Annotated in this window: 53 protein-coding genes and 1 pseudogene (2 of these 54 cut by a window edge); 17 read left to right on the forward strand and 37 right to left on the reverse strand. The window is 52.4% G+C overall.

What is annotated here, in order from left to right; genetic code table 11:
- Positions 1–681: the 5' portion of a chorismate synthase gene (gene aroC, locus ACT53D_RS08375; protein WP_476155678.1), read on the reverse strand. Its footprint begins 411 nt before the window's first position; only the first 681 of its 1,092 coding nucleotides appear in the window; it begins with the start codon at positions 679–681; its stop codon lies off the left edge, out of view.
- A 119-nt stretch (positions 682–800) separates the two neighbouring features.
- Here aroC and corA point away from each other — a divergent pair, with 119 nt between their 5' ends.
- Positions 801–1,889, forward strand: coding sequence for a magnesium/cobalt transporter CorA (gene corA / locus ACT53D_RS08380; RefSeq protein ID WP_313985819.1), 1,089 nt, complete (start codon positions 801–803; stop codon positions 1,887–1,889).
- A gap of 6 nt (positions 1,890–1,895) precedes the next feature.
- Here corA and ACT53D_RS08385 read toward each other — a convergent pair whose 3' ends face one another.
- From ACT53D_RS08385 to grpE, 4 genes are all read right to left on the reverse strand, one after another.
- Positions 1,896–2,690, reverse strand: a complete 795-nt coding sequence (locus tag ACT53D_RS08385) for a ParA family protein (protein WP_476155680.1) — start codon at positions 2,688–2,690, stop codon at positions 1,896–1,898.
- A gap of 496 nt (positions 2,691–3,186) precedes the next feature.
- On the reverse strand, positions 3,187–4,317 hold the full coding sequence (dnaJ, locus tag ACT53D_RS08390; protein WP_194748658.1) for a molecular chaperone DnaJ: 1,131 nt from the start codon (positions 4,315–4,317) through the stop codon (positions 3,187–3,189).
- A 94-nt stretch (positions 4,318–4,411) separates the two neighbouring features.
- Positions 4,412–6,328 carry a molecular chaperone DnaK gene (dnaK, locus tag ACT53D_RS08395; protein ID WP_194748659.1) on the reverse strand — a complete coding sequence of 639 codons (1,917 nt, stop codon included), beginning with the start codon at positions 6,326–6,328 and terminating at the stop codon, positions 4,412–4,414.
- Between the two features lie 100 nt (positions 6,329–6,428).
- Positions 6,429–6,965 carry a nucleotide exchange factor GrpE gene (gene grpE, locus ACT53D_RS08400; protein WP_476155682.1) on the reverse strand — a complete coding sequence of 179 codons (537 nt, stop codon included), beginning with the start codon at positions 6,963–6,965 and terminating at the stop codon, positions 6,429–6,431.
- Positions 6,966–7,215: 250 nt separating this feature from the next.
- Between grpE and ACT53D_RS08405 the strand changes: the two are divergent.
- Together ACT53D_RS08405 and ACT53D_RS08410 are read left to right on the forward strand one after the other, a co-directional pair.
- A pseudogene (locus tag ACT53D_RS08405) lies at positions 7,216–7,275 on the forward strand (type II secretion system protein); the annotation flags it as partial.
- A gap of 123 nt (positions 7,276–7,398) precedes the next feature.
- The gene (locus tag ACT53D_RS08410) at positions 7,399–7,722 is read left to right on the forward strand and encodes a hypothetical protein (RefSeq protein ID WP_476144948.1); all 324 of its coding nucleotides are present in this window, start codon (positions 7,399–7,401) and stop codon (positions 7,720–7,722) included.
- A gap of 39 nt (positions 7,723–7,761) precedes the next feature.
- On the opposite strand, the gene waaC is transcribed toward ACT53D_RS08410, so the two are convergent.
- Positions 7,762–8,712: a lipopolysaccharide heptosyltransferase I gene (gene waaC / locus ACT53D_RS08415; RefSeq protein WP_476144389.1), complete on the reverse strand. Its 951-nt coding sequence runs from the start codon at positions 8,710–8,712 to the stop codon at positions 7,762–7,764.
- Positions 8,713–8,742: 30 nt separating this feature from the next.
- Here waaC and ACT53D_RS08420 point away from each other — a divergent pair, with 30 nt between their 5' ends.
- A complete protein-coding gene (locus ACT53D_RS08420) occupies positions 8,743–9,873 on the forward strand; it encodes a glycosyltransferase family 4 protein (RefSeq protein WP_476155684.1) in 1,131 nt (376 codons plus the stop codon).
- 4 nt (positions 9,874–9,877) lie between these two features.
- Here the strand turns inward: ACT53D_RS08420 and ACT53D_RS08425 are convergent, their stop codons facing one another.
- Genes ACT53D_RS08425 through bioB form a run of 6 tightly spaced genes read right to left on the reverse strand, consistent with a single transcriptional unit; the run spans position 9,878 to position 15,458 of the window.
- The gene (locus ACT53D_RS08425; RefSeq protein ID WP_476155686.1) at positions 9,878–10,930 is read right to left on the reverse strand and encodes a rhomboid family intramembrane serine protease; all 1,053 of its coding nucleotides are present in this window, start codon (positions 10,928–10,930) and stop codon (positions 9,878–9,880) included.
- The gene (gene bioD, locus ACT53D_RS08430; protein WP_194749100.1) at positions 10,931–11,575 is read right to left on the reverse strand and encodes a dethiobiotin synthase; all 645 of its coding nucleotides are present in this window, start codon (positions 11,573–11,575) and stop codon (positions 10,931–10,933) included. It abuts the gene before it with no gap.
- Positions 11,575–12,453 carry a malonyl-ACP O-methyltransferase BioC gene (gene bioC / locus ACT53D_RS08435; protein WP_476155688.1) on the reverse strand — a complete coding sequence of 293 codons (879 nt, stop codon included), beginning with the start codon at positions 12,451–12,453 and terminating at the stop codon, positions 11,575–11,577. The genes bioD and bioC overlap by 1 nt, the downstream gene beginning before the upstream one ends.
- Positions 12,454–13,245, reverse strand: coding sequence for a pimeloyl-ACP methyl ester esterase BioH (gene bioH / locus ACT53D_RS08440; RefSeq protein WP_313985611.1), 792 nt, complete (start codon positions 13,243–13,245; stop codon positions 12,454–12,456).
- Complete coding sequence (bioF, locus tag ACT53D_RS08445) at positions 13,242–14,426, reverse strand: 8-amino-7-oxononanoate synthase (protein WP_275356317.1); 1,185 nt, start codon at positions 14,424–14,426, stop codon at positions 13,242–13,244. The genes bioH and bioF overlap by 4 nt, the downstream gene beginning before the upstream one ends.
- A complete protein-coding gene (gene bioB, locus ACT53D_RS08450; RefSeq protein WP_409934468.1) occupies positions 14,427–15,458 on the reverse strand; it encodes a biotin synthase BioB in 1,032 nt (343 codons plus the stop codon).
- A gap of 391 nt (positions 15,459–15,849) precedes the next feature.
- Between bioB and ACT53D_RS08455 the strand changes: the two genes are divergently transcribed.
- Positions 15,850–16,302 (forward strand): ComF family protein, encoded by a 453-nt coding sequence (locus ACT53D_RS08455; RefSeq protein ID WP_275356318.1) that lies wholly within the window; start codon positions 15,850–15,852, stop codon positions 16,300–16,302.
- A 9-nt stretch (positions 16,303–16,311) separates the two neighbouring features.
- Here ACT53D_RS08455 and ACT53D_RS08460 read toward each other — a convergent pair whose 3' ends face one another.
- The 15 genes from ACT53D_RS08460 to ACT53D_RS08530 all read right to left on the reverse strand — a co-directional run bounded on the left by ACT53D_RS08460 (position 16,312) and on the right by ACT53D_RS08530 (position 32,331).
- Complete coding sequence (locus ACT53D_RS08460) at positions 16,312–17,496, reverse strand: tetratricopeptide repeat protein (RefSeq protein ID WP_476155690.1); 1,185 nt, start codon at positions 17,494–17,496, stop codon at positions 16,312–16,314.
- Positions 17,497–17,515: 19 nt separating this feature from the next.
- On the reverse strand, positions 17,516–18,406 hold the full coding sequence (locus ACT53D_RS08465; RefSeq protein WP_194748670.1) for an ExeA family protein: 891 nt from the start codon (positions 18,404–18,406) through the stop codon (positions 17,516–17,518).
- Positions 18,407–18,414: 8 nt separating this feature from the next.
- Positions 18,415–20,193, reverse strand: a complete 1,779-nt coding sequence (mshL, locus tag ACT53D_RS08470; protein WP_275356320.1) for a pilus (MSHA type) biogenesis protein MshL — start codon at positions 20,191–20,193, stop codon at positions 18,415–18,417.
- A gap of 61 nt (positions 20,194–20,254) precedes the next feature.
- Positions 20,255–20,626: a hypothetical protein gene (locus tag ACT53D_RS08475; protein WP_338655310.1), complete on the reverse strand. Its 372-nt coding sequence runs from the start codon at positions 20,624–20,626 to the stop codon at positions 20,255–20,257.
- 13 nt (positions 20,627–20,639) lie between these two features.
- Complete coding sequence (gspM, locus tag ACT53D_RS08480) at positions 20,640–21,353, reverse strand: type II secretion system protein GspM (protein ID WP_194748673.1); 714 nt, start codon at positions 21,351–21,353, stop codon at positions 20,640–20,642.
- 3 nt (positions 21,354–21,356) lie between these two features.
- On the reverse strand, positions 21,357–22,241 hold the full coding sequence (locus ACT53D_RS08485) for a PilN domain-containing protein (RefSeq protein ID WP_476155694.1): 885 nt from the start codon (positions 22,239–22,241) through the stop codon (positions 21,357–21,359).
- Entirely contained in the window at positions 22,238–23,176 is a 939-nt protein-coding gene (locus ACT53D_RS08490; protein WP_194748675.1) for a hypothetical protein, read from the reverse strand. Before ACT53D_RS08490 ends, ACT53D_RS08485 begins: the two co-directional genes overlap by 4 nt.
- A 277-nt stretch (positions 23,177–23,453) precedes the next feature.
- A complete protein-coding gene (locus ACT53D_RS08495; RefSeq protein WP_476155696.1) occupies positions 23,454–26,513 on the reverse strand; it encodes a DUF6701 domain-containing protein in 3,060 nt (1,019 codons plus the stop codon).
- A 6-nt stretch (positions 26,514–26,519) separates the two neighbouring features.
- Entirely contained in the window at positions 26,520–26,879 is a 360-nt protein-coding gene (locus ACT53D_RS08500) for a hypothetical protein (RefSeq protein ID WP_476155698.1), read from the reverse strand.
- 86 nt (positions 26,880–26,965) lie between these two features.
- The gene (locus ACT53D_RS08505; protein ID WP_194748676.1) at positions 26,966–27,757 is read right to left on the reverse strand and encodes a prepilin-type N-terminal cleavage/methylation domain-containing protein; all 792 of its coding nucleotides are present in this window, start codon (positions 27,755–27,757) and stop codon (positions 26,966–26,968) included.
- A complete protein-coding gene (locus tag ACT53D_RS08510; RefSeq protein WP_476155700.1) occupies positions 27,741–28,322 on the reverse strand; it encodes a type IV pilus modification PilV family protein in 582 nt (193 codons plus the stop codon). Before ACT53D_RS08510 ends, ACT53D_RS08505 begins: the two co-directional genes overlap by 17 nt.
- An 80-nt stretch (positions 28,323–28,402) precedes the next feature.
- Positions 28,403–28,855: a GspH/FimT family pseudopilin gene (locus ACT53D_RS08515; RefSeq protein ID WP_476155702.1), complete on the reverse strand. Its 453-nt coding sequence runs from the start codon at positions 28,853–28,855 to the stop codon at positions 28,403–28,405.
- A 37-nt stretch (positions 28,856–28,892) separates the two neighbouring features.
- A complete protein-coding gene (locus ACT53D_RS08520) occupies positions 28,893–29,315 on the reverse strand; it encodes a type II secretion system protein (protein ID WP_476155704.1) in 423 nt (140 codons plus the stop codon).
- 143 nt (positions 29,316–29,458) lie between these two features.
- The gene (locus ACT53D_RS08525) at positions 29,459–30,673 is read right to left on the reverse strand and encodes a type II secretion system F family protein (protein ID WP_476155706.1); all 1,215 of its coding nucleotides are present in this window, start codon (positions 30,671–30,673) and stop codon (positions 29,459–29,461) included.
- A 5-nt stretch (positions 30,674–30,678) separates the two neighbouring features.
- The gene (locus ACT53D_RS08530; protein WP_476155708.1) at positions 30,679–32,331 is read right to left on the reverse strand and encodes a GspE/PulE family protein; all 1,653 of its coding nucleotides are present in this window, start codon (positions 32,329–32,331) and stop codon (positions 30,679–30,681) included.
- Between the two features lie 141 nt (positions 32,332–32,472).
- Here ACT53D_RS08530 and trmL point away from each other — a divergent pair, with 141 nt between their 5' ends.
- From trmL to ACT53D_RS08545, 3 genes are all read left to right on the forward strand, one after another.
- The gene (gene trmL / locus ACT53D_RS08535; RefSeq protein WP_313985577.1) at positions 32,473–32,937 is read left to right on the forward strand and encodes a tRNA (uridine(34)/cytosine(34)/5-carboxymethylaminomethyluridine(34)-2'-O)-methyltransferase TrmL; all 465 of its coding nucleotides are present in this window, start codon (positions 32,473–32,475) and stop codon (positions 32,935–32,937) included.
- A 245-nt stretch (positions 32,938–33,182) separates the two neighbouring features.
- Positions 33,183–35,363, forward strand: coding sequence for a DNA helicase II (gene uvrD, locus ACT53D_RS08540; RefSeq protein ID WP_194748682.1), 2,181 nt, complete (start codon positions 33,183–33,185; stop codon positions 35,361–35,363).
- A gap of 206 nt (positions 35,364–35,569) precedes the next feature.
- Entirely contained in the window at positions 35,570–37,339 is a 1,770-nt protein-coding gene (locus ACT53D_RS08545) for a GGDEF domain-containing protein (protein ID WP_194748683.1), read from the forward strand.
- A gap of 19 nt (positions 37,340–37,358) precedes the next feature.
- On the opposite strand, the gene ACT53D_RS08550 is transcribed toward ACT53D_RS08545, so the two are convergent.
- The 4 genes from ACT53D_RS08550 to ACT53D_RS08565 all read right to left on the reverse strand — a co-directional run bounded on the left by ACT53D_RS08550 (position 37,359) and on the right by ACT53D_RS08565 (position 40,319).
- Positions 37,359–38,156: a BPSS1780 family membrane protein gene (locus tag ACT53D_RS08550; RefSeq protein WP_275356333.1), complete on the reverse strand. Its 798-nt coding sequence runs from the start codon at positions 38,154–38,156 to the stop codon at positions 37,359–37,361.
- A 22-nt stretch (positions 38,157–38,178) separates the two neighbouring features.
- Entirely contained in the window at positions 38,179–39,105 is a 927-nt protein-coding gene (locus tag ACT53D_RS08555) for a homoserine kinase (protein WP_476155712.1), read from the reverse strand.
- A 40-nt stretch (positions 39,106–39,145) separates the two neighbouring features.
- On the reverse strand, positions 39,146–39,490 hold the full coding sequence (locus tag ACT53D_RS08560) for a DUF2782 domain-containing protein (protein WP_194748686.1): 345 nt from the start codon (positions 39,488–39,490) through the stop codon (positions 39,146–39,148).
- Positions 39,491–39,593: 103 nt separating this feature from the next.
- Positions 39,594–40,319 (reverse strand): LOG family protein, encoded by a 726-nt coding sequence (locus ACT53D_RS08565; protein WP_194749104.1) that lies wholly within the window; start codon positions 40,317–40,319, stop codon positions 39,594–39,596.
- Positions 40,320–40,415: 96 nt separating this feature from the next.
- On the opposite strand from ACT53D_RS08565, the gene polA reads away from it, so the two are divergent.
- The 3 genes from polA to ACT53D_RS08580 all read left to right on the forward strand — a co-directional run bounded on the left by polA (position 40,416) and on the right by ACT53D_RS08580 (position 43,849).
- Complete coding sequence (gene polA, locus ACT53D_RS08570) at positions 40,416–43,181, forward strand: DNA polymerase I (RefSeq protein ID WP_476155714.1); 2,766 nt, start codon at positions 40,416–40,418, stop codon at positions 43,179–43,181.
- Between the two features lie 58 nt (positions 43,182–43,239).
- Entirely contained in the window at positions 43,240–43,458 is a 219-nt protein-coding gene (locus ACT53D_RS08575; protein WP_228518837.1) for a hypothetical protein, read from the forward strand.
- A gap of 151 nt (positions 43,459–43,609) precedes the next feature.
- Positions 43,610–43,849, forward strand: a complete 240-nt coding sequence (locus ACT53D_RS08580; protein ID WP_194748688.1) for a GlsB/YeaQ/YmgE family stress response membrane protein — start codon at positions 43,610–43,612, stop codon at positions 43,847–43,849.
- Positions 43,850–43,878: 29 nt separating this feature from the next.
- Here the strand turns inward: ACT53D_RS08580 and ACT53D_RS08585 are convergent, their stop codons facing one another.
- The gene (locus tag ACT53D_RS08585) at positions 43,879–45,552 is read right to left on the reverse strand and encodes an MHYT domain-containing protein (protein WP_476155716.1); all 1,674 of its coding nucleotides are present in this window, start codon (positions 45,550–45,552) and stop codon (positions 43,879–43,881) included.
- Positions 45,553–45,764: 212 nt separating this feature from the next.
- Between ACT53D_RS08585 and ACT53D_RS08590 the strand changes: the two genes are divergently transcribed.
- Both ACT53D_RS08590 and ACT53D_RS08595 read left to right on the forward strand, forming a co-directional pair.
- Positions 45,765–46,505, forward strand: a complete 741-nt coding sequence (locus ACT53D_RS08590; RefSeq protein WP_476155718.1) for a competence/damage-inducible protein A — start codon at positions 45,765–45,767, stop codon at positions 46,503–46,505.
- Between the two features lie 6 nt (positions 46,506–46,511).
- Positions 46,512–46,784 (forward strand): YkgJ family cysteine cluster protein, encoded by a 273-nt coding sequence (locus ACT53D_RS08595; RefSeq protein WP_194748690.1) that lies wholly within the window; start codon positions 46,512–46,514, stop codon positions 46,782–46,784.
- Between the two features lie 13 nt (positions 46,785–46,797).
- On the opposite strand, the gene lgt is transcribed toward ACT53D_RS08595, so the two are convergent.
- From lgt to ACT53D_RS08620, 5 genes are all read right to left on the reverse strand, one after another.
- A complete protein-coding gene (gene lgt / locus ACT53D_RS08600; protein ID WP_313985548.1) occupies positions 46,798–47,589 on the reverse strand; it encodes a prolipoprotein diacylglyceryl transferase in 792 nt (263 codons plus the stop codon).
- A 99-nt stretch (positions 47,590–47,688) separates the two neighbouring features.
- A complete protein-coding gene (locus ACT53D_RS08605; RefSeq protein ID WP_476155720.1) occupies positions 47,689–48,954 on the reverse strand; it encodes an MFS transporter in 1,266 nt (421 codons plus the stop codon).
- A 111-nt stretch (positions 48,955–49,065) separates the two neighbouring features.
- Positions 49,066–50,526: an efflux transporter outer membrane subunit gene (locus ACT53D_RS08610; protein ID WP_275356342.1), complete on the reverse strand. Its 1,461-nt coding sequence runs from the start codon at positions 50,524–50,526 to the stop codon at positions 49,066–49,068.
- Positions 50,523–53,660, reverse strand: coding sequence for an efflux RND transporter permease subunit (locus tag ACT53D_RS08615; RefSeq protein ID WP_379074654.1), 3,138 nt, complete (start codon positions 53,658–53,660; stop codon positions 50,523–50,525). Before ACT53D_RS08615 ends, ACT53D_RS08610 begins: the two co-directional genes overlap by 4 nt.
- Before the next feature lie 82 nt (positions 53,661–53,742).
- Positions 53,743–54,921, reverse strand: a complete 1,179-nt coding sequence (locus ACT53D_RS08620; protein WP_275356344.1) for an efflux RND transporter periplasmic adaptor subunit — start codon at positions 54,919–54,921, stop codon at positions 53,743–53,745.
- A gap of 198 nt (positions 54,922–55,119) precedes the next feature.
- Between ACT53D_RS08620 and ACT53D_RS08625 the strand changes: the two genes are divergently transcribed.
- The 4 genes from ACT53D_RS08625 to purH all read left to right on the forward strand — a co-directional run.
- A complete protein-coding gene (locus ACT53D_RS08625; protein ID WP_194748696.1) occupies positions 55,120–55,746 on the forward strand; it encodes a TetR family transcriptional regulator in 627 nt (208 codons plus the stop codon).
- A gap of 79 nt (positions 55,747–55,825) precedes the next feature.
- Positions 55,826–56,869, forward strand: coding sequence for a tRNA dihydrouridine synthase DusB (dusB, locus tag ACT53D_RS08630; protein ID WP_275356345.1), 1,044 nt, complete (start codon positions 55,826–55,828; stop codon positions 56,867–56,869).
- Positions 56,869–57,105 carry a helix-turn-helix domain-containing protein gene (locus ACT53D_RS08635; RefSeq protein WP_194748698.1) on the forward strand — a complete coding sequence of 79 codons (237 nt, stop codon included), beginning with the start codon at positions 56,869–56,871 and terminating at the stop codon, positions 57,103–57,105. Before dusB ends, ACT53D_RS08635 begins: the two co-directional genes overlap by 1 nt.
- A 92-nt stretch (positions 57,106–57,197) precedes the next feature.
- Positions 57,198–57,671 carry the 5' end (the start) of a bifunctional phosphoribosylaminoimidazolecarboxamide formyltransferase/IMP cyclohydrolase gene (purH, locus tag ACT53D_RS08640; RefSeq protein ID WP_275356346.1) on the forward strand. Its footprint extends 1,131 nt past the window's final position, so only the first 474 of its 1,605 coding nucleotides appear in the window; it begins with the start codon at positions 57,198–57,200; the stop codon falls past the right edge of the window.

Below are 57,671 nucleotides of genomic sequence, written 5' to 3' on the forward strand. Positions count from 1 at the left end.
ACGGTCGAAAATCGGTTCGCCCAGACCAACCGGCACGCGTTCGGCCACCACAGTAATCTGAGCACCGACAGAATCGCGCTCGCTACGGATCTGGTCCATATAAGCTTCAAGTTGCGGCAACATCTCGACATTGGGGGCAAAGAAAGCGTTACCCTCATGTGCCAGCGCTTCCCAGCCCACAAACGGCACCTTGATTTCACCGAGTTGGCTCAAATAGCCGCGGATTTCTACGCCGTATTGTTGCTTGAGCCATTTTTTGGCAATGGCGCCGGCGGCTACACGCACCGCTGTTTCACGCGCACTGGAACGGCCACCGCCACGGTAATCGCGAATGCCGTATTTCTGGGAATAGGTATAATCCGCATGGCCAGGACGGAAAGTGTCCATGATTTTGCTGTAATCCTGCGAGCGCTGATCGGTATTGCGAATCAGCAAACCAATCGGTGTACCAGTCGTTTTGCCTTCAAACACACCAGACAAGATCTCCACCTCATCGGCTTCTGCCCGTTGCGTCACATGGCGTGACGTTCCAGGCTTGCGACGGTCAAGATCCACTTGCAGGTCGGCAGCACTCAACTCCAGCCCTGGCGGACAGCCATCCACAATCCCGCCAATGGCCGGACCATGCGATTCGCCGAATGAGGTCAGGGTAAACAGGGTGCCGATGGTATTGCCAGACATGTGAACTCTCACTGAATAATTTTGTTTATTTTATCATAGACTGCCTGCGACCCCGCCCACGGGTTGATTTCCGGGCCTTGAACGCTTATGCTGAAACGGCTTATTGATCTGGGACCATGATGGCTAAACGCAAGCACCCGCACCGCAAACATCGACTGTTAGGCAAGCCGCAAACCGGCACCGACACGACCGCGCAAACAGAGTCAACCGCCGCCTGCATTCACAAAATTTGCTACAACACGCAAGCGCTAGTCGCGCAGCAACTGACCATGCAGGAGATCACTGATTGGCAAGCGCCTGGCGGGCATGTGGCCTGGATTAATGTGCACGGCGTACTGGATATTCCCCTTTTACAAGCGGTCGCCCGTCGCTTCAAGCTGCATCCGTTGGTACTGGACGATATTTTAAACACCGAACAGCGTCCCAAACTGGATACCTACCCCGACTACCTGTTTCTGGAAACGCGCCTGTTTTACTATGATGCTGAAAGCATGAGTGTGAGCTCCGAGCAAATCAGCATGGCCTTGGGTCGTGAGTGGCTGCTGACTTTTCAGGAAAGGCCCTCTGGCAGTTTTGAGCCCGTGCGCGAGCGCTTGCGCCAGGGCCAGGCCTTGCTGCGTCAAAGTGGCCCGGACTACTTGTGCTATACCCTGCTAGATAGCCTGATGGAACGTTACTTTCAGGTGCTGGAGGCCATCAATGAGGATGCCGAACAACTCGAAGCCCATTTGCTTAACCAGCCCACGCCGGAAGACCTGCAGAATATCCACCGCCTCAAACATGTGTCCATCCAGCTCAGACGGGCAGTATGGCCCTTGCGAGAAGTGCTCAATAGCCTGATCCGCAATGAACACGGATTCTTTAGTCCGCAAACCGTGCCTTACCTGCGCGACCTGTATGATCACACCGTGCATTTTACCGAGTCGCTGGAAGCGATCCGCGACACCTTGAGTGGACTCATGGATATTTACATGACCAGCTTGAGTCAGCGCGTCAACCTGGAAGTACGGGCATTGACCGTGGTCGCCATGCTGTTTATGCCAGCGACACTGATTGCGGGGATTTTTGGCATGAACTTCAATGAAATGCCCTGGCTCAAGGAGCCAAACGGCTTTTGGTGGGCGATGTTGATGATGCTGGGCATTGCCTTGGCCATGCTGCTAGTTTTCTGGCGGCGGCAGTGGTTAAGCAGCCGCCGTGAAGCTTAGTGGCACTCAGACAAGCGTCGCCAGCGGTTGCCGGTTCAATTGCCTGAACACATCCTGCAGCTCGAAATAAAGCGCCAGATAGTCATGGGCGGCGGCACTTTGTGCGTCATACTCAAACACATGCTGGCCCATGCGCAGACTTTCGCTCAAGGCAGCATGCTCACCAATTTTGGTCATGAGCAGCTCCTGACCAAACAGGCGGCGCATTTCCTGCTCCACCTCAGTGGTCATGCTCTTGCGTGACTCGGCCCGCGTGAGCAGGTAGCGGCGCGCGATCTTGCGCTTGAGCACGGGCTGCAAGGCATTGAGCGCCTTGTCCATCCGGACCGCAGAATGAATCGATAAATAATCCGTGGTCACAGGGACCACAACCAGGTCACTGGCAAACACGGCACTTAATGAAATCACCCCCATGTACGGACAGCAATCCATCACCACCGTTAACGCCGGCTGCTGTTGTGCCAGGGTGTCCAAGCCCGCATTCAACTTACCCAGGGTCGCCGGTCCACGGCCAAATTGCGAATCGAGCTTGCTCAACGCATGATTGGCCGTAATCAGTTGCAAACCATTACGTAGCGGTTGAACCAGGTTGGCGACAGCAGTGCCACGCTCATAAAAATCGAGTAGGCTGGACTGAACATTCAACCCTGTATGCTTATAGATCTCGGTCAATCTTGCCTGCGGATCCATATCCAGCAACAACGCTGGACGTTGTTTGCGCTGGTAGGCGGCGGCCAGATTTAGCGCAGTCGTCGTCGCCCCAACTCCGGCTTTCTGATTAAGAATGGCAATTTTTAACATGAGGGTATGAATGCAAAGTCGCGCTTGAGGAAATCATTTCAGACCTGGATATTTCAGACCTAGATGCGCACTATCATAAACGATGTTGCTAGTAGAGACTACCCCGCATCGTCTGTGCAAGCAACAAAGCCGGGCGCACAAAGCAAACAGTACAAAAAAAGAAACCCGCAAAAGCGGGTTAAAAGGGGGTTTGGATCAGGAGGAAATCAATGCTAGTCGTTGAAAATCAACTAAACCTAGCCATCAAACAAAACATTTTGTGTTTCGTTTAAAGATGTGTTCAGTATAGGGAGGAGTTATTGCAGTAATTTGACCAAGCTGTAACTGAATTGTAAAACTGAAAATTCAATTGTTATTAAATTGTAACTTTAATAAAAACAACAACTTGCAAGAATCGCTTGAAAAACTGTTTTAAATAAAACAGTCAAAAATGGAATCACCGTTAGTCTAACAGAAGGCGGCTCGCCAGACTAACGGCTTTGATCAAAGACAAGGATTAGCTGAAAAAATCGCGTGCTTTATCGACCCAACTTTTGTTCTTCGGGCTATGTTTGCCCGCATCCGCCTGGGTGCTGTTCTCAAACTCGCGCAACAACTCTTTTTGCTTCTCGGTCAGACGCACCGGTGTTTCAACCACCACATGCACCATGAGATCGCCATGCTCGCTAGAGCGCAAAGGCTTGATACCCTTGCCGCGCAAACGGAACACGCTGCCGGTTTGGGTTTCTGCCGGAATCTTCATTTTGGCAGCGCCATCCAGGGTTGGCACCTCGATTTCACCGCCCAGCGCAGCAGTGCTGAAACTGATCGGCATCTCACAATGCAGGTTTGCGCCATCGCGCTGGAAGATCGGATGTTCCTTGAGGTGGACCACCACGTACAAATCACCGGTTGGCCCCCCGTTGACGCCAGCCTCCCCTTCACCGCTTAAACGAATGCGGTCGCCTTCATCCACACCGGCCGGAATTTTCACGTTCAGTGTCTTGTTCTGTTTGACGCGTCCATTGCCATGGCAAGTTGGGCACGGGTCTTTCACCATCTTGCCGGTGCCGTGACACTTGGGACAGGTCTGCTGCACAGAGAAAAAGCCCTGCTGCATGCGCACCTGACCATGTCCGTTACAAGTGGTACAAGTGACAGGAGAGGTGCCAGGCCGTGCGCCAGAGCCATGACAGGTTTCACAGGTGGCTTGCACCGGAATACGGATTTTGGTTTCGGTGCCGCGCGCCGCCTCTTCAAGCGAAATTTCGAGGTTATACCGCAAGTCTGCGCCACGGTAGACGTTGGAACGCTGATTGCGTCCACCGCCAAAAATATCGCCGAAAATATCGCCAAAAGCATCACTGAATCCACCGCCACCGAAGCCGCCAAAGCCAGCGCCGCCGCCCATGCTCGGGTCTACCCCGGCGTGACCATATTGGTCGTAAGCGGCGCGTTTTTGCTCATCGCTGAGCACTTCATAGGCTTCTTTTGCTTCCTTAAAGCTCTCTTCGGCTTTAGGGTTATCCGGGTTACGGTCCGGGTGAAACTTCATCGCCAGCTTTTTAAAGGCTTTTTTAATTTCCTCATCGCTGGCGTCCCGGTTCACACCGAGTACTTCATAATAGTCTTTTTTTGCAGCTGCCATTGCTTGCCTTTTTCATGTCCAGTTAACAGCGTCTAGAAATGCGAAAGTCGTTAGCCTGCAAGAGGACTAACGACTATTCGCCTGCCGTGTCGAATTAGTCCTTTTTCACTTCTTCGAACTCGGCATCGACCACATCGCCTTCCACGGTTTTTTCACCTTGGGGCTGTGCGCTCTCGGTATTAGCTTGAGCCTGTTGCTCAGCGTATACCTTCTCTCCCAGTTTTTGCGAAGCTTCCATCAATGCGTTGGTTTTGGCTTCAATGTCGGCTTTGTCATCGCCTTTAGCGACATCTTCCAGCGCCTTGATTGCGTCTTCGATCTTGGCTTTTTCATCTGCCTCCATCTTGTCGCCATGCTCACCCAGCGATTTTTTCACGCTGTGCAATACACTGTCAGCCTGGTTACGGGCATCGACCAGTTCACGCAGTTTCTTGTCTTCGTCTGCATATTTGGCCGCATCTTCTTCCATGCGCTGAATTTCTTCTTCAGACAAGCCGGAGTTTGCCTTGATGGTGATTTTGTTTTCTTTGCCAGTCGCCTTGTCTTTCGCAGACACATGCAGAATACCGTTGGCATCGATATCAAAAGTCACTTCAATCTGTGGCATGCCACGCGGTGCGGGTGGAATATCGCTCAAGTTGAACTGACCCAAGCTCTTGTTACCTGAGGCCATTTCACGCTCACCTTGCAGCACGTGAATGGTCACGGCATTCTGGTTGTCTTCAGCAGTCGAGAACACTTGTGATGCCTTAGTCGGAATCGTGGTGTTTTTCTTGATCAGCTTGGTCATCACGCTGCCCAGGGTTTCAATACCCAGTGACAATGGGGTCACATCCAGCAGCAATACGTCTTTGACATCGCCTTTCAATACGCCGCCCTGAATCGCAGCACCTACCGCCACGGCTTCATCCGGGTTCACGTCTTTACGTGGCTCCTTGCCAAAAATCTCTTTCACTTTTTCTTGCACTTTAGGCATACGGCTCTGACCACCAACCAAAATCACGTCAGAGATGTCAGAAGGCGACACGCCTGCGTCTTTCAATGCCATTTTGCAAGGCGCCATGGTGCGCTCGATCAGGTCTTCCACCAGGGATTCCAGTTTGGCGCGGGTGATTTTCACCACCAAGTGCTTAGGACCCGTTGCATCTGCCGTGATGTACGGCAGGTTGACTTCTGTCTGTTGTGCGCCGGACAACTCGATCTTGGCTTTTTCAGCTGCCTCTTTCAGACGCTGTTTAGCCAGCAAGTCGTTGCGCAGGTCCAGACCGTTTTCTTTTTTGAACTCATCGGCCAAGAAGTCGATGATGCGGTTATCAAAGTCTTCACCACCGAGGAACGTGTCACCGTTGGTGGACAACACTTCAAACTGGTGCTCGCCATCAATCTCAGTAATTTCGATAATCGAAATATCGAACGTACCACCACCCAGGTCATACACCGCGATCTTGCGGTCACCTTCCTGTTTATCCAAACCAAATGCCAATGCGGCAGCGGTTGGCTCGTTGATAATCCGTTTCACTTCCAGACCGGCAATACGGCCTGCATCTTTGGTGGCCTGACGCTGACTGTCGTTAAAGTAAGCAGGCACGGTAATCACGGCCTCGGTCACTTCTTCGCCCAAATAGTCTTCAGCAGTTTTCTTCATCTTGCGCAGCACTTCTGCGGAGATTTGTGGCGGCGCCTGTTTTTTGCCGCGTACTTCGACCCAGGCGTCACCATTGTCGGCTTTGGCAATGGTGTAAGGCATGAGGTCGATGTCTTTTTGCACTTCTTTTTCGTCAAAGCGACGGCCAATCAGACGCTTCACCGCAAACAGGGTGTTTTTCGGGTTGGTCACGGCCTGACGTTTAGCAGGTGCACCGACCAGAATCTCGCCATCTTCCTGATAAGCGATGATAGAAGGTGTGGTACGCGCACCCTCAGCGTTTTCAATCACACGGGGTTTCCCGCCTTCCATCACAGCCACGCAGGAGTTGGTGGTCCCCAAGTCAATCCCGATAATCTTTGCCATAGTCGTTATCCTTATCCTTTAAATTTGGTTAATCTCAATCTCTGATGCACTGAACATTGGGACATCTCTACAGATTTCAAGTCCCTGTTCACAATATGGATTATTTTGCCTGAATCACGGTCACCAGCGCCGGACGCAACACGCGGTCATTCAGACTGTAACCCTTTTGTAATACGCTCAATACCGTGTTGGGCTCACCCTCTGCTGGCACCATGCTGATGGCTTGATGCTTGTTCGGGTCAAACTTCTCACCCACCGGGTTGATTTCAGCAATATTGAACTTCTCAAATACGCTCAATAATTGTTTTGCGGTCAGTTCTACGCCATTTTTGTAGCTATCCACATCGGCATTCTCCACCGCTAGCGCAGCATCCAGGCTGTCCTTCACTGCCAGCAACTCACCACTGAATTTTTCAAGCGCAAATTTACGCGCCTTATCAATATCGTCAGCAGCACGGCGACGAATATTCTCGCCTTCGGCTTTCACATACAGCACCTGTGCCTTGGCTTCTTCCAGCGCTGCTTCGAGTTCGGCAATGCGGGCATCTTGAGTATCGTTCGTGAGATCTGGTGTGGTTTGGCCATCAGGCTGACTGTGGATTGGCTCAGCCGCTGATGCGTTATTTTCTTCTTGCATATTGCTCCCCTAAGATTTATTACGGTATTTTTTGCAAATGGGGAGCAGTCGCAGAGATTTCAAGGGCCATCAGATAAAATTTAGGGCGCTATCTTGTGTTGATGTGCTTGAAACGTCATCCTTGCCCAAAAGAAAAATCGAGATCAGACTCAAGCCAAGAAGTAGCAATATATCTTGCATCTTCTTGGCTGATTGTTTGGCGGCTTCCCAGATAGAATCAAACGTGTATTTGATATGAGATGCTGCCACCATGTCATCGATATTTAAACATCGAGGATTTACTCTGGTCGAGCTTGTTTGCACCATTGCCATTTTGGGTATTCTTGCTGCATCTGCGCTTCCACGCTTTGCGAATGTTGCAAGCAGTGCCCGAATTTCGACTTTATATGCTTTTAAGGGCACAATTATACAGGCGGCTACAATGGGTAGAAGCATGTGTTTTTTGGATCCTGAATGCAATATGAACGCAGATGGTGGGCAATTTCCGACCACGGTGATAGAAGGCAAGACGATTTATTTTCATTATGGATATCCGACGGGATGGGGTCGTTTTTTTGTAGACGATGGTGTCGGTAGTCTTAGAGATTTAATGGATATCACGGGCTTCAGTTACACACAGCATCAAGGCGGTTCTTTCCAGACTGTATATACCAAAGATGGTGCAACAGACCCACAAAATTGCAAAGTGATTTATCAATTGAGCCCAGATGGCCAGCCACCATTGATGTCCGTCAGCTTAGTCACCAGCGGCTGTTGATAGCCCGGCCATCGGTGTTGATAATGCGTCCGGCACGAATCACGCAATTGGAGCCAGCATGGCTATCACATCGTTCACTAACGGCATTAACCCAGCCCCACCGAGATTCATCGCAGGTGAAACTCGCCCTGCTGCCACTCCCGTGTAAGCTGGCTCAGTATCCGTATACAGGGCCACAACAGGCACATTTAATGCCGCGGCCAGGTGAGAAAGCCCGGTATCAACACCAACAGCGAACCGCACATGAACCATGCGACGAGCGAGTGTTTGCAGATCCATTTGGGGCAGTACCAGCGCATCTGGCACTTGCCCTGCAATGCGTAATGCACGTTGATGCTCCATGTCGTTGCCCCAAGGCAGCCACATTTGCAATCCTTGCCGCGCATAATACTGCCCCAAGGCAACCCAATGAGTTTCTGGCCATAGTTTGCTATCGCGGCTGGTAGCATGGAGAGCGAGAAATGCCATGCTATTGGCATCTGGACATTGCGCAGACAGTCCGTAATTGGGCTTTTCCAATGGCATCGCATAATGAAGTGCGCTGGCCGCCAGGGTGCGCATCCGAATCACGGCATGCTGCCGGTAGGGAATCGCATAGGTGTGCTGATAAAAGCGGCTGGCCATAGGCTCACGAATGGAATGCTGATCATAGCCATGGCGCGGACCACGTGCCCAGGTGGCCATCACCGCACTTTTGAGCAGGCCTTGCAAATCAAGCACGGCATCATAAGGTTGCGCCGCGACGGCCTGTTTGACAGCCGAGATTTCCCGCCAGGTCTGCCAACGCCACCACTGCTTGCGCCAGCGGCGTACTGCGACGGTAAATACTTGTTTCACCTGCGGATGCAATCTTGGAATATCGGCAAAACTTTCTTCTACCAGCCAGTCAATCTGCGCATCGGGATGATGCTGCAAGAGATCTTCCACCACCGGCAAAGCGTGGATAACATCCCCCATAGAGGTGGTTTTGACGATCAAGATGCGTTTCATGGCCGCTATTTTCGCATACAATGCCAGCGCATGAAGTTTGCGTTTCTCATATTCAAATACTTTCCCTACGGCGGTGTGCAGCGTGACATGCTGCGTATTGCCCGCGACTGTGTGGCATTGGGACACGAAGTCACCATTTTTACCGGCGAATGGCGTGGCGAACAACCATCAGGCATACACATCCGCTTGCTCAAGGCCCGCGGTTGGCTCAATCATCACCGACACACCTCGCTGATCCGCCAGATGCAGCAAAAGATTGCACAAGGCCAGTTTGACCGTATTGTCGGCTTTAACCGCATGCCGGGGCTGGATGTCTATTTCGCCGCCGATCCCTGCTATGCCGAACGCATGTCACGCGAACCCTGGTATAAAAAACTGTCTGGTCGTTACCGTTTTTTTTCTGCCATGGAGCAAGCCGTGTTTAGCCCCCAGGCAGGCACACAAATTTTGTTGCTTAACCAGCATGACCAGGCGATTTTTCAGCGTTGGTATGGTACCGACCAGGCGCGCTTTCACCTGATCCCGCCCAATATCCCGCTGCAGCGATTTGCTGACATGCCCGCCAGGGATCACCGCGCCTACGTGCGCCAGGCTTTTGCGTTACCAGAAGACGCCATCGTCTTGCTCACCGTCGGTTCGGCTTTTTTGCGCAAAGGCGTGGACCGTGCAATCAACGCCTTGAGCAGCCTGCCAGAGACACTCAAGCAACGTTGCTGGCTAATCGCCGTCGGAGAGTTTGAATCCAGCAGCAATATGCAGGCCTATGCTGCCGAGCGTGGTGTGGCCGACCGTTGTATTGAAGCTGGGGGCCGCCCGGATATCCCGGCGCTCATGCTAGGCTGCGATGTGCTCATACACGCCGCGCGCTCAGAACTGGCCGGCATCGTCATCATTGAAGCGATGACGGCCGGTTTGCCGCAATTGGTGACCAGTGTGTGCGGCTATGCGAGCTATGTTGCCGCTGCCGGGGCAGGAGAAGTATTGCCTGAACCGTTTGATCAGGCCGTGATGAACCGCACTTTGCAGACCATGCTCACCAGCTTGCCGCAACAACGCTGGGGCCAACAGGCCCGCGCATACGTCGCCCAACTGGCCGTCAAACAGGTCTCAGCGCCTGAAGCCCGCATCATTGAGGCTGCTTCAAGCCGCCGCCCACTTTAACCGATTAAGGCGCAGCGGGTCGACCGGCCTTAAACGGCAGATGCCGCAGCTGGTCCGCCGCCGCCTTGCTGGCTTCACTGCGTTTCAAGGCATAGGCTTTGGCCTGCTCAAGTAAGGCCGCAGAAGGCAGCTTGGGGTCCTCAGACAAGCGGGACAGTTTTTCAAAGCTCTCTTCATAAGGCGTGGCGACCTGTGCGTCAATCTGCGCTGCCATTTCATCAAAACTGACACTGCCCTCACGCCCTTCAAGCATGATTTGCTGCCACTTGTGCTGAGCCTGCTGGTCAACCTGATTCAACTTTTGCAATTGCTTTTGAATCGCTACCTCTTGCCGCCAGCGATATTTGGGTGCCGGCAAATGCGTCAGCAAACCCAGCACGACCAGCGACCAGGCCAGCCCTGCCAAGGCTTGCGATATAGTGATGGCGGGCGAGCCACGTAAAAAAGCGGGCAACATGAGCAACCCCAGCACACCGCCGGTCAAAAAACCGCCAATATGCGCAGAGTTATCAATGCCGGGGATCACGTAGCCCATGCCTATGGTCAACGCTGAAAAGAGCATGCCTCCCCAGAACAACCAGCGAAATTCAACTTGCTGCATCTGGTGTCTGGCAACCCAGAGATAGACCAGCAACGCGCCATAGATGCCAAAAATCGCCCCAGAGGCGCCACCTGACACCGCCTGATTGCCCTGAACCACCAGCGACAACAGATTACCGCCTATGCCGCTGACCAGGTAAATCAACAGAAAGCGTGCAGAGCCGTACATGCGTTCGACCAGCTTGCCGCCATCCCACAAGGCCAGCATATTCATGCCCAGATGCACGGCGCCAAAGTGTAAAAACATGGCGCTGCCCAAGCGCCACCACTGACCATCGGCCGTGGCTGGGGCAAAATTGGCGCCCCAGGTCAGCTGTACTGTATTGGGCGAGTGCCAAAACCCGGCGCCACCAAACAGCATGAGCACGAACACCAGCACATTGAGCGCAATCAAGGTGCGCGTCATCGGCGGCACAGGTGCGCGCAGCTCAATGCGAGGGGTGGGTGAAGCGTGCATCTAGGCGAGGGACTCCTGAAAAGGCACCTGCAACAAGGGCGGCTGTTGCAAGCTGTCGATTAAGGTTTGCAGGTTTTCTTCTGGCATAGACATCTGCGGATCAATCCTGTTCGCGACCCAGCCACAACACGCTATCTGCCGCGACTTGAGCCCCTCTGCCGTCAGCAGCGCATGATTGATACAGCCCAGGCGCATGCCGACCACCATCAGCGCAGGCAATTGCAGGGCCTGAATCAAATCGGCCATGCTCTGCGTCTGGTTTAAAGGCACCAGCAAGCCCCCTGCGCCTTCCACAATCACCACATCGGCCAGCGTGGTCAGTTGTGCATAGGCGGCTTGAATGACCTCAAGCTGAATCTCCACGCCAGCTTGCGCAGCGGCGATATGGGGCGCAATGGCTGGTGTAAAGCGGTAGGGATTAATCAGTTCAGCAGGTGCTGTCACGTTGGAGGCGGCAGTCAGTAAACGCACGTCTTCATTTTGCCAGCGGCCATCCAGCCACTCGCAACCGGAAGCTATTGGCTTCATGCCGATCACCGTCTTGCCTTGCGCAATCAACTGCTGCATTAAACGAACGGTGACTGTGGTTTTACCGACACCGGTATCGGTGCCAGTGACAAAGAAACGTGAGGGCAACGGCTGCATCATGTTCCCTGCGTGGCGGGTTTGCGCGACATGAATTGCACCGGACTGGTCCCGGGTGCCGTGTAGGGCTGGCTCCCGGTCCAGGCATGTACAAACACCACTTCATAGGTGGCGGGCAATTTACCCTGATGGCGAAAAGCCTCATAGCCCTGGCGCAATTGCTGCAAAAAACCCTTGCCACTCAAGCCCTTGGCGCGCCCTGCAGTCGCATTATGTGCGCCAATCGCTTTGAGATCGCGCATCACAGACTCCACCGTATCGTAGGTCAGGGTGTAATGCATCACATCCAGCACCGGCGCGCTAAAGCCAGCCCGTGTCAGTGCATCGCCGATATCATGCATGTCAATAAAACGGCTGACATGGGTGTGTCCTTGACCAGAGGCTGCACGCAGTTCTTTCAGCGTATCCGGTCCCAAGGTGGCAAACATGAGCAGCCCGTTGGGTTTCAGCACACGCCTGAATTCTTGCAATACAGTGTCCATGTCGTTACACCACTGCACGGCCAGGTTGGACCACACCATATCAACACTGGCGGTTGCCAACGGCATGGCTTCAATGTCGGCACACACCATTTGTGGTTTGGCCTGCCAGAAGCGATACCAGGGAAACAGCGTTTTCGTGCGGGCCAGCATGCCTTCGGCAATATCCAGCGCCACCCCTCTTGCCTGCTTAAAATGTTTGAGCAAGGCATGCAAGCCATGACCGGTGCCGCAACCTGCATCCAGAATCACCGCAGGCGCCAGCTTGACCACGTCCAGACGGCTCAACATTTCCTCACGTACCTGGCGCTGCAAAATGGCGGCGGCATCATACTGTTTGGCCGCACGGTGAAACGACTGGCGCATGCGCGTCTTGTCGATCTGATAAACATCCTGCATTTAATGCTCCCCGGCGCGCACAGCGGGCTCATCCGCCATAAAGGCTTCCACCGCTTCGCAAAAAGCTTCCGCATGTGACAAAAAGGGCGCATGTGCCGCCCCGGCGATCACGCGCAAATGGGCACGCTGCAAATGCATGGCCAGCCAGTGCGCTGCCGAGACCGGCGCCAGCGTGTCTCTATCCCCGTGAATGATCAGCGCGGGCTGGAACAAGCGCCCGACCTCTTCGCGCAGATCCGTCTGCATCAAGATATCCAAGGCCTGATTCAGGCTATCTTGGGTAGGCGTGGGTTTGGCGCCAAACGCAATACGCAATTGGCGTACCGTGCTGCGCGCATCTTTGGCATGCATGCATTGCAGGGTCAAGAAATTGAGCAAGGTGGCATTAAAGTCTTGCGCAAACCGCTCGTTGAACTGCTCAAAATGGCGGGCTGCAATGCCATGTGGCCAGTCTGGCTTGCTCACAAAACAGGGGTTGGTCCCCACCAGAATCAGCTTCTCTACCCGGTCCGGTTGATTGAGGGCAATTTGCTGCGCAACCAGGCCGCCCAGCGACCAGCCTAAAATGGTGGACACGCCGGGGATTTCCTCAGCGACCGCTTCGGCCAGGCTATGCAAGTGATATGGATAAACCGGACGGCTCTGGCCCATGCCGGGCAAATCCACCAGAAACAGTCGAAAATGGGTGGACAGCCGCTTGGTAACCCGTTCCCATACCGCACTGTTCATGCCCCAACCATGGAGCATTACCAGCGGTTTGCCTTGCCCCATGATTTCGATAAAACAACTCATGCCACCGCCCCGATAGCTAACTCACGTTCGGCATCGTGCAAGGCTTGAATCAGCGCCCTGACGTCGGACTCACGATGGGCAGCCGACAGGGAAATCCGCAGGCGGGAAGTATTGACCGGCACGGTTGGGGGCCGGATTGCCGGCACCAGAATGCCACGCGCCTGCAAATACTGGCTCAATGCCAGCGCCTCATGGTTATCGCCGACCACCAGTGGCTGGATAGCGGTTTCTGACGGCAGCAAGTGCCAACGGGTGAGTGAGAGCTCACTCTTGAGCAGCGCAATCATGTCAAACAATTGCTTTCTGCGCGCATCGCCCTGCTCTATCTCTTTCACTGAAGCCAGCAAGGCGGCGGACAGCGGTGGTGGCGCAGGCGTGGTATAGATATAACTGTTGGCGTGCTGAATCAGGTAATCAATCACGATTTGTTGGCCAGCTACAAAAGCACCCGCCACACCCGCAGCTTTGCCTAGTGTGCCCATCATGATCAGGCGTGGCGACTGCAGCCCCAAGTGCTTGAGCGAGCCACGCCCTTGCGGACCGAGCACACCAAAACCGTGCGCATCATCCACATACAAATAGGCATCATAGCGTTCACAGAGCGCAAGATACTCAGCCAGCGGCGCAATATCGCCATCCATACTGAACACCGCATCAGCGGTAACCAGCTTGTGACGGGCCGTGCTGGCTTGCAATAATTTTTCCAAGGCGGCCACGTCATTGTGCGGAAAGCGATGATGTGTGGCACGCGACAAAAATGCGCCATCATTCAGACAGGCGTGATTCAGCTTGTCCGAGAACACGGCATCTTCACGCCCCATCAACGCACTGACCACTCCAATATTCGCCATATATCCGGTGGAAAACAGCAAGGCTGCCGGTTGCCCGACAAAAGCCGCCAGCGCCTGCTCCAACTGATCATGATAGCGGTGATGACCGGTAATCAGATTGGAAGCGCCGCTGCCCACGCCCGCTTCGGCAGCGGCTTGTTGCAAAGCGGCCACCAGCGCAGCATCGTTGGCCAGGCCCAGATAATCATTGCTGCAAAACGACAAAAACGGCTGGCCATTGGCGGTGATATGCTCGGCCTGCGGTGAATCCAGCAAGCGGCGTTGACGCATCAGGCCCAGTGTTTGCCGTTTTTCCAGATCGGCCCGTAAAGACTCCAGCAGATCGCTCATTTATATTTTCTTCAAGCCTAATTTGGCAAACAGGGCATTGTCAGACTCAACCTCAGGGTTGCCGGTCGTCAGTAATTTTTCACCGTAAAAAATACTGTTGGCCCCGGCATGGAAGCACAAGGTCTGCACGGCTTCGCCCATGCTCTGGCGGCCAGCAGACAAGCGGACAAAGCTGGTCGGCATGGTGATGCGGGCGATGGCAATCGTACGCACAAACTCCAGCGGATCCAATGGGTCGGTGCCATGCAAAGGCGTGCCTTCCACTTGGGTTAACAAGTTGATGGGCACGCTTTCCGGCGGTTGCTCCATATTGGCCAACTGCGCAATCAGGCCCGCGCGCTGCGCACGGGTTTCACCCATGCCAATAATGCCGCCGCTGCACACATTGATATTCATGCTGCGCACGCGGTCCAGGGTGTCCAGGCGGTCCTGATACGTCCGCGTGGTAATCACATCGCCATAGAACTCGGGCGCGGTATCCAGGTTATGGTTGTAATAATCCAGCCCAGCCTCTTTCAGTTGCTCGGCTTGCCCATCCTTAAGCATGCCCAGCGTGGCACAGGTTTGCAGCCCCATCGCCTTCACTTCAGAGATCATTTTGAGCACAGGCTCCAGGTCGCGCTGTTTGGGTCCGCGCCAGGCAGCTCCCATACAGAAACGGCTGGCACCGCTTTCTTTGGCTGCTTTGGCTGCGGCCAGCACCTCGTCCAACTGCATCAAGGGCTCGTTTTCAACCTCGGTATGATAACGCGCAGCTTGCGGGCAATAGCCGCAGTCTTCGGAACAGCCGCCCGTTTTAATCGACAGCAGTGTGCTGACCTGCACGGCGTTTGGATCAAAATGCTCCCTATGCACAGTGTGCGCTCTGTGCAGCAAATCATTGAACGGCAATTCAAACAGTGCCATGATATCTGCAACGCGCCAGCGCTCAACCGTTGGATGACAGGAAGCCGCAGGCTTCAAGCCATCCAGATTAATGACGGAGGTTTGCATTTCGGTGCCACAAGCAGTAGCAGAGGTGTGTTGTTCCATAAGTCCCACGCATTAAAAAATAGATGAATAATCCGGCCGAATTATATGTTGTTTAAAATCATACGTGAAAAAATTTTACAACAGCTTAAAATTTAAACAAATCAACTCCACTCACTGGTTGTCGCAGTGGCTGACAACGACGCTGCCCTGCCCGCTGTGCCATCAAGCCCCAGGCGCTCGCCAACCTTCAGCGACTGACGAGCCAATCTCCCCTCCAAACGGACTTTGTTTAGACTGCCAGGCCAGCCTGCCCTGGTACCAATCGCCGCGTTGCCCACAATGCGCATTACCAAATACGCGAGGTGAGCTGTGCGGCATCTGTTTACAGCATGCCCCCGCTTTTGACCAAACGCTGACCGTTTTTCGCTATGCCTATCCGCTAGATCGACTCTTGCATCAATTTAAATACCACCAGCAATTGCCATGGGGGGCGCTATTGGCACAGGCCTGGCTATCCCGCCTGCCAGTGTTACCCGCGAGCCAGCAGCCAGCCGTCCTGGTGGCGATGCCCATGCACCTGAACCGCATCAAACAGCGTGGGTTTAATCATGCGCTTGAATTAGCCAGGCACTTGCAAAAGCAGTGGCAAATTCCGTTAAGGATAGACGGCTGTGAGCGATTGATAGACACGCCAGCGCAAGCAGCGATGGACATGAAAACAAGAACCCGCAATCTACGCGGTGCCTTTGCGACCTCGCAGCGATGGCAAGGTCAGCATGTGATGATCGTGGATGATGTGATGACGACAGGAGCCAGCATGCATGCGCTGGCAAAAGTTTTTAAACAGGCGGGGGCTGCACAGGTGACGGCGCTCGTGCTGGCACGCACCCTCAAACAGGACTAGCTAGCACAATTATTCGGCATTGGCTTGTACGCTGCCGCCCAGTTGACGGATGCGCTGCGTAACAAATTCGAGCAAGCGCTCGCTTAACGGCAGGCTTTGCGCCTGTTGCAAGTGCTGCAAGGCTTGCGCATTCTGGCCCACAGCTTGTAATGAAATGGCGTACGCCACCATCCATTGTGCATGCCCCGGCCGCAACAGCGTCGCGCGTTCAAAATGTGGCAAGGCGGCGGCATGCTGGCCGGTTTGCTGATAAGCCATGGCCAGCATCCATTGCGATTCGGCATCTTGCGCCAGCGCACTGGCCACCGGTTTTAATGTTTGTAATACCGCCTCTGCCTGACCATGTGCCAACTGCCATCTGGCGAGTGATTTGGGCAAGCCCACTTGAGCCGGAAACTGCTTGATGCCTGCCTGCAGAACCGAAACAGCCTCGGCCTCTTGCCGGGACTCAAATAAATAGGCGGCCAACAGCTGGCGTGCATCTTCAGACTGCGGATAAATCGTCAGCGCTTGCCTGAGCATTGCCAACGCCTCGTTCAAACGGCCTTTTTGCTCATGATCGACAGCACGCTGGATCAAGACATTCACTTCCTGCTCAGGTCTGACATGTTTATTGACCATGCCTTTTTCGGCTGACTTTTCATCACTTTTGCCCTGGTTCTGGTCCGCGTGCGTCTCCAGCGTAGGCGCAATGGTGGCAACCGTGATTGCCGCCGTATCCGCGGACTTCATGCTGAACTCACCCTCGACTTGTGGTGCAGCAGCATTAGCCACTGGCTTCACTTGCGCAACGACAGCGCGCGCACTGGGCTTTGCAGAAGCAGATTCGGACTGCCAGGCACTGAACAATGACCTGGTCAACTGCGGCGGCGCCCAAGTCGCCACCGTGCCTGCCTCTGCGGCTGCCGGGGCTAAAACAGTCTGTACGCGTGGTTTTGGGCCTTGAGCCTGCGGCGCGGCCTGTGGTATCGCAGTCACATGCTGCGGATAAAAATACGCCATCAACATGGGCGAATTCATCCACACCCATCCGGCTGTCGCAAGCAGCAGCCCGCCGCCGATCAGGCGATTCAACCAACGGCCAGGCGGTGCTGTCTGTGCAGACAACACTGGCTTGACCTGCCCGGTCCAACCATCAGTGGTGTTGCCCTGACGGGCCTCTACGTTTTGTAACACCTGATTAATCAAGCTCATTTGATTCCTCCGTCGCCTGCTAACGACCAAACCCGGCCAGGGTGGCATGCAACGTCAACCACCATTTAAACCCATGCTCCAGCCAACGATGCTGTGCTTTGACACTGGCTTGTGTATCAAGAATCGCCGCTTTCACATCCTCGGTTGTAACCCTGTGCTGACCACGGCCAAACGCAGACAATAATGCTTTATGCGCCAGAATATTCAACAAGCGTGGAATGCCGTTGGCATACCGGTATAGCAATCGCATGCTAGCCGGACTAAACACCATGCCGCCCTGATACCCAGCCACATGCATGCGATGATTCAAATAAAACGCTAATTCTTCCCATTGCAGGCCTTTGAGGTGATATTCAAAGCCAATGCGCTGCCGCAGTTGGCGAATAGACGAATGGTTGAGACGTTCTTCCAGCTCAGGCTGGCCAAAAATGACCACTTGTAACAACTTGCGCTTTTCGGTTTCGAGGTTACTCAGCAAGCGCAAGGCTTCCAGCGTTTCCAGCGGCATGGCTTGCACTTCATCAAGGCAGACCACCACATGCGTGCCTTTTTCAGCAAAGGTCAGCAATGTGCGATGCAGCGCATCTATCATGTCATGGTGGGTAAACTCAGGCTTGAAGGCGACGCCAAACTCGGTGGCCAGCGTCATCAGTAAGGCGTGCGGGTCAAGATAGGGGTTGGGGAGGTAAGCAATCTGGCAACCGGGTTCCAAGGCTTTGAGCAGGCGCCGGCAGAGCAATGTTTTACCGGTGCCAACTTCACCTGTGATTTTGACAAAGCCTTCACCCGACTCAATCGCAATCAATAGCGTATTCAGCGCTTCTTGCAACGTGCGTGTGGCGTAATAAAAGCTCGTATCCGGCGTGATCGAAAATGGAAACTCTTTTAAGCCAAAATGCTGCAGGTACATGCCCGCTCCTAAAATGCGTTGTCTGACTTGAGTTTTTCTACCCGGTCCTGGCTGTCGAGCATATCTTGCGCCCAGTTATCGCCACTGCGGACCACGGTGGATTTGAGCAGAATGACCAGTTCTGTTTTGGTGGAGCTTTGGTCTTTCTGGCGGAACAGGTTACCCAAAAATTTGACATCGCCCAAACCAGGTACTTTTGTCCGTGTATTATCCACGGACTCTGACATCAGCCCGCCGATCGCAATCACACTGCCATCGCGGGTACGCACGATGCTATCGGTTTCATTGATGTTGGAGGAGGCCGTTGGAATCGTGTAGGTGCCACCGTTGGCACTGGACAAACTCACAGTACGGTTGACCTGGGTGACTTCACTGATAAACGGATGGACGTGCAGAATAATGTTGTCGTCCTTGTCAATTTGCGGTGTCACATCCAGTGAAATACCAGAAAAATACGGTTGCAGCTGAATATCTGGCGTCACTACGGCGCCACCCGTGGTAGTGGTAACATTGGTACGCACATTGGTCACGTAGAACGCATCATTCCCCACCTTGAGTACCGCTTTCTGATTGTTGATGGTGGCAATACGCGGACTGGACAGGACTTCTACATTGCCCTGTGTTTCGAGAAAGTTAAGCAGCGCAGAAAAGTTTTTGCCTTGAACCGCTAACGCAAACATTGAGCCGCCTATCGACACCGGATCACTGTTACTCAAAGCGCCAGGTACGGTGCTGGTCAGCGTGCCGTTGGTCAGGGCACCGGTTTCTCCCAGGGTGGTATTGCCGTTGACGTTACCAAAGGTGTAATCGCGGCCGCGAATATTTCTGACCGCCGCCCAGTTAATCCCTTGTTGCGAGTTTCTATTCAGTTGCACCTTGATAATCTTGGCTTCCAGAATCACCTGACGATCTACGGTCACCTGCATCAGACTCAGAAATTTCTCCACCTGGCGGATTTCCTTGGGCATGGCTTTGACCATGATCAGGCCAGACTGCGCGTTAATGACTACCTTGCGCCCGTTTTCTTCGCCAATCAAGCTACTCAATGAGCCTGCAATCTCGTCCCAAAAGTCATTATTGGTACGCATACTCACATCTGAAGCATACACTTGCAGGTTGGAGGCGCCCGAGGCCGCCTGGTTGCCTGTGCCTGTCCCGGTTGAGCCAGAGCCAACGCCCATGGCGCCGTTCATGGCGGCGGCCTGCCCGGCCACGCCTGCGGCACCGCCCGCACCCGAACCGCTGGCCGTCCCGGACGTGACACGGGTGGCAGAAGACCCTCTGCGAGCGCCTGTAATGTAATTAACCTGGAAAACCCGGGTTTGCAGGGTTTGTGGCTCGACAAAAATCTGTTTGCCGTTCATTTTGTACTCATAACCATACAAGTCACGCAAGGCATTGAGCGCTTCAAACAGCGTGACATCGCGCAGGTTAATCGTAATCTCGCCTTTCAGCTCCGGGCTTAAGGCAATGCTGTAAGGACTGCCAGAGACGATGCCCATCAGCACCTGGCTAGCCGGGGCTTTGTTAACCACGAGGTCAAAACGCGGCTCGACACGTTTGGCCAGCGCTTTGGGTGGCTCAATTTTAAGTGGCTCAAACAACTCATCCGTCACTTCTTTAGGCGGCGGCACCACTTGTGCTTGCGCCTTGGCCGCAGAGGTCGCCAATTCGTTTTGTATTTTTGGCTGAATTGATGGATTGGTCGGCGTGAACGGGTTACTGGTGCATCCAGCCAACCCGGCGCCTATCATCATCACACCCAAGGTATTCACAAAAGTTTTCATAGCAGTCTCTCTATTGATATTCACCTGGCGGCCACTTCAGCCAATCGCAGGCATTTTCACTTTATTTTTTAACCGTTTTTGCCTGTTTGGCTTTTTTTATCTGCGCAGGCGGCGGTGCCTGCATCACAACACTGGTCAACCCCAAGCCCAACAGTTTTTTCTCACCGTTTTGATTGATAAACACCGCTTGCTGGTGCTTGACCGAAACCAGTTTAAAGCCTTGATAACGCTCACCCAAGTTGACGAGCTCGCCATTGACCACAGCAAACCCATGCTTGCCGTTGTCTTGAATGGCCGTGACTTGCCAAGCCTGCGCAGTCTCCGTTTGCGCCTCTGGCAGATAAGGCAATACGGCAGCTGGCGGCTTCGTAGGGTCTATCATTTGCTCGGCGGCCTGGCTATGTGCCATGCTGACCAATACCATCCAAATCATGAATATGCGCATGCTATATCCCCAACCAGGCGTTTTCCCCACTCAGGGTATACACTTGAAAAATCAATTCGCTTTCTGGGTAACCGCCTTTAAGCTCGGCATTGTCCCATGCCAGCTGACGGCCGATCGCTTTCAGGGACTTGCTATACGCCATCAACGCAAAATACTGCCCTTTTAAATGGACTTTTACGGCGTGCTGGTAAACATGTGGCATGTTTTTCCAGGCCTCTTCCGAGGTCGATGACGCTTCAGTTCCTGGCGCGGCTTGCGCCTGCAATAACTTTCTTCGCGTTTCAATAAAATCCACCACCGGCAAGGATTGCATTTCAATCACTTGCACATCGGTATGCTTTTGCAACAGTTTTTTCAGCATCTCCACCATGGCTTGCGGTGGGACCATAAAGGCAGAAACCTTAAGTAACTCATCTGCCTGGCTAGCCATTTTTTGTCTGGTTTCTGCAATCTCCTGCTGAAACGCCTGCGTAGCTGGCTGTGGCGCCGCCTGGGCAGCAATCTTGGTCAGTTGCTCGGTCAGGGTGGTCGTATCGTTTTGTATCTTGAGGATTTCTTGCTGGGTATTAGCCAGTTGCACCCGCTGTGGCTCCAGCAAAAAGGTATCCATCAGGCCCACCACGGCAAACAAGCCGGTGCCAAACAACATCCAGCGCTCGCGCATGGAGAACGCTTGCCATTTGTCGCTGATTGCCTGTAGTTTTTCAGATCGCATGACTTACTGCCTCCCGCTCTGGTTGCCGGGCTGAGGTGGCACCGTCTGGCGCACAAATTCGTCCCAACTCATGCCATTCACCAATTTGTTTGTGGCTTGCGTATCACGCCCTTTGACTTCAAAGGTATACACTTTGAGCACAGGCAATGCTGTGTTCGCCTGATTCGAAGGGCTATTTCCGCCTTGTGGATTAACAGGCGCGGCTGAGGCCGGCGTCACTGGCGGAGCACCCCCGTCTTTGCCTGCAGGCGAGGTTGTGGCAACCTCTGGCGCTGGCGCAAGCGATGGACTCACTGCAGAGGCTCCAGCATTTCCGCCTGAACGCGACTGCGGCTGTTGCAACTCCAGTTGTTTGAACTGAATACCTGAGAACTCAGTCCCGGCAAATACAGACTGGTGAGAGAGCAAATCCAGATAGGCTGGAATATCTTCTGACTGCAACGCTTGCCCGGCAAGCGTCAAGTGTTGGACGGCAGGCTCAACTTTAAAACCGGTTAACCAGACGCCAGGTTGCTGTTGCCCGGTAAATGCACGCATGTAGTCGATCAGGTGTGCCGATTGTTCTGAAATGGACTGCTGGAAAATAGCCAGAATTTGGGTCTGCATCTCCAGTTGCGCTTTTAATGCTTTTAACTCAGCCTCAAGCTTGGTGTTATCGATAGGCATCGCCTTTTTCGAAAAGGCTTCCACTTTTTTCTGCATGGTTTCATACTGCGCAAGTGCTTGGTTACGCTGCACTTGCAATTGCTCGTTTTCAGCAGCCAGTCCAGTATAAAAGTAATACATCACCACTGCAGCCAGCACATAGACAGCCGCCACCATCGGCAGGCTAAACCACTCTCTGGCTTTGACACCACCGCCTTCATACAGGTTAATCTGCTGGCTCATACGGCCGCCTCCTGACGCAAGGCAGCACCCAGGGCAGGCATCAACATGGCCTGTTTTTCAAGGCTGGAAAAATCCTGGTTGGCAGGCAGTTCAACAACATCTTCCAGGTTAAAAACGTTGACCGGCACATAGAGGCTGGAACTCAGGCCGCTCACCAGATAATCGCGATGCACGACCGGCGCCACCACCATACGGTTCAAGCTCAGGAAAGGAAACTGACGGTCAAAGCTGTCCAGCGAGCGTTGCAGCTCAAGCACCAATTTATCAAAATTGATTCTGAAGATTTCGTCCCTATCGTTCAAAAAGTCGCGATCCAGCTCAATCAGACGTGTATGGTAAAGCTCACCTTTTGCCGTAAACGTGATCAGGCAACCGCGTGGCAGGATGCTCACCATCACCAGCGCGCGATCTTCGTGTTCAAGCAAATGGGCAATATTGCGTTGCGCCAGCGCGTGCACATCAATCGAACGCAGGTTAAATCCGGCATCGACCAAATGATTACCCGCCCCGGTTACCGTAGCTTTTTTGGCGCAAATCGCCAGCATCAGCGCTTGGCGATTTGCCACAGAGGGATCAGAAGGCAGATCAATCCCATCAACCACCGCTTGTTCTACCGCATAATCAAGCAATCCCTTGAGTTTCCAGCGTAACGCCGGTTTTACTTCATCCTCTGGCAAATTGGGCTTGTCAATTTGCACAATGTTGTACTGGTCGACATTGAGTACCAGATTGCAGGGTAAAGACTTGAGGTCATTTTTGGTCACAAAGTGACGTAATGTGGAAGTAGCATCCAGCGGTATTTGCTCAACCGCCGCAAACGAAACCACCGGCTTGGTCCCTTCTGCAGGCGGCGTCAAGGCAACAGTACTCACATGCATGTCGGTAAAACTCACCCCTACCTGCTGCTTGTTTTTTTGTCTTTTAAACCATTGCATAGAGAGTCGCCAGTCTTTCAGAGTCACTTTATCATTTAAAATCAAAGAATAATAATACTTACTTCAAGCACAATCGCAAATTAGTATACACAAAAAAGTCGCACATCAAATCATCTTCTTATGCGCAAAATGACTTAAGTGGCCATGCGCCATCGTGGCACCAGACAATCACGCTATCCGGCCACACCTCATATATGCGAGCAACTTTAGTGCCTGAAACGGGAGATCAAATGCAGGAATAAGACGACAAAACCACCTGATTTAGGTGGTTTTGTCTTTATTGGAAGCTTTCACGCATGTAGATGATGGGCGCTTTGTAGATGCCAAAGGAGGCGCGCCCCACCGGGTCCGAGGTACCAAACCAATCTGATTTGCCGCCACCAATAGCACTGACCGTACCGGCATTGCTTTGACAAGTGACCTCCCCAGGAACAGCGTTGTCCAGATTTATTTCAAGATCAACACTCCCGACATTGGGCCGCCCATCAGACCCCACTTTGGGCGCTGACAGAATGGCTTTCACCAAGCCGTTATTCGCAGTATAAGTACCATTCATAAAGGTCTCGCATGCCGCCAGGTTACCCTTATAGTTTTTCATAACGATGCTTTTGCTATCAATGGTGGTACATGCATCACCCTGACTACGCACATAAAAGCCATCTTTATAATATTGCGCTTCAATCGGCACTGGCAAAGCCAACAGCTCAGAACCATGAGCCGGGATGACTGCCAGACGTCCATAACGGAAAGCGATCCCACCACTCGTCAATGCAGTTTGTGTAGAAGTCACATTGTCACTGTCTTGCGGCTGTGCCGAGATCACCACACTTTGCTGATTGATGGCAGAAGACGGTCGGGATAATTTATGTCTGACACGAACACTGGTAGTCCCATTTCCCCAAATCGGCGCTGTGTTGTCTGTTGTTTTGCTAATCGCTGGGTTTGCAGCACTCGCACTTAGGGTTGCACCATTGGACGGCGAAGCGCTAAATCGGTACAAACTATAATTTATCAAATCCAGCCGTGCATAATTACCTGTGTAGTTTTGTGTGGTGTTGCCAGCAGCGTTCAAGGCCGTAATGCTGAAGGGTGTAATAAATCCAGGTGCTGCACTGCTTGCAGTGGTATCTTGACCATAATACACAAAGTTGCCACACGCCAGCGTCACCGGACTAGAAGCATCCACCCGAAAACTGTTGGGGATAAAACGACCAAAATAATTTGTGTCTGTGGTATTGCCGAAACGGCAGCCGTATTTTGGCGGCGTCCCTGCGCCGCCATTATCAAACGGACTCCCACTGTTATCACAATCGCCTTTGGATTGATCAACCGCAGTGAAAGTATCGTCGTACAAACCTTGCGGTGAAATTTTAAAATGCCCAACTTCGGAGTAAGTAAAGTTGGTTCCGGTGCTGGCCCCAGAACTGGCTGCAGCAAATGACCCGGCCACCTGCCCCACGACGGGTGCGCCTGGGTGAGCAGCCAGCAAGGCATTGGATATTTTTGGGGTGCCGTTATAGCCCTGTTCGCCACTAGAAACAGTCAGACTGAAATTATCAGCCCCCGCCTTGAACACAGGGCTCACTGTACTGCTTGGTGAGCTTGAGCTTGCTGTATTGGTATTGGTCACAGCCAAGGATTGTGGCCGAATGGCAAAATTATCAGACGAACACCCCGATTTGTTCTGACCTGGGTCGCGTACCTGACAGCGCAAGTTAGGATAAGCCCTGGGGACATCTGTTGCACTGAAAGTCACCTTTTTACGTCCACCATCTGAGGCTGCAAAACTAACATCTTTAGTGACGACAATATTTGTACTGCATGAGCCATTGCTATCTGTCACCAAATCAACTTTTAAGCCTGAAGAATTATAGCCACTCGACTGGGCGCCACTTGAGAGCAGCGCAACCACATCCAGATCAAAAGACTGTGCTAGGATTTTTGTGTAAATCGGATTACGTGCCGATGAATTGCTATTCAAATTATTATAAGTCATCCCGCTTTCCATACACTCATAGGTACTCACGCATGGCGTATTTGTCATTGTAAAGCTACAACTTTGCGAGTTATTTGCGGTGTTCCAGCACTTGATACCATTCATCGGGCCTTTGGTGAGACCGCTTGCTCCCAAGGTATAAGTAGCTGCAGCGCTACCTTGTAAGGTAAGGGTGTCAATGGTGCGGGCATTCCCGACCTCAAACTGGGCGTCCGGCGTCACTGTGACGGTTGGAGAACTGGGAGAGATGGTCAGCGTACCAGTAAGGCTTCCTGAATTGATGAGCTGATCATCCGGACAAGGCATGGTAGAAACCAAACAAGCCATGACCTGAATATCGACCGGACATAAAGAGGAACTGCCAGGGTGGCGGATTTCCAAATGATCATAATCAGGCACTAAGGTTGACCCAACCACAAAGTCATAGCTGAATGTGTATGTTCCAGGTAAAGTAAAATCGTACTCGATCGCAGCGCCGGTATCAGTCAAGGTTGTATTGACGGTATTCGATAATTGGTCTGATTTACCAATCGCACATGCACTGGAATTACTACTTGACCAGAAAGTTTGCCAGTTGCCTACGCAATAACGACTAAACTTTCCATCACGCTCTCTAAAACTTTCAACGACATCCAGGTTTGCAGGCAAACTTGTACTAGAAGGGCACTGCACATTCGTATTTCCGCTCCCAGATGAACAACTACCGGCATAAGGATAAGTCCCAGCGACTTGTTTACCGTTTGTATCCACGTAACGGACACCACAGCCACAGTCAGAGCCGCCCAAATAGGTATCAACTGCATGATAATACCTTACCGGGTTTGTTGAGCTGACTGGATATAAAGGGGGGATATAAATGCTCACTTTGGCTGTGACAAAGTCATAAGGATAGGTGTAACTCCAATCAATAGTGATTTGAGGCCCGCCGCCGATATTGTTCGCAGGAACAGTGAACTGCGAACGAGTTGTCTGCGCATTTCCAGCGGATGCGTTGGCCGGCGTCACCGCTGTCATTGCTTGCGTTGTATAGTTTCCTGGTGCGTTGTAGGCAAAGTGATCAGGGCCATAAATAGTATTATTGCCACGAATATAAATCCCGTTATCTAACCTGTTATTGGCTGGTGTTCGGTCAGGTTGATAAAGCTGGCCGCTACTATTGAGCCTTTGCACTTGAATTTGTGAGTTATCATTGATGAATATTTTCAATCCATTTGAAGAGTCAGAACCGCCGTTGGCGTTTAAAGTAACCGTTGCCGCTTTTGTCGCTTCAGCAGAAAACAAGCTGACCAGACACAAAAGCCATATCACTACTGTTGCATGCTTCCATCTAAACACGGTCATTTTCCTCTAACTACACTCTTCTGTATCCATCAGGCAACGACTCAAGCTCACTGTGACTTTGCGCTCAATATAATCAAGCGCGCCAGCCGCTCCTTTTGAGGCGGTAGCGGTAATGGTATACATGCCGATATTCTGTGTCCCTGCCCGGTCTTGTGGCATCGGGTTTGTTTGATTACATGTCAATGCAATGTTAAAGCCATTAATCGTAAACGGATTAGGCGGTGTTGGGCAGGATTGCATTGATGTCGTCCCTGGCGCAATCACCTGATAAGCCGCCCACTCGACGCCAGCCTTGGCAGCCAGGTAAGCTTGTGCACCTTGCACATCCTGTATCGAGCCTTGATTGGCCAACAATGACAGCCGCATGGAATAACCCACAAGCGACGCCAATATCACCATTAAGAAGATTGCCACAGGCAACATAAATCCTTTTATGCGATGAAGCGTATTTTTCATGGCGAATTCACCACATTAATCAGGTTAACCAGGCGCACAACGCCACCATTTTTACTGAGCTCTAGCTGTGCTGTTACCACGCCGCTATGCTGCATCACGCCTTCTGTATAAGTAAAACTGCAGCCCGTGACATCTTGCGCAACGATACTAGGGGTGAGTCCGGCAAAGTTTGACGGATGGGCAGATGGAATTGCGTAGTTTGAATACATCAACAGACGGCGGTTGGCTAAATCACAGACATAAAATACGGCCCCGTTCACCACATAAAAACGGCTACCCGGGGAGGGTAATGGAAAGGCTGAACCGCTAAATGAGAGCGTGCTGAGATTAGTGCCAGTGCTGGTTAAGGAACGAATCGTATCCCCCGCATACACATCTGCTCCTTGAATACCAAGGTTATAAATCACTAACTGGTCGCCAGAATCTACAGAAGGCACAGGGTCGCCGAGTACGTTAAAAGTGTCATTCGCACTTACAAAATCCAGCGTATCCTGCTGGTAGCGGCCGCCAGCTTTGATCGGCACAAACTCTACATAGGAATTATCAGCAGCCACCCAGACACTATTGGGCAAGGCGTTGCGGATATCTCGTGACATGCGGCGCAATGAGATATCGGCGCGATCGGCGAGCTCATAATAAGCCTCGGAATTCACATAAGCCAAAATGGAATTTTTGATAAAGGTGACGGAAATACCGCCGAGAATTGCCATCACCACAATGACGATGACCAACTCCACCAAGGTGAAGCCTGAAATAGCAGATTTGGGTTGGTTAAATTCTCGGCGCATAACGAACCCTGTATCCAGTCAGCCGGATGGTAGTGTCTGCGGGACCTGTCACTGTCACCGTAATCACAATCTGTAACACCGCATCTGCTGGCAGCGCTGCAAAAGCACCACTCCCGCCCGCCTGAGTAATTGCAACGGATGCCGCGTAAGGATTTAAGCCCGGTAACGCCGTCGCGTTACCAATGCGGCAAATCCCGGCACAGCCACTGCCAGGCATCGCAAAACCGCCATAATCGGCCACATTATCAAATGGATCGGTGGCACTGTAACGGCTCTCCGTAGAGGGTGTAGGGCCATTTAAGGTCGCATTTTGTGGATTGGTACAATCGCCATAACTTGTCGCCGTAGACGCATTCGGGTCATCGGGATCACAATAAGTAAAAGGCATTTGCTGGACTTCTTGCATCAGCGACTCAGCAATCGCGATTGCTTGCTTGCGCGCCAGTGGATCTGCAGAATGACGTCCCATAAATGAGAGCGCACCGATAACACCGGCGATGGCGGTGGTGACAATCACCATAAACACCACCATCTCCACCAATGAAAAACCTGCTTGCAAGCGCATGCACAATTTGCCTGGTTGTCTGTAAGAGTGATGTTTGTTGTGATGCATTGTTATTATCCAGCCTGTAACTGGTGGACTGATCAGTGTATGTATCCGGTATCCGCCTCAACAGTCACGGTCACAGATTGCGCATTATTTTTCTTGTTGGTCGCTTTATAGTTAACCGTAGAATTAGGCACCACCCGCCCGAGTGCGTCAAAGCCCACGCTGGCATTATCTGAGGTGATATCCACATTCTTGCTGCTTGTGAACACGTATGCCGCAGCTGTTTCAGGATTAATTACCATCTGATTGCAAGCGGTATCGAAACATAAGCTGACCGTATCTGGGACCGCATTATTATGAATCACATATACATTGCGACGTTGAGCGATTGCCGTTTTTTGCGCATAGCGTAATGTAGATGAAAGTAAACCCGCGTCACCGCGGGTTTCGAAGATGTCAGTATTTGCAAATCTAGGCATGGCTATCACTGCCACAACAGATAACACAGCAATTACAACAACCAATTCAACAAGCGTAAACCCTCTCATACTGGCCTAGCTTATAAGTCAGAACCTATTAGTCCTTTTAATTCGTACAAGCACTATTATCTACTGTAGCTGTTCCGCTAGCTGCGACATAACTCACGGTTACAGTACATGCACCAGAGCTTTTGCTGAAAATACCAGTTCCAGCTCCGGTTTCAGTAAAATCGCCAGTATCTTGAAGTGCTGATTTAATGCTTGCGGCAACAGGCCATCCTGTTGTCGCATCGACTGTGACATTCACGCCATCCATTACCACGGTTGTACCTGTGCTTCCACTTGCAATCCACGAAGCTCGCGCCATATTCGCCGCAGACCTTATAGAGGCTTGCAAACCAGCCCCAGATGCAATAAGCGCTTTACTCTGCACATTTACGAATCTAGGTAAGGCAGTCGCTGCCAAAATACCAAGGACTGCGATCACAACAACCAATTCAACCAATGTAAAACCAGCTTGTTTTTTCATTACTCAAACTCCTAATCAAAATGCCCTGCCGTTCTTATCACAGTGGCAGGTTAACACTGCGTTAAATAGTCATTAGCAAATACTATGCCAGACAATTTTGGTCCATTTCTATGCAGCGATGGCTAAAGCCTGACAACGGATTTTTAACCACCTTTTAACATTACGGAACTCATATCCCAAATAGGTAAGAACACTCCTAATGCAAGTACTAGCACAAGCACGCCTAAAAATAATATGAGAATAGGCTCAATCTGAGCACCCAATGTTTTGACGTCATACTCCACATCCGCCTGATACATATCGGCAATTTCCTGCATTAATGTATCCAGCGAGCCTGACTCTTCGCCAACGGCGATCATTTGTAAAACGAGTGAGTTGAACACGCCGGTTTGCGTAGCGGTTCTTAGTATGGTTTCGCCGCGCTCAATGCCTGCAGACATGCTTAAGATTTTTGCTGAAATATAGTCGTTTTCGACGGTTTGTGACACTAGCCTTAACGCTGACAGAATGGGCAAACCACTGCGTGTAGACAACGCAAAGCTACGTGCAAAACGGGCCATGGTGCCTTTAAAAATAATTTTACCGGCAATCGGGATACGCATTTTGATACGGTCCCAATTTGACCGACCACTTGCCGTTTTAACATAAGCTTTAAAAGACCAACCTGCCACGGCTATCATGCCAATCAGCACAAACCAGTAGTTGCGCATAAAGCTTGAAAACGCAATCAGAACTTTAGTGATGAACGGCAAATCAGCATGCATGCTGGCAAACACTTTTTCAAACTGCGGAATCACCATAACGTTAATCACCACAATGGCGATCGCCATCGCAGTAATCACGAACATGGGATACTGCAAGGCCGACTTGATTTGTCCACGCATAAAGCGGTCAAACTCGATATGCTCGGACAGACGCAGAAAAATATTGTCCAGGTTACCTGTGGTCTCCCCCACGCGGATCATGCTGATATAAAAGCCATTGAATACCTTGGGGTGCTCAGTCATGGCAACCGACAATTCACGGCCTGAGTCCAGGCTCACTCGCAGTTGACCCACCACTTGCGCCAACTTAGGGTTGCCTACTGAGCTTTGAATGCCTGAGAGGGCGCGCATAATCGGGATACCGGCTTTAAGCAGGGTATACATCTGCTTGCTGAAAATCATCACCTCAAGACTGGTGATTTTTTCTTCAAACAGATTAATCGCAACAGCACCCGTTTTCTTGGGCTTAATTTCAACTGGCGTAATTCGGGTACCAATTAACGCGGCGCCCAAGGCATCGGCATCGGCGGCTTCTTGTACCCCAGTCACCATCATGCCATCTTCGGTGCGCCCTTTGTATTCAAATAATGGCATAGGCGTTATTCTTCAAACTGGTTATCGACACGCATGATTTCTTCCAGCGTGGTTTTACCTTCAATCGCCAATTGCAGCGATTGGTCGCGCAGGGTTTTACCTTTGAGACGTTCACGCGCTTTTTTGATAAAGATATTGGTATCCGGCATGTTGGCTGCCATTGCCAGCTCATCGGTCATTTCAAGAAACTCATACAAGCCTACCCGCCCCAGATAACCGGTACGGTTGCAATGCTGACAGCCTTTGCCATGGCGGAAGTTGGTCGGTAAGGTTGCATCCGGCAACACCTGATTGAGCCACACTGTTTCACTCTCTGTAGGCGCATGCGCTTCAGCACAGTGCGGGCAAATCAGCCTCACCAGACGTTGCGCCATGACACCGAGCAAGGACATGGCCACCATGAAACGCGGCACGCCCATGTCGATCAAACGCACCGGAGCAGTTGAGGCATCGTTGGTATGCAACGTGGAGAGTACCAGGTGACCAGTCATGGAAGCGCGCAGACCCGTTTGTGCAGTTTCTTCATCTCGCATCTCGCCCACCAGCACAATATCTGGATCCTGACGCAAAATGGCACGTAGCAACTTGGGGAAATCCAGCTCGATTTTTTCATTGACCTGCGTCTGAATAATGCCGGGTAAACGGTACTCCACCGGGTCTTCCACCGTAATGACTTTAGTTTCGGGGGTATTAAGCTCACTCAATGCTGAGTACAAGGTCGTCGTTTTACCACTCCCGGTAGGCCCGGTGACCAACACCATACCACTGGGGCGGTTAATCATTTTTCTAAAGCGTGCGAGTAAAGCAGGCGGCATGCCCAGTTTATCAAGCTGAAAATGGGCAGTGTTCTGAATCAGCAGACGCATGACCACCGTTTCGCCATACTGCGTTGGCATGGTCGAAATACGCATATCGACCGCCTTACCTTTGACTGAGAAGCCAAAACGACCATCTTGTGGCAGGCGCTTTTCAGAAATATCCAAGCCAGCCATGATCTTGAGACGCATGACCAACGCAGTGGCAATTTTGATATCTGCCTGGGTTTGAAAGTGCATGACACCATCAATCCGAAAGCGGATCAGCAGCTTGTTGTCTTGCGGCTCAATGTGCACGTCAGACGCTCGCACTTGCACCGCGTCCTCAAAAATCGTCTGCAACAGCTTGACCACAGGCGCATCGTCTACGCCCAGGTCTACGCCCATCATGCTTGAGAGATCGGCATTGCTGTCTGCCAGGTCCTCTTGCAACTCAAGCGCCAGTGAAGAAATCTGCTCAGTCTGGCGATAGGAACGATCAATGGTCTGCATGAGCAGACTCTCTTGCACCACGACGATATCAATATCACGCCTGAGCAGCCTGACCAATTCGTCATAGGCATAGACATCCGAAGGGTCAACCATCGCCACCAGAATGCTGTCTGGGCGCTCTTCGAGCAAAATGGCACGGAAACGACGTGCCTGCACTTCAGGGAGTTTTTGAACCTGCTTGGGATCCAGCTCATACTGGCCAAGATCCAGGAAAGGGATATTGAGTTGATGTGCAACGGCTTCAGCAATTTGCCGCTCGTTGGCATAGCCTTTTTCAGCAATCACCCGTCCAAGGCGGCGGCCTGTCTTGCGCTGCTCTTCCAGCGCCTGATCCAGTTCAGCTTGGGTCATGAAATTCTGTCTGACCAGAATTTCACCTAATCTAATTTTCTCGGGACGAGCCATGGCGTTGTAATTATTTATCTTGAGATACTTTCTCGACTATCATATCACCGTCATACTATCCTTGCGTAAGCAAACAAGCAGCCAAACATGTTTCATATCGTGCTTTTCGAACCCGAAATCCCGCCCAATACAGGCAACATTATCCGTCTCTGTGCCAATGCAGGTGCCAAGCTACATCTGGTCAAACCACTGGGTTTTGAACTTTCAGATAAACAGTTAAAGCGGGCTGGGCTGGACTACCATGAATATGCAGCGTTGACCGTGTATGAAAACTGGGCGGAATGCCAGCAAGCGCTGCATGGAAAACGCATGTTTGCCTTGACCACCAAAGGCAGCACGCGCCACAGCGATTTGCAGTTTAAAGACGAGGATGTATTTGTGTTTGGACCAGAGTCACGTGGCTTGCCAGAAGAAATTCGCGCCCAATTTGCAGCAGAGCATCGTGTCAGATTGCCAATGTTGCCGCATAGCCGTAGCCTGAATTTATCCAACTCAGCCGCAATTTTGCTGTATGAAGCCTGGCGACAAGTCGGGTTTACCGGTGGTGTTTAAAATCACCTTCTAAAACCTATAGACAAAAAAAGCCCCGATTAAGGGGTAAATCGGGGCAATAGGCCTCATCGTAAAGGCTTCCGCTCAGGGAGGAAAGAAGCGGAAAGATGATTCATCATCATCGTGCAAGTATGAGTGTGAGAGGTTTTAAAAAGTTCCAGAAAAATGTTGAGTGCAACGATTTGCCGACTACAAGCGCATGCTTAGACTGCGCCTGAAACGCTGCATCATGCGATAATAACGGCATGTATTCTGAAAATAATCTGTTACAGGGCCTGAATGATAAACAACTGCAAGCGGTCACCCTGCCGCATGTCTCGGCACTCATTCTAGCCGGGGCCGGCAGTGGCAAAACCCGCGTGCTCACCACGCGGATTGCCTGGTTGATCCAAACCGGGCAAACCTCCCCCATGGGCCTGATGGCAGTGACGTTTACCAACAAAGCTGCCAAGGAAATGCTGACCCGCCTCACCAGCATGTTGCCGATCAATACACGCGGCATGTGGGCAGGCACCTTTCACGGCTTGTGTAACCGTATGTTGCGCGCGCATTACCGTGAAGCGGGCTTACCCAATACCTTTCAAATTTTAGATACCGCCGACCAGCTTTCTGCCATCAAGCGCGTGATGAAACTGATGAATGTGGATGATGAAAAATATCCACCCAAGCAGGTGATGGGCTATATCAATAGCTGCAAAGAGGAAGGCCTGCGTGCGGATAGCGTCGATGCTTACGACGGCCATAGCCAGAAACTGCGCGAAATTTATGCGGCCTATGATCAGCAATGTAACCGCGAAGGCGTGGCCGATTTTGCCGAGTTATTATTGCGTTGCTACGAGCTGCTTGAGCGCGAACCGCACATCCGTGCGCATTATCAGCAACGCTTTCAATATATCCTGGTCGATGAGTTTCAGGACACCAACCGGCTGCAATACCTGTGGCTAAAACTGTTAGGCGGCGCACATAACAGTATTTTTGCCGTCGGGGATGACGACCAGAGCATTTACGCATTCCGTGGCGCACGCGTCGGCAATATGAATGACTTCCAGCGCGACTTCAACGTGCAGAATATCGTCAAGCTCGAAGAAAACTACCGTTCGCACAGCAACATCCTCGATGCCGCCAACGCCATCATTGCCAACAACCGCAACCGTTTGGGTAAAAACCTGTGGACCTCGGCCGGCAAGGGCGAGCCGATTCGCATTTATGAGGCTTACAACGATACCGACGAAGCGCAGTTTATTGTCGATGAAGTGAATATGCTGCAAAAAGAAGGCGTGCCCTTGGGCGAGATGGCCCTGCTCTACCGCAGCAATGCGCAGTCCCGCATCCTCGAACATACCCTGTTTTCGGCCAACATCCCTTACCGCGTGTATGGCGGCCTGCGCTTTTTCGAGCGGGCTGAAATCAAACACGCTTTGGCCTACATGCGGCTGATTGCCAACGCCAACGACGACACGGCCTTGTTGCGTATTATTAACTTCCCGCCCCGCGGCATCGGCGCACGTGGCCTAGAACAACTGCAAGAAGCTGCGCGCCAAAATGAATGCAGCTTATGGCAAGCCGCCACCAACAAAGTGGGTGAAGGCAAGCTAGGCAGCAAAGGCTTAGATGGCTTTGTGGCCCTGATCCGGCAAATTGTTGACCAAGGCTACGGCATCACGCTGGGTGAAATGGCAGAAATGGTCATCAACCTGAGTGGCCTGATGGCGCACTACCAAAACGACAAAGAAGGCGAAGACCGCATTGAAAACTTGCAAGAGCTGGTGACGGCTGCGGTCGCCTTTAGCAAGCAGGACTTGGGTAACCATCACAACATGGAGGAAGATGCCGACCTGCTGACCCAGTTTTTGAACCATGCCAGCCTAGAAGCAGGCGACCATCAGGCCGACGTTGGTCATGAGGCCCTGCAACTGATGACCGTGCATGCCGCCAAAGGCCTGGAGTTTCAGAGTGTGTTTATCAGCGGCGTCGAAGAAGGCCTGTTCCCACACGAGCAAGCTGCCTATGAAAATGGTGGCCTTGAGGAAGAGCGGCGGCTCATGTACGTCGCTGTCACGCGCGCGCGCCAGCGCTTGTATATGACATATGCGCAAAGCCGCATGCTGCATGGACAAGTTCGCTACGGCATCCCTTCACGCTTTGTCGATGAAATCCCTGCCGAACTCACCAAACGCCTGAATAGCAAACCGGCTGCCAAACCTTATGCGGCAGGCGGTCAATACACCATGCCAGCTGCACAACCGGCAAGCACCCAGTCCAACTATCCGTTCAAGATTGGTCAAAGTGTGCGCCACAGCAAATTTGGCGAAGGGGTTGTGGTTAGCTATGAGGGGAACGCCAGCGATCTGGCGGTGAAAGTGAATTTTGGCAGCGCCGGATTAAAAACGCTGATGCTGGAATACGCCAAGCTCGAAAAAATCTGAGGTCGTTTACGCCTGTTATCTAGGCCTCGGGGCAGTAACCTCACGGACCGTCTGTTGATACGCCTCAAGTTGAGGTTTCATTCGTCTCAGTTGTTACGTTCAACCATTTCAAGCTAGCTTGCAGCACAAGATATTGTCATAAATATTTCATCCAATCTTGACATTTCCTTGATCAAGAATCTTCACGCTTCGTCGATACTGCTAGCATGATTTATGCTGCCCCCAATACCGAAATTGAAGCCATCCTGGCACAGAGAAACCTGTTGCCCTTGTTTCAGCCCATTATTGATATCAAGCAAGCGCAGGTGTTTGCGCATGAGGCACTGATTCGCGGACCACTGGAGTCCAAACTACATGCGCCGATTGCCTTGCTCAATGCAGCCAAGTTATGTGGGCGGGATATCGAGATGGAGTCTATCGCGCGCGATGTGATTTTTGAAGAATATCGCCGGGCGAACCATGCCATGCCACTGTTTGTAAACTTTAGCCCGGATGCCTTGCTGCACAGCGAAAGTGACTGGTCATTAAGCTTGGCGCAGCTGGAGAACTATCAGCTTGCAGCCAGCGATATTGTTATCGAAATCACCGAGAGTTCCACCATACGCGATTACGCCGAACTCAAAGAGGCGGTCACCAAACTCAAGGCACTCGGGTTTAAAATCGCGCTCGATGATCTGGGTGAAGGGACTTCAAGTTTGCGTTTGTGGTCTGAGCTGTCACCGCACTATGTCAAAATCGACAAGCATTTTATTGCCAACATCCACAACGATCCGATCAAGCTGGAATTTGTCCGCGGCATTCAGAAAATTGCGCTGGAGTCTAACACGCTGACGATAGCCGAAGGCATAGAAACCAAAGAAGAACTGGCGGTCATCAAAGACTTGAAAATAGACTATGCCCAGGGCTACCTGCTGGGCCGTCCGTTCCCAAAATTTCAGGCGACTTTGTCCGAGGAAGTGAGCACCCTGCTCAACAAAAACATTATTCGTTTATTTGCGGACCAGCAAACCATGGTCTCCAAACAAGCGACCGTGTCCGGGCTCACCAGCTATCAAGTGGCGGCGCTACCTGAAATGACCAATGAAGAAGTCTATGACTGGTTTCATCATGACAACAATCTCAACTCTATCCCGGTCACCGACCATAAAGGCAAGCCGCTGGGGCTGATCAGCCGTTATGACACCATAGACCGCTTTGCGCGGCGTTACCAAAAAGAATTACATGGCAAGAAATCCTGCACCACATTTATGGATACGCAATGCCTCATCATCCAAAAGGACATGCACATCCTGGCTTTGAGCGAGCTGATCCTGCAAGCCGATCCCAAGTATTTACTGAACGGCTTTATTATTGTCGACGGCGAGCGTTATGTGGGCATGGGCAGTGGTCACGCGCTATTGCGCGAAGTGACCAACATGCAGATTCATGCCGCACGTTATGCCAACCCCCTCACCCTGCTCCCGGGCAATGTGCCAATTAATGCCCATATCGACAAGCTGCTGGAACGGCGCATAGCGTTTGTCGCCTGTTATTGTGACCTTGATCATTTCAAGCCATTTAACGATGCCTATGGTTATCGCCGCGGCGACGAGGTGATACAGTTTGTCGGGCGCATGCTGAGCAGCATGGTGAACCATGAGCATGACTTTGTCGGCCATATCGGCGGTGACGACTTTGTGATTGTGTTTCAGAGTGAAGACTGGGAACGGATATGCCGCGACATTCTGGACACGGTGGCGAAGGTCATGCCAGACTTTTATGACCTCAAGGATGTGCAGTCAGGTGGCATTCATATTGAAGACCGCTTGGGCAATGAACACTTTTTCCCGTTTGGCAGCTTATCCATTGGCGCAGTGAGAGTTAGCGCCGAGTTTTTTGCCAGCCATCATGAAGTGGCTGGCGCCATGAGTCATGCCAAAAAGCAAGCCAAAAAGATTGTCGGTAACAGCCTGTTTACCGAGCGCCGCAAGCGATAACGTTGCAAGCAGCAAGCCATTAAACGCTGGCCTCGACTTGTGGTGCGGCCCTGAAGGCATCTTTGTAGCTGATATATTGAAAGGCAAACATCAGCGCATTGATGACCAGCAAGGCAATAAATACCAGCAGCGGCATCAGCAGCTGCGTGACCGTTGGAATCAGCACGCCTAAAATGCCAATCACCAGCCCCAGTCCCAGCATTACCACCAGCATGCCCAGCATCATGACTAGCCAGGCTACGCCCATGGGCACGGTATATTGCAGCATGCCGGCGATACTGGATTTGATCGCTTTCACCAGCGGATAACCATTGAGGGCAATCAGCATGGGGGAAAACCAGGTGGCAATAAACAAAGGCAAGAGCAATAACAACAACTTCACAATAAATGACAACGCATTTTCAAGAAACTTGGTCATATGTGAATCACTCATGCCGGCTTTGGTCGGCGCATGCGAAATGAGCGAAGCAAGTTCGCTGCTGAGCAGATAAGTCGCCAACACGGCATAAATCAGGCAGCTAGCGCCCAACAGCAACAAAGGTTTCAGATGCAGCTTGAGATGTTGCCAGGCGTCACCGGGCGACATTTCACCGTGCATATCCACCTGACGGTAGAGCATCACAATCCAGGCCATGCAGACGGGCCAGATCACCACACTCACCATGCCTAGAAACCCCAGCAATGGCAAGGATGGCAACACCATAAAAATGAAGATGTAGGCCAGCGAGCACAACATCCAGATATGTGGTTGCGTTTTAAATAAAGCCAGGCTTTCTTTGACCCAGCGAATCCCGCGCTGGCTGTTTGTTTCTGTCATGTGACTCCCTTTTATAGCGCGACTAAGTAAGCGCTTGACGATTCAGCAATACCCGCTCGAAATGAGCCGGGTCTTTGGCATGGGTCAACTCCCCCGCCACAGGATAGTAAAAATCATACAGGCGCGATAGCCAAAAGCGCAAGGCAGCGCGGCGCAACAAGGCCGGCCAGAAGGATTTTTCTTCTGCAGTGAACGGGCGAACCGCGTGATAGGCATTCATGAACACGGCCAGCTTGTCATCGACAAACGCACCGTTAGCATCCACGCACCACTCATTCACTGCGATGGCCACATCGTAGGCCAGTACATCATGGCAGGCATAGTAAAAATCAATAAAGCCGCCCAACACATTGCCGTCAAACAACACGTTATCGCGGAACAAATCGCCGTGTATCACACCATGTGGCAGACCAGACAAATCCAGGCCATGCTGAAACTGCAACTCCTCTTGCAACAAATGCTGCTGTACGGGTGCAAGCTTGGGCATCACCTGCTGCGCTGTCATCACGCGCCAGCCCTGACCGCGCTGATTGTGTGATTGCTCATGAAACGCCATACCCGCCAGATGCATACGCGCCAGCGTCTGTGCCACGGCTTCAATCTGGGTCAGGTTAGGCTGACTGACATCACTGCCACGCAAGCAGCTCACCATCAGGGCAGGCTTGCCATGAATCCGGTGCAAGGCCACGCCTTCTTTATCGACAATCGGGCTTGGGCATTGAATGCCGTGCTGCGATAAATGCGTCATTAAGTGCACAAAATAAGGCAGCTCGTCAAAATCGTTTTTCTCGAACACAGTCAGCACAAAGCGTGACTCGCTGGTTTCGACAAAATAATTGGTATTGGTAATGCCAGCCGCAATGCCGCGCAAAGTTTGCAGCTCGCCAACATTAAAAGGCGCCAACCATAGGCGCACTTCATCCAGACTCAGAGTGGTAAAAACAGACATGTGGGTGACAACCCTACCCTTACGGGCAGGTCAAAAACATTTAGAAGCGGAAAAGAATCCATTTGGGCACGGACACCGGGCGAGAAGGACCATCATGCACCCACTCGCCATTACGGTCTTCCCGGTGCAGGTAGTAAGACTTGCCGCTCGGTGGTGTCACTTTCACCATATAGACCTCACCATTCAGGCTGTATTCCTCAACCTCGTTATCACCATCCTTGCGCTTGGAGATGGTCGGCTGGTCTATGGGTTGCCCTTCAATGACCTTGGGCGGAGAGGGAATGTCATCCAGCAACTCGGCATCTTTGGGGGCCGCAGCACTAGCCAGCATGGAAAAACTCGCAAGGCACAGTGTGGCCAGCATAAAACGGGAAACATTACGCATGGAAGACTCCTTAGTCAGTGATCGCTATTCTAGCAAAAGCCGTGCCGTGGCGGACATCCAGCGCTGAATAAACTTGTAAATATCCTGGCTTTGCGCGCAGCGATTACAGGTACAACTGCATCTTGCGCTCCGCTGGCGTCAATTCGAAGCCAGTGGTTTCATAATGTTTGAAAATCGCGTCCACGATCTGTTGCGGCTCATCAATCACTTGCACCAGGTGCATATCGGTCGGCGAAGCCATGCCTTCTGCCACCAGCGTATTGCGCAACCAGTCTATCAAGCCTGCCCAAAACTGGCTGCCGACCAAAATAATCGGAATCTTGCGGCTTTTGCCCGTTTGCACCAGCGTAATCGCCTCCATCAGTTCATCCAGTGTGCCAAAGCCGCCCGGCATAACGACAAATGCGCTGGCATATTTAACAAACATCACCTTGCGCATAAAAAAGTATTTAAAACTGATGCCGATATCCTGATAGGGATTGCCGTGCTGCTCGAAAGGCAACTTGATATTCAGCCCGACACTGGCGCCACGGCCTGGAAAAGCACCTTTATTGGCCGCCTCCATAATGCCTGGCCCGCCGCCCGAAATCACACTAAAGCCGGAGTCTGATAATAGTCGGGCAATTTCCTCGGTGCGTTGATAATACGGATGGTCAGGCTTGGTACGAGCACTGCCAAAAATCGACACCGCGGGCGTAATCGCCTTGAGGTTTTCAGTGGCGCCGACAAACTCGGCCATGATTTCAAAGGCATGCCAGGATTCATGGCTGGCACTATCGCCATTGAGCAACTCAGGCTCGACCATGGTTGGCAGCTTGGGGGTGGTCATCATTCAGTCCTTCAACAATCAAAACCAAATTAGTGTACATGAAGTGGCTTTGAAATGCGTAAAATACGCCATTGATTTGACTCTTGAGAACACACGATGAAAACCCTGCTGCTGGTCGATGGCTCCAGTTATTTATACCGCGCGTTTCATGCCATGCCGGATTTGCGCAACTCGGCCAACGAGCCGGTCGGGGCGATTCAAGGCGTGCTGAATATGTTGCGGCGCCTGCATAAGGACTATCCTTCTGACTATAGCGCCTGTGTGTTTGATGCGAAAGGCAAAACCTTCCGCGACGATCTCTACCCTGAATACAAGGCCAACCGCGCCAGCATGCCGGACGATTTGCGCGTGCAGATTGAACCACTATACGAAACCATCCGCGCCATGGGCTGGCCGCTGATTATTGAAGAAGGCGTTGAAGCCGATGATGTGATTGGCGCGCTGGCCAAGCAGGCCGAAAAAGAAGGTATCCGCACCATTATCTCGACTGGCGATAAAGACATCACGCAACTGGTGAATGAAAATATTACCGTGGTCAACACCATGCGTGATGCCTTCCGTAAAACCGATGATGTATTGGATATTGCCGGCGTAGAAAATAAATTTGGCATCCCGCCCAGCAAAATTATCGACTACCTGACACTGGTCGGGGATAGTGTAGACAATGTGCCTGGGGTCGAAAAAGTCGGCCCAAAAACGGCGGTCAAATGGCTGACAGAATATGGCTCTCTCGACAATATCATTGCCAATGCCGACAACATCAAAGGCGTGGTCGGCGAAAACTTGCGCAAAGCCCTACCCTGGTTACCCACGGCACGCGAATTGATCACCATCCGCTGTGATATCGGCATCCGTGAGCATTTTGATGAACTGATCCCCAAAGCCCCGGACAAGCCTGCGCTACTCGCGCTGTTTGACCATTTTGAGTTCAGAAGCTGGAAGCGTGACTTAGACAAATTGCCAGACGGTGCCACAGCACCATTGATTGAAAATTCAGTCCTACCGACCGTCGAGGAGCTTAGCGGGCAAGCCGGTGGCGATTACTCGCCGGATACGCGACGGCTTTACCAGACCATTTTATCGGACAGTGAACTGGAACCGTGGCTCACCAAACTGGAACAAGCCGCCCTGCTTTGCTTTGACACTGAGACGACCTCACTGGACCCCATGCAAGCCAAAATTGTCGGCGTCTCGTTCAGCGTCACGCCGGGGGAAGCGGCTTACATCCCGCTCACCCATGATTACTTTGATGCGCCTCCACAACTGGCTTTGACGGCGACCCTGGCCAAACTCAAACCCATCCTTGAAAACCCGGACATTAAAAAAGTCGGCCAGAACCTTAAATACGATATGCATGTGCTGGCCAATCATGGCATCACGCTGCAAGGCATTGCGCACGACACCCTGTTGCAATCGTATGTGTTTGAGAGCCACAAAGGGCATGGCATGGATGAGCTCAGCGAGCGCCATCTGGGCATTGCCCCCATCAGCTACGAAAGCGTGGCGGGCAAAGGCGCAAAACAAGTGTCGTTCAGCCAGGTCACCGTCGAGGTGGCTGCCGAATATGCCGCGGAAGACGCCGACATCACGCTGCAACTGCATCAGGCCCTGTACCCGCAAGTGACAGTCTCGGACAAACTGCGCTTTATTTATGAGCAGGTGGAAATGCCCAGCATGCAAGTGTTGCAACGCATGGAGCGCAACGGCGTGTTGATCGACAGCCACATGCTCAACCGCCAGAGCAATGAAATTGGCCTGCGTTTGATGGAGATTGAAAAACAGGCGTATGAGCTGGCCGGACAACCGTTTAACCTGGGTTCGCCCAAGCAGTTGCAAGAAATCCTGTTTGGCAAACTGGGCATCAAACCCTTGAAAAAAACGCCTTCTGGCGCCCCCAGTACCGACGAAGATGTATTGCAGGAACTGGCGCTGGATTACCCGTTGCCCAAGGTAATCTTGGAGCACCGCAGCTTGGCCAAGCTGAAATCCACCTACACCGACAAGTTGCCGAAAATGATCAACGCGCAAACCGGGCGCGTGCATACCAACTACAACCAGGCAGTGGCAATTACCGGACGGCTGGCCAGCTCGGACCCCAACCTGCAAAATATTCCGGTGCGCACCGCCGAAGGCCGTCGCATCCGCGAAGCCTTTATCGCCCCGCCCGGTAGCCAGATCATCTCAGCGGACTATTCGCAGATTGAGCTGCGCATCATGGCGCATCTCTCACAAGATGCCGGAATGCTGACGGCCTTTGCCAATAACGAAGACATCCATCGCGCCACGGCCGCAGAAATTTTTGGCGTGGACAAAGCGGCCGTAGATAACGAGCAGCGACGCTATGCCAAAGTGATTAACTTTGGCCTCATCTATGGCATGAGCGCGTTTGGCCTGGCGCAAAACCTCAATATTGAGCGCGGCGCGGCGGCCAATTACATTGAACGCTATTTTGCGCGTTACCCCGGTGTCAAAGCCTATATGGAAAACACGCGCGCACTGGCCAAGCAGCAAGGCTATGTCGAAACCTATTTCGGCAGACGCTTATGGGTGCCTGAAATCAACAGCGCTAACGTACAAAGAAGAAACGGCGCCGAACGCGCCGCCATTAATGCCCCCATGCAAGGCACGGCGGCCGACCTGATCAAACTGGCAATGATCGCCGTCGACCAATGGCTGACCGAGCAAAAACTGCAGACCAAACTCATCATGCAGGTGCACGATGAACTGGTGCTGGAAGTGCCTGAACATGAACTGGCATTAGTCAAACAGACCTTGCCCGTGCTCATGCAAGAAGTGGCAACCTTATCAGTGCCGTTACTAGCCGAGGTCGGCGTGGGCAACAACTGGGAGAGCGCCCACTAGACAGTCGCCTGACTTACGGTCAATATGAGCCTATCTTTTTTAACTGTGGAGCTTGGGCATGAAATCATTAGCGATGGTAGGCATTATATTGATTGCAGTCGGCGCAGCTGGTCTGATTTTCAAAGGGTTTAGTTACGAGAGCAAAGAGACCGTAGCAAAAATCGGCTCTTTAGAGGCCAATGCAGAGATCACCAAAGAGGTGGAAGTCCCGCAAGCGCTTAGCCTGATTGTGATTGCGGCGGGGGCTGCCTTGTTGATCATCGGTTTGAAAAAGTAAATCCTCAAGCCAGGGTAGGCGTGGCGCTATCTGGACGTTTGCAGCAAGCGAGTCAGCTGAATCTGACAGGTTTTTCCTAGATGGGCTGACAGATGACAGGCGCAACTGTGCTTAGCATAGAGCTTCATCATAACAACAGGGGAGTACACACATGCTTTGGACAATTGTTGTAGGGATTATCGCGGGTTGGTTGGCAGGCTTGATCATGAAAGGCGATGGCTTTGGCCTGATTTGGGATTTGGTGCTTGGTATTGCCGGTGCAGTGGTTGGCGGCTGGCTGTTTGGCCTGCTGGGCTTGAGTGCCAGTGGCGGCATGATAGGCAGCATTATCGTCGCCACCATCGGTGCCGTCTTCCTGATTTTTATTTCCCGTCTGCTCAGGTCGGCATAAAGCAGCATTCACCCTTACTGCAGTACAGCCTAGCTGGAAAAAATGACTTTTCCAGCTTCGCCTTTTTTGGCCTGATACATCGCATTATCCGCCTTCTGCAGTAAGGCTTCGATGTCGTCGGCCGTTTTAGGCCAGTCATAGGCGATACCGATACTACAGCCTACCGCGATCTCCTGACCCGATTGCAACTTGATGGGCTGACTGATGCTTTCGACCAGCTTGCCTGCAACCATGCGGGCCAGCTCTTCCGGCTGGGAGGCAAAGGTCAGCAGAATCACAAACTCATCCCCGCCAAAACGACATACCATATCTTCTTCGCGCAACACATCAGGTAATCGTTGTGCGATGGCCATCAATACTTCATCGCCCACAGGATGGCCATGGGTATCGTTGACAGCTTTAAACCCATCGAGATCCACGAATAATAAAATAATGCCCCGTTGCGGCTGACTGCTTTGAAGCTGGCTGACAATGCCATGCATCATACTGAGCATGCCGCGCCGGTTGAACAAGCCGGTCAGCGGATCTTCGGTCAACAGTTTCTCTAAGGCGTTTTGCTGCTGGCGAAATACGGTTAAATCCATCAAAAAACTGATACAAAAATCCAGCTCATCTTCAATCACACGGGTCAGTGCAATCCGCAATGGAATTTCGCGCCCATCCGCATGTATCCCGTGACGCTCAGCGACCACTTTTCCAGCCTGGTCATGCTGCCTGCGTTTGCGCGAGAGCGTGCTGAGCTGCTTCCAGTCGGGGATCATTTTGCCAAGCGAACGGCCCACGATTGCCTGCGACTGAACACCAAACATCGCCTCAAAAGCGCGATTCACCATCTGGATATGCCCCTTGGCATCCGTAATCACAATGGCATCTATCGCGTGCTGAAAGATCACGCGCATTTGATGCTCCCTGAACTGTAACTCGCGGGCCAATTGCCGCTGCCGACTAATCATGGTTTGCGCCAGAATAGCGCCTAGCAAGGTCACCAAGCCCATGGTGACCAGCAAGGACAAATACAGCCGGTCTACGGTGGGCACAGGCTCATCAAACTGTATGGGGCCAGTAAAGCTGGCCGCAGCCATGCCCAGATAGTGCATGCTGGTAATGGCAGCCGCCATGACCAGACCACTGAACAGATGGCGCCAGGGCCGCAGGCGTCGCAAACGGTTACAGCGATGATGAAACCACAACGCCAGAATGGCTAGCATCACTGCTGAGCACACGGACACTAGCACCAGCCATGGATTAAACGCCATGACAGCAGCCGTTTGCATGGCCAGCATGCCGGTGTAATGCATCACCCCGATGCCCAGGCCGATCAAGGCGCCGCTAATGGTTAAATCGTAAGGAGATTTTTTTGCTTGCGCCACCCATTGCATGGATGCCCAGGAGGCAACAAATGCCGGCAACAAGGAGAGCAAGGTGATGACCAGCTCGTAACGTACCGTGGCACACAGCTCGAAAGCTAGCATGCCAATAAAATGCATGCCCCACACTGCCGATCCCATCGCCAGGCCACCGCCGAGCATGGTCAAGTGGCGGTCGCGCTTAAGTTTGAATTGCTGGGAGACCTCGGCCAGATGGATGGCAATCACAGAGGCCGTGAGTGCGATCAGGTAGGACAAGGCGACCATCGAGGGTTCATAGCGAGATGAAAGGATGGTGTCTGCTGGACTCACAAAATCAAAGAGAAAACTGTTCAATGGATTTCTTTCGATAATGTACTGATCACTGACTGAAAAGCTGGCTAGGCCAGCACGCAATGGGTCAAAACCACATCAAAGCACTTGCACACTGACGCGCTCACCAGACCGCAAAAGTGCTGCTGTAACGGCTATGCTGTGAATTTTCAGCAATTGCTTGGTATTATGCTGCTGTTAAAACGCTCACTCAAAAGTAATTTACTCAATATAACATGCGCCAATTTGGGATTTATATCATCGGTGACGAGATCCTGTCCGGGAAGCGCCAGGATGCCCATCTCAGCAAGGTCATTTCGCTTCTGTCTGCCCGCGGCTTGCAACTGAGCTGGGCGCATTTTATCGGCGATATCCCCGAGCAAATCACGCAGTTGCTCAAGGCCAGTATGGCGCGCGGCGAGATTGTGTTTAGCTTTGGTGGCATCGGCGCCACCCCGGATGACTACACCCGCCAATGTGCAGCCGCGGCTGCCGGGGTACCGATTGAGCGACATGCAGGCGCTGTTGCCAATATTGAAGCGCAATATGGGGAAGCGGCTTATCCTAAACGCGTGCTTATGGCTGACTTTCCGCAAGGCTGTGAGCTGATCCCCAACCCGATTAACCGCGTCGCCGGATTCAGCATTCACGAGCATTACTTTGTGCCCGGCTTTCCAGAAATGGCGCACCCGATGGTGGAATGGGTGCTGGACACCTACTACAGTCACCTGTTTCATGGCCAGGACTATCTGGAGCAAGCCATTGTCGTCACTGAGGCAGGCGAAAGCGACTTGATTGACTTGATGAACAGCATGCTGAGCCGTTATCCCATGCTCAAGTTGTTCAGCTTGCCGCGCACCAACCAGCGCCGCACCACGGAAGTTGGTCTCAAAGGCGAAAGTGCGCATGTGCTTGCAGCCATGCTGGAGCTGAAGGCTGGCGTGTCTGCCCTAGGCTACCCCTGGGTGGATGTTTAACCTCGAATGGAATGCCGCCAACACTGCGGAGCCTGCTGCATTGCCCCGTCCATCAATAGTCCGATCCCCGGCATGCCGCATGGCAAGCCCGCGGGTGTGCCATGCATACAACTAGATGAGGCCTATCGCTGCAAATTGTTTGGGCAGCCACAACGCCCAGCGTTTTGTGGCGGATTAAGCCCTAGCTTGGAGATGTGTGGCGAAGAACAGCAAGGACGTGCATATGCCATCCAGTGGCTGAGTGCCCTCGAACGTGCCACTCAGCCAGGCAACGCCTAATGGAAATCTGGCTTTACGACTGACGATACGCCCGGCGCATGAGCCAGAGCCCTGCCAGAATCATAGGCACGCAGAGCCATTGCCCCATGCTGAGCCCCAGCGACAGCAAGCCTAAAAAGCTGTCTGGTTCACGCGTAAACTCAACCAGAAAACGGAAGCTGCCGTAACAGAGCAAGAACATGGCGGACACTGCACCGATGGGTCGTTTTTTGCCCGCAAAACACCAGAGAATCACAAACAGCGCGATCCCCTCTAGTGCAAACTCGTACAACTGCGAAGGATGCCGTGCCACCTGATCCACGGCTGGGAACACCATGCCCCAATCCGCATGGGTAGGCCGCCCCCATAACTCGCCATTGATAAAATTACCCAGTCTGCCTGCCCCCAGGCCAATAGGCACGAGCGGCGCCACAAAGTCCATCAATTGCAACCAAATCACGCCGCGCTTGCGGGCAAACAAGGCCATGGCCACCATGACGCCAATAAAGCCACCATGAAATGACATGCCCCCTTGCCACAGGGCAAAGATTTCCAGCGGATGTTGCAGGAAATAACTGGGCTGGTAAAACACCACATAGCCTAACCGCCCACCCAGCACGACACCGAGCGCGATGTAAAACAGCATGTCGTCCGGGTCACGCGCCTGCCAGGGCGAGTTTGGGTCCAGTTTACGCAACCGGTTGACCTGATACTGCCCCAACCACAGGCCACCAAAAAAACCGATCAGGTACATCAAACCATACCAGTGGATACCAAAACTGCCGATTTGTAATGCGATGGGGTTAAAGCCCGGATGGGTAAACATGCCGTATCACCGTGAAAAAAACTGCATTATAACTGCTGACCCGACCAGCGCAGGCAAACAGAGACTAAAAGCCACTCAATCACTGCATGCACCTATTATTCAATCCAGGTTGGATACGCTTGGCGACATGCGCCAGACGGCCAGCAAACTGATCAAGGCCATGCTGGAGAGATAAGCCCCTACCCAGGTCAAGCCGCCCTGATTGACCAGATATTGAGCAATGGCAGGTGCGAAGGAGGCACCCAGAATACCACCCAGCTGATAGCTGAGCCCTGCCCCGCTGTAACGCACAGCAACCGGGAACTGCTGTGGCAGAAAAGCGCCCATGGGGGCAAAAGTGACGCCCATTAAAAACAGCGCAGCAAACAGAAAAACCAGGATCAGCCAACTATCCGCACTGCCTAGTAACGGCGCCAGGGCAAATCCCAGCAATACGGCCAGACCTTGCCCGAGCATCAGCACGGGTCGCTGGCCAACCTTGTCTGACCACCAAGCAGCCAGTGGCGTCGCGGTGGCCATGCCTAGTACAGCGATGCACAACAGCCCCAGAAAAACCGGGCGAGCAATGTGCAAGGTTTGCGTGCCATAACTCAGGCAAAACACCGTCGCCGTATAAAACAGGTGATAACACACCCCCATGGCCAGCGCACCGAGCACAATGGCACGTCCATGCGTGACCAACAACGCCTTAAGCGGCCAGCGATGCAACTCTTTTGAAGACTGTGCCTGCGCAAATGCGGGCGTTTCGGCCAGCTTGAAGCGGACATATAGCCCGACCATGACCAGCGCCGCACTGACGATAAACGGCACGCGCCAGCCCCATTGCTCAAATTGTGTCTCCGTTAGCCCCAGAGTTAAGGCCAAAAAGGTCAAGGTTGCGAGTAAAAAGCCGATTGAAGGCCCCAGTTGCGGAAACATGCCAAACCAGCTGCGACGATGTACGGGCGCATATTCGGTTGCCAGCAAGGCAGCCCCTGCCCATTCTCCGCCCAAGCCTATGCCTTGACCAAACCGCAACAGACAAAGCAGCGCCGGCGCCCACAGCCCCCATTGATCGTAGCCTGGCAAGACGCCAATCAGAAACGTCGAGCAGCCCATGACCAGCAATGACGCGGCCAGGGTGGATTTGCGGCCGATACGGTCACCAAAATGACCAAACAGCAAAGCGCCCAGTGGCCGTGCAATAAACGCCAGACCAAAGGTCAGCAAGGCATTTAACGATTGCACCGCTGGCGCGCTGGCGGGGAAAAAGACCTGGCCAATGACCAGCGCTGCCGCCATGGCATAAATATAAAAATCGTAAAATTCGATGGCTGTACCAATAAAACTGGCAAAGGCAATGTGCTTGAGTGAGGGGCTAGACATCGCAGCATCTTAGCTGGCAGACCGTAAATCTCCAAGCCTCGCCAGCATGCGGCCGGCCAAATAAAAACGCCGGGAGATAACTACTCCCGGCGCGTTGAATAAAGCCATGACTTACTTGGAAGCCTCGGCTTTTTTCTTCAGAGGCTCTGGATCCCAACCCGCGCCCAGAGCTTTAAACAGTGACACGGTGGCTGTCAGCGTGTTTTGTCGGCTCTGAACCAAGGCTTGTGTCGCCTCATTGTGGTTACGTTGCGCATCCAGCACTTCAAGATAGCTGGAGTAACCCGCCTGATAACGATTTTGCGAAATACGCAAAATGTTGGCAGTGGTTTTTTGCTTGGACTCCGCCACCGCTTCTTGCTCACGGTATTGGCGCGCATTCACCAGCGCATCATTCACTTCGCTAAATGCAGTCCGCAAGGCGGCCTGGTAGTTAATCACGGCCTGCTTCTGCAAGGCAGAGGCCTGATCGACCCTGGCGTTCAAGCGTCCACCATTGAATATTGGCAAGCTTGCTGCAAAGCCCAGTGTCCAGATTTTGGCTGGCGCCGTAAACAGGTCACTCAGGATTTTACTCTCGCCACCATAAGCCCCGGTCAGTGACAAGGTCGGATACAGGGCTGCTTTTGCCAATTTCACATTCGCATGTGCAGCGATCAAATCCTGCTCAGTCTGGCGGATATCCGGACGTGATTCCAGCAAGGTGGATGGCAAGCCTGCGGGAGGCATCGGCGGTATCGGCATGGACATTAAACCGCCCACCGGGATTTTGACGCTTAAGTCTGCAGTCAACACTCCGAGCTGATGCTCGCTGATTGAACGTTGGCGCTGCAACTCCAGCGATTGCGCGCGTAAATTGGTCACCACCAGCTCAGCCTGATTAACATCCAGCGCGGTATTAACACCTGCATCCAGCTGCCGTTGTGTCATGGCCAGGCTTTCTTGCGCCGTTTTGATGTTTTCGGCGTTGACTGCCAGCTGTCCATCCAGACTACGGATTATCAGGTATTGATTGGTCACGAGCCCTACCAATGACCAGCGTACTGCCTCACGGGCATACTCGGTCGACAGCAGATTGGCCCGTGCCGCGACATTGGCCGTTCTCAACTTGCCCCACACATCCAGCTCAATACTGCCGTTTAACGCCAGTTTATTGTCATTACGCGGGTTGACCCCGAAAACCGGGTTAGGCCCTGCCCCGGTAATTCTGGTACGGGTATTGTTGTTGTCCAGCGTGATGGTCGGCAGCACATTGCCAGAGGTTTCACGCGCCACGGCATCGTATTGTTCAATGCGTGCCACGGCGAGCTGCACATCACTGTTGTTGACCAGCGCAGTATCAATCAGCCTGGTTAACACTGGATCATTAAACAAGGACCACCATTGCTGCATTTGTGCCGCAGGCACCGCCGTCGACGTCGCCGCTTGGGGCTCAACATACCCCTGTGGCAGCGGACTGTCAGGGCGGCTATATAACGGGCCCAGTAACTGGCAACCTGCCAACGACAAGGCTGCCAGCGCGATGATGAGCGGGCGTTGTGCCCACACCAGTTGTTTTACTGTCGGTTTCATACCGCTTCCTCTTCTTCAACATGACCATGGTGACGCACTTTTTTCTCACTGGTCAGCCAGGTAAAGAACAATGGGATAAAGATGGTGGCAATAAAGGTTGCCAGCAACATGCCGCCGAAGACGCCCGTCCCCATGGATTGACGCGCTGCAGCACCTGCACCGGTCGCAAATACCAGTGGAATAATCCCCAGCACAAACGCCATGGACGTCATCACAATCGGTCTGAAGCGCAAGCGGGCGGCTTCAAGCGCAGCTTCAGCCAACGGCATGCCCTCTTCCATTTTTTGCGAGGCAAATTCCACAATCAGGATGGCGTTTTTAGCCGCCAGACCAATTAGCGTAATCAGGCCAATCTGGAAGTAGATGTCGTTGTTCATGCCACGCGTCAACACTGCCAGCAAGGCACCCGTCATCGCAAACGGGATCGCCATGATCACTGCCAGCGGCAAGGACCAGGTTTCAAACTGTGCCGCCAGGATCAGGAACACCATGATGGTGGCGAAGCCAAAGGCCACCAGCGCAGCAGAACCGGTCCGTTTTTCCTGGTAAGCCTGACCGGTCCAGGCAATCTGGTAACCATCCGGCAAGTTTTCCTTGGCGATTTTTTCCACCAGTTTGATCGCATCGCCAGAGCTCACGCCGGGCGCACCGCTACCGAACACTTTGGCAGACAGCAGGCCATTGTAGCGCTCCAGCTGTTCGGCACCGACGATGTTGCTGACTTTTGCCAATGCAGACATCGGCACCATATTGCCATTCGGATTATCATCCGTCGGCTGGCTACGTACATACACCTTGCCCAGGTCTTCAGGCTTCATGCGGTAACCCGCCTCGGCTTGCAACTGCACGCGGTAAGTCCGGCCATTACGGTTAAAGTCGTTGACATAGAGCGAGCCCATGGTGCTCTGCAAGGTCGCGTAAATATCCGCAATTTTCACATTCTGTGACAAGGCTTTGGCTTCATCCACCTCAATGTACAACTGCGGTACGGTCGGCCGGAAGAAACTATTAATCTGTGTCAGTTGCGGATTGGCACGCATCGCATCCATAAAGTTGTTCATGACTTGCGCCAGCTTGATGGGATCCGTATCCCCATGACTCTGCACATAGACCTCAAAACCACCCGCAGAACCCAAGCCACGAATCGCTGGCGGGTTCACGGCAAAGCCCATGCCATCCGGCTGACTCATGCCTATGCCGATCAACTTTCCAACCATCTGGTCGGCATTGGTCGTACGCTTTTCCCAATCCGTCATACGGACAAACATGGTCGCTGCATTGGTTTTGTTGGCGCCGGTGAGCAATTCAAACCCATTCACCGCAAACTCATGCGCGGTGGCAGGATCTTTCGCGACCGCTGACCGGATGTTTTCCATGGTCTGGGAAGTCCGCTTCAAGGTGGCACCATCTGGCATCACCACAATGCTAATGACATAGCCCTGATCTTCTGGCGGCACAAATCCACCCGGTACGGTACGGAACAGGAAGATCATCACCACCAGCATGGCCCCAAACACGACGGCACCAATCAATTTGTGACGAAGGGTCAAGCGGACGGTGCCAGTGTACAAGCTGGTCAACCGGCCAAAGCCCTGGTTAAACTTTCTGAAAAAAGCATTTTCGTGATGACCGCCACTCTTCAGAATCATGGCACATAAAGCAGGGGTCAGCGTTAACGCCACCACGCCTGAAATGACCACAGCAATGGCCACAGTGACCGCGAACTGACGATAGAGCTGCCCGGCAATGCCGCCCTGGAATGCCACAGGAACAAACACTGCGCACAGGACCAGTACAATCGCCACCACTGCCGCTTGCACTTGTGCAATAGACTTAATCGCCGCATGCAGCGGGTTCAAGCCTTCCTCTTTCATCAAACGCTCGGTGTTCTCAAGCACCACGATCGCATCATCCACCACAATGCCGATGGCCAGAATCATGGCAAACAGAGTCAGCAGGTTGATCGAGAAGCCGAACACATACAAGCCGGCAAACGTACCAACAATCGAAATCGGCACTGCAATCATCGGGATGAGGGTTGCGCGCCAGCTTTGCAGGAACAGGAACACCACGATCACGACCAGTACCAGCGCCTCACCAAAGGTATGAAACACTTCTTTGATGGTGGCTTTCACAAAGTCACTGGTGTCATAAGGAATGTTGTATTCCATGCCTTGCGGGAATTTGGCTTTTAACTCTTCCACCTTGGCCTTGATCGCATTGGCGGTATCCAATGCATTGGCACCGGTCTGTAAAAAGACCGGCATTGCCACACCGGCCTGGCCATCGAGTGCAGAGGTCACGTTATAGCTTTGTGCACCCAACTCGATGCGTGCCACATCTTTCAGGTGCAAGACACCGTTCGGGCCTTGCGCACGCAAAATAATGTTGCCGAACTCTTCAGGGTCAATCAACCGTCCTTTAGCTGTCACGGTAAATGACAATTGCTGATCAGGCAAAGCGGGCTCTGCACCGATCTTGCCGGCGGCATACTGCGCGTTTTGTGCGCTGATGGCCGCAGAAATATCGCTGGTAGACACCCCCAGTTGCGCCATGCGGTCAGGACGCAACCAGACACGCATGGAGTAATCTTGCCCACCAAAAATGGTGACATCGCCCACGCCCTTGATGCGCTTGAATTCATCCAGCAAATTCAAGGTGGCGTAGTTACTCAGGAACAAACGATTATGGTCTTTGTTTTTCGAGGTGAGCATCACGACCAGCAGGATGTCATTCGAACGTTTTTGAACCACAACCCCGGTCCGGCGTACATCTTCGGGCAAACGCGGCAACGCAATGTTCACACGGTTACTGACGTTAAAGGTCGCCTGGTTGACATCGGTACCGACATCAAATGTAGCGGTAATGGTTAAGGTACCACTGCTGTCAGAGCTAGAGTTAAAGTAAAGCAGGTTTTCCACACCACTTAGCTGCTCCTCAATCGGGGCAGCCACGGTTTTTGACAGTGTTTCTGCGCTGGCACCAGGATAGCTGGCCGTAATCAGCACCGTAGGGGGTGCAATTTGCGGATATTGGGCAATCGGCAACTGGAATGCCGCTGCGAGACCTGCCAACACGATGATGATAGACAGCACGCTGGCAAAAATCGGGCGTGTGATAAAAAATCGGGTCATATCGTTTTCCCTGAGACGGGCCTGGTACATGCCCAGGCCCTTGGTAACATAATGGGCTTATTCAACAAAGACGGTGAATGCGTTAAGACTTGGCTGGTGCCGGTGCCGCTTGGGCTGGCGCAGCGTCTGGTGCATGTGGTGCCACCGGTGCACCAGGTCTCACCTTGATCAGATTGTCGACAATGACCTGATCGCCGGCTTTCAAGCCATCCAACACCGTCCAGCGGTTGTCAAACCAGCCACCCGCGACAATCGGCCTGACCGCGGCCACCGTCTTGCCTTCTTTATCTTTTTCGGCCACAAAGACAAACTTGCCTTGCTGACCAGTCAATACGGCCGTTTGCGGAATCAGGAAGACGCCATCACGCTTGCCAGTGGTCAGGCGCACACGGACAAACTGACCTGGCAACAAGGCACTGTCCGCATTCTGGAACTCGGCCCGCAGTTGCTGCGTCCCCAATGCCGGGTCAATCTGACTGGCAGAGAAGTTAATCTTGCCTGAATAACGATATTCAGTATTGTCTGCCAGGATCAATCGTACATCCTGCACGCGGCCTGGGCGCAAATGCCCGCCCAACGCTGTGAGCTCGGACTCGGACAGGCTGAAGCGGACCCAAATCGGCGACAATTGTACGATGGTGCTCAACAAGGTAGTGTTGGCACTGACCAACGCCCCTTCTGACAACACAAAGCGACCGGCAATCCCACTCTCTGGCGCTTTAACATGCGTATAAGACAGATTCAGCTCTGCTTCACGCAGTTGCGCCTGATATTGCAACAAAGTCGCTGCGGCAACAGAGTTATCAGAGGCCGCATTATCATATTCACGCTGACTGATAGAGTGGCTCTCCAGCAAACCCTTAAGACGTTGCGCCTCACGTGCCGTTTGCTCAATGCGGGCTTTTTGCTGTGCAATCAGCGCCTTGGACTGATCTACCTGCAACTGGTACGGAACAGGATCAATCAAGAACATATCCTGCCCGGCCTTGACCGCATCCCCTTCTTGATACAGGCGTTTAAGCACAATGCCACCAACGCGGGGACGCACTTCAATTTGCTTGGCGCCCTCGGTTTGCGCAACCACCTCAGTCTGCACCGGGATAGTTTCAGCGGCGACGGTTTGCACGGTGACTGGCATCGCAGGCATGCCGCCTGCGGCTGGATTTTGCTGCTGTGAAGATTTTCCGCAAGCACTCAATCCCAGGCTTAAAGCAAGCACGAGCAAGGCATGACGAGGCTGGATAGTCTGTGAAATCAACATGTTATCCTCTGTTTAGTTTTAAAATAGACTTGATTACATACATCATTGGATGTATATTATATACAAACACGAATGTATGTAAATGGGTTTTGCAAAAAATTTGCCCATCTCGTGCCGTCACAAGTTGCCAGTGACCACTGATAAAATACGACATTCAAATGAAACATTCATGAATTTATGAAAGAGCGATAAATACTTATGGTACGTAAAACCAAAGAAGATGCCGCCATCACGCGCCAACACATTATTGATGCTGCGCGACAGATGTTTCTGCAAAAAGGGGTTAGCCGCACCAGCCTGGAACAGATTGCCTCCCATGCCAATGTTACGCGCGGCGCCGTCTATTGGCATTTCCAGAATAAGGCAGATTTGTTTCATGCCATGCGCGAAGAAGTGTATTTGCCGTTGATAGACCGCATGGATGACACCCTACTCGGGAACGCGGAAGAGTCCAATATTGACCCGCTGGGCCGCATTCGCAAACACCTCGAAAACACCGTACAGATTCTTAATGACGACACCACCACGCGCGCAACTTATGAAGTCATGATGACCAAGTGTGAATACGTGGATGAGTTTGCCGATGTACTGAAATCTATTTTAGGTAACTGTAGCGGACTCGTGCACAAAATGGAACAGGCCTACGCCAAAGCACAGGAAATCGGCCAGGTCGGCACCCAGCTTAGTCCGCAAGAACTCGCCTGGGACACCCACCTGTTTTTCTCAGGCCTAATGCACATGTGGGTCAAAGACACCGAAGGAACGTTATTCCGCGACCGCGCCATGCAACTAATCAACACACACATTAATCTGCGTAAAAAATAAGCAAAAATGCTACTTTAAACATTCCCTCGTCTGCGATTTGCAGTTAAAATAGTCAGTCTTTTCACTGACTTATCCAAGCATGCAAATCGGACCGCATCAACTTAAGAACAACCTGGTGGTTGCCCCTATGGCGGGCGTGACCGACCGTCCTTTCCGCATGTTGTGCAAAAAAATGGGGGCAGGGCTGGCCGTCTCCGAAATGGTCACCTCCAATTCCTTATTGTATGGCAGTGAAAAAACCAAGCGCCGCGCCAACCATGAAGGCGAAGTCAGCCCGATCTCGGTGCAAATTGCCGGCGCAGAACCGGCCATGATGGCCGAGGCAGCCAAACATAACGTCGACAATGGTGCACAAATCATCGACATCAACATGGGTTGCCCAGCCAAAAAAATCTGTAATGTGATGGCAGGGTCTGCCCTGCTGCGAGACGAACCGCTGGTGTCCCAAATTCTCAAGGCCGTGGTCAATGCGGTGGATGTGCCAGTCACCCTGAAAATCCGTACCGGCTGGGATAGACAAAATAAAAACGCCATCCAGATTGCCAGAATGGCAGAAGACATCGGCATTCAGGCGCTGACGATTCATGGCCGCACGCGGAATGACCTTTACCATGGCGACGCCGAATATGACACGATTGCCGCCGTCAAGCAGCAAATCAAGATTCCGCTGATTGCCAATGGCGATATCACCACGCCAGAAAAAGCCAAATTTGTGCTTGATTACACCCAAGCCGACGCCGTCATGATCGGCCGTGCAGCCCAAGGCCGCCCCTGGATCTTCCGCGAAACCGAGCACTTTCTGAAGACTGGCGAGCACATGCTGCCGCCGACCGTAGATGAAATTCACCAGGTGATGCTGGAGCACTTGCATGACTTGTATGCTTTTTATGGTGACCTCACTGGCATGCGCGTCGCACGCAAGCATATTTCCTGGTATACCAAGGGCTTATCTGGCTCTGCTGCCTTCCGTCACAATATGAATACCTTGCAAACCATAGAATTACAATTACAAGCCATCAATGACTTCTTTACCGAGCTCCGTGCGAAAAACGACCGTCTGGTCTACGCCGAGGAGACTGAACTGGATCAAGAGCACCCAGGCACCCAGGAGCTCGCAGCCTAATGCAAACTGATAGTAAATTAAGTCTCGCCGTACGCGAGTCTCTGGACGACTATTTCATGCATCTCGATGGGCAACCGCCGCATGCGATTTACGAAATGGTGCTTGGCTGCGTGGAAAAGCCCATGCTGGAATACGTACTGAACAAAGTGGGCGGCAACCAGAGCAAAGCCGCCGACATGCTGGGCATTAACCGCAATACCCTAAGAAAAAAAATGGCCGCCTACGGCCTCGAATAAGCATGACCCCGGTCTGATGACATCCCAACATCAGACCTTTTCATTTTTTAAGCCTTTTCATTTTTTATTTTGCAACTCCATTCAAACTCATTATGACGATTAAACGCGCGCTTATCAGTGTTTCCGATAAAACCGGTGTGCTGGAACTGGCACAATCCCTGCACCAACTGGGTGTAGAAATCCTTTCCACGGGGGGCACTGCAAAACTGTTCCGTGACAACCACATTCCCGTCAAAGAAGTGAGCGACTTTACCGGTTTTCCAGAAATGCTGGATGGCCGGGTCAAAACGCTGCACCCCAAGGTGCACGGTGGCCTGCTGGGACGCCGCGACCTGCCTGAACATGTGGCGGCCATGCAGCAATATGGCATTGAGAATATCGACTTGCTCGCCGTCAATCTCTATCCGTTTGAAGCGACGGTGGCCAAGCCCAACTGCACGCTTGAAGATGCGATTGAAAACATTGATATCGGCGGTCCGGCCATGGTGCGTTCCGCAGCCAAAAACTGGAACGATGTCGCCGTACTGACAGACGCTGCCCAGTACACTGAAGTGGTCAACGAGTTG

The organism is Methylophilus sp. DMC16, from assembly GCF_056314045.1.

What these genes read in the sequence shown, in the direction of transcription:
- corA (WP_313985819.1), top strand. Translation starts at nt 801, where the DNA reads ATGGCTAAACGCAAGCACCCGCACCGCAAACATCGACTGTTAGGCAAG.
- ACT53D_RS08385 (WP_476155680.1), bottom strand. Translation starts at nt 2,690, where the DNA reads ATGTTAAAAATTGCCATTCTTAATCAGAAAGCCGGAGTTGGGGCGACG.
- dnaJ (WP_194748658.1), bottom strand. Translation starts at nt 4,317, where the DNA reads ATGGCAGCTGCAAAAAAAGACTATTATGAAGTACTCGGTGTGAACCGG.
- dnaK (WP_194748659.1), bottom strand. Translation starts at nt 6,328, where the DNA reads ATGGCAAAGATTATCGGGATTGACTTGGGGACCACCAACTCCTGCGTG.
- grpE (WP_476155682.1), bottom strand. Translation starts at nt 6,965, where the DNA reads ATGCAAGAAGAAAATAACGCATCAGCGGCTGAGCCAATCCACAGTCAG.
- ACT53D_RS08410 (WP_476144948.1), top strand. Translation starts at nt 7,399, where the DNA reads ATGTGTTTTTTGGATCCTGAATGCAATATGAACGCAGATGGTGGGCAA.
- waaC (WP_476144389.1), bottom strand. Translation starts at nt 8,712, where the DNA reads ATGAAACGCATCTTGATCGTCAAAACCACCTCTATGGGGGATGTTATC.
- ACT53D_RS08420 (WP_476155684.1), top strand. Translation starts at nt 8,743, where the DNA reads ATGAAGTTTGCGTTTCTCATATTCAAATACTTTCCCTACGGCGGTGTG.
- ACT53D_RS08425 (WP_476155686.1), bottom strand. Translation starts at nt 10,930, where the DNA reads ATGCACGCTTCACCCACCCCTCGCATTGAGCTGCGCGCACCTGTGCCG.
- bioD (WP_194749100.1), bottom strand. Translation starts at nt 11,575, where the DNA reads ATGCAGCCGTTGCCCTCACGTTTCTTTGTCACTGGCACCGATACCGGT.
- bioC (WP_476155688.1), bottom strand. Translation starts at nt 12,453, where the DNA reads ATGCAGGATGTTTATCAGATCGACAAGACGCGCATGCGCCAGTCGTTT.
- bioH (WP_313985611.1), bottom strand. Translation starts at nt 13,245, where the DNA reads ATGAGTTGTTTTATCGAAATCATGGGGCAAGGCAAACCGCTGGTAATG.
- bioF (WP_275356317.1), bottom strand. Translation starts at nt 14,426, where the DNA reads ATGAGCGATCTGCTGGAGTCTTTACGGGCCGATCTGGAAAAACGGCAA.
- bioB (WP_409934468.1), bottom strand. Translation starts at nt 15,458, where the DNA reads ATGGAACAACACACCTCTGCTACTGCTTGTGGCACCGAAATGCAAACC.
- ACT53D_RS08460 (WP_476155690.1), bottom strand. Translation starts at nt 17,496, where the DNA reads ATGAGCTTGATTAATCAGGTGTTACAAAACGTAGAGGCCCGTCAGGGC.
- ACT53D_RS08465 (WP_194748670.1), bottom strand. Translation starts at nt 18,406, where the DNA reads ATGTACCTGCAGCATTTTGGCTTAAAAGAGTTTCCATTTTCGATCACG.
- mshL (WP_275356320.1), bottom strand. Translation starts at nt 20,193, where the DNA reads ATGAAAACTTTTGTGAATACCTTGGGTGTGATGATGATAGGCGCCGGG.
- ACT53D_RS08475 (WP_338655310.1), bottom strand. Translation starts at nt 20,626, where the DNA reads ATGATTTGGATGGTATTGGTCAGCATGGCACATAGCCAGGCCGCCGAG.
- gspM (WP_194748673.1), bottom strand. Translation starts at nt 21,353, where the DNA reads ATGCGATCTGAAAAACTACAGGCAATCAGCGACAAATGGCAAGCGTTC.
- ACT53D_RS08485 (WP_476155694.1), bottom strand. Translation starts at nt 22,241, where the DNA reads ATGAGCCAGCAGATTAACCTGTATGAAGGCGGTGGTGTCAAAGCCAGA.
- ACT53D_RS08490 (WP_194748675.1), bottom strand. Translation starts at nt 23,176, where the DNA reads ATGCAATGGTTTAAAAGACAAAAAAACAAGCAGCAGGTAGGGGTGAGT.
- ACT53D_RS08495 (WP_476155696.1), bottom strand. Translation starts at nt 26,513, where the DNA reads ATGACCGTGTTTAGATGGAAGCATGCAACAGTAGTGATATGGCTTTTG.
- ACT53D_RS08500 (WP_476155698.1), bottom strand. Translation starts at nt 26,879, where the DNA reads ATGCGGCTGTCATTGTTGGCCAATCAAGGCTCGATACAGGATGTGCAA.
- ACT53D_RS08505 (WP_194748676.1), bottom strand. Translation starts at nt 27,757, where the DNA reads ATGCGCCGAGAATTTAACCAACCCAAATCTGCTATTTCAGGCTTCACC.
- ACT53D_RS08510 (WP_476155700.1), bottom strand. Translation starts at nt 28,322, where the DNA reads ATGCGCTTGCAAGCAGGTTTTTCATTGGTGGAGATGGTGGTGTTTATG.
- ACT53D_RS08515 (WP_476155702.1), bottom strand. Translation starts at nt 28,855, where the DNA reads ATGAGAGGGTTTACGCTTGTTGAATTGGTTGTTGTAATTGCTGTGTTA.
- ACT53D_RS08520 (WP_476155704.1), bottom strand. Translation starts at nt 29,315, where the DNA reads ATGAAAAAACAAGCTGGTTTTACATTGGTTGAATTGGTTGTTGTGATC.
- ACT53D_RS08525 (WP_476155706.1), bottom strand. Translation starts at nt 30,673, where the DNA reads ATGCCATTATTTGAATACAAAGGGCGCACCGAAGATGGCATGATGGTG.
- ACT53D_RS08530 (WP_476155708.1), bottom strand. Translation starts at nt 32,331, where the DNA reads ATGACCCAAGCTGAACTGGATCAGGCGCTGGAAGAGCAGCGCAAGACA.
- trmL (WP_313985577.1), top strand. Translation starts at nt 32,473, where the DNA reads ATGTTTCATATCGTGCTTTTCGAACCCGAAATCCCGCCCAATACAGGC.
- uvrD (WP_194748682.1), top strand. Translation starts at nt 33,183, where the DNA reads ATGTATTCTGAAAATAATCTGTTACAGGGCCTGAATGATAAACAACTG.
- ACT53D_RS08545 (WP_194748683.1), top strand. Translation starts at nt 35,570, where the DNA reads ATGATTTATGCTGCCCCCAATACCGAAATTGAAGCCATCCTGGCACAG.
- ACT53D_RS08550 (WP_275356333.1), bottom strand. Translation starts at nt 38,156, where the DNA reads ATGACAGAAACAAACAGCCAGCGCGGGATTCGCTGGGTCAAAGAAAGC.
- ACT53D_RS08555 (WP_476155712.1), bottom strand. Translation starts at nt 39,105, where the DNA reads ATGTCTGTTTTTACCACTCTGAGTCTGGATGAAGTGCGCCTATGGTTG.
- ACT53D_RS08560 (WP_194748686.1), bottom strand. Translation starts at nt 39,490, where the DNA reads ATGCGTAATGTTTCCCGTTTTATGCTGGCCACACTGTGCCTTGCGAGT.
- ACT53D_RS08565 (WP_194749104.1), bottom strand. Translation starts at nt 40,319, where the DNA reads ATGACCACCCCCAAGCTGCCAACCATGGTCGAGCCTGAGTTGCTCAAT.
- polA (WP_476155714.1), top strand. Translation starts at nt 40,416, where the DNA reads ATGAAAACCCTGCTGCTGGTCGATGGCTCCAGTTATTTATACCGCGCG.
- ACT53D_RS08575 (WP_228518837.1), top strand. Translation starts at nt 43,240, where the DNA reads ATGAAATCATTAGCGATGGTAGGCATTATATTGATTGCAGTCGGCGCA.
- ACT53D_RS08580 (WP_194748688.1), top strand. Translation starts at nt 43,610, where the DNA reads ATGCTTTGGACAATTGTTGTAGGGATTATCGCGGGTTGGTTGGCAGGC.
- ACT53D_RS08590 (WP_476155718.1), top strand. Translation starts at nt 45,765, where the DNA reads ATGCGCCAATTTGGGATTTATATCATCGGTGACGAGATCCTGTCCGGG.
- ACT53D_RS08595 (WP_194748690.1), top strand. Translation starts at nt 46,512, where the DNA reads ATGGAATGCCGCCAACACTGCGGAGCCTGCTGCATTGCCCCGTCCATC.
- lgt (WP_313985548.1), bottom strand. Translation starts at nt 47,589, where the DNA reads ATGTTTACCCATCCGGGCTTTAACCCCATCGCATTACAAATCGGCAGT.
- ACT53D_RS08605 (WP_476155720.1), bottom strand. Translation starts at nt 48,954, where the DNA reads ATGTCTAGCCCCTCACTCAAGCACATTGCCTTTGCCAGTTTTATTGGT.
- ACT53D_RS08610 (WP_275356342.1), bottom strand. Translation starts at nt 50,526, where the DNA reads ATGAAACCGACAGTAAAACAACTGGTGTGGGCACAACGCCCGCTCATC.
- ACT53D_RS08615 (WP_379074654.1), bottom strand. Translation starts at nt 53,660, where the DNA reads ATGACCCGATTTTTTATCACACGCCCGATTTTTGCCAGCGTGCTGTCT.
- ACT53D_RS08620 (WP_275356344.1), bottom strand. Translation starts at nt 54,921, where the DNA reads ATGTTGATTTCACAGACTATCCAGCCTCGTCATGCCTTGCTCGTGCTT.
- ACT53D_RS08625 (WP_194748696.1), top strand. Translation starts at nt 55,120, where the DNA reads ATGGTACGTAAAACCAAAGAAGATGCCGCCATCACGCGCCAACACATT.
- dusB (WP_275356345.1), top strand. Translation starts at nt 55,826, where the DNA reads ATGCAAATCGGACCGCATCAACTTAAGAACAACCTGGTGGTTGCCCCT.
- ACT53D_RS08635 (WP_194748698.1), top strand. Translation starts at nt 56,869, where the DNA reads ATGCAAACTGATAGTAAATTAAGTCTCGCCGTACGCGAGTCTCTGGAC.